This is a genomic window from Arcanobacterium phocae, assembly GCF_900105865.1.
GTDB lineage: Bacteria > Actinomycetota > Actinomycetes > Actinomycetales > Actinomycetaceae > Arcanobacterium > Arcanobacterium phocae.
Map to the genome: position 1 here is coordinate 346,029 of NZ_LT629804.1, position 57,671 is coordinate 403,699.

Annotated in this window: 49 protein-coding genes and 1 tRNA gene (2 of these 50 cut by a window edge); 29 read left to right on the forward strand and 21 right to left on the reverse strand. The window is 51.4% G+C overall.

Going from position 1 to position 57,671, the window contains the following annotated elements; translation table 11 throughout:
- From BLT51_RS01520 to BLT51_RS01550, 7 genes are all read left to right on the forward strand, one after another.
- A protein-coding gene (locus BLT51_RS01520) for a DedA family protein (protein WP_091279058.1) crosses the window boundary here: on the forward strand, positions 1-375 show its 3' portion. The gene continues 285 nt to the left of window position 1, outside the view; 375 of the gene's 660 nt are visible here — the last part of the coding sequence; its start codon lies off the left edge, out of view; it ends in the stop codon at positions 373-375.
- A gap of 83 nt (positions 376-458) precedes the next feature.
- Entirely contained in the window at positions 459-1,928 is a 1,470-nt protein-coding gene (locus BLT51_RS01525) for a hypothetical protein (protein ID WP_091279061.1), read from the forward strand.
- Positions 1,929-2,005: 77 nt separating this feature from the next.
- A complete protein-coding gene (locus BLT51_RS01530; protein WP_091279063.1) occupies positions 2,006-2,236 on the forward strand; it encodes a heavy-metal-associated domain-containing protein in 231 nt (76 codons plus the stop codon).
- Positions 2,233-4,416 carry a heavy metal translocating P-type ATPase gene (locus BLT51_RS01535; RefSeq protein WP_091279066.1) on the forward strand — a complete coding sequence of 728 codons (2,184 nt, stop codon included), beginning with the start codon at positions 2,233-2,235 and terminating at the stop codon, positions 4,414-4,416. Before BLT51_RS01530 ends, BLT51_RS01535 begins: the two co-directional genes overlap by 4 nt.
- 45 nt (positions 4,417-4,461) lie before the next feature.
- Positions 4,462-7,092, forward strand: coding sequence for a lysylphosphatidylglycerol synthase transmembrane domain-containing protein (locus tag BLT51_RS01540; protein WP_091279068.1), 2,631 nt, complete (start codon positions 4,462-4,464; stop codon positions 7,090-7,092).
- Positions 7,093-7,104: 12 nt separating this feature from the next.
- Positions 7,105-8,787, forward strand: coding sequence for a phosphoglucomutase (alpha-D-glucose-1,6-bisphosphate-dependent) (gene pgm, locus BLT51_RS01545; RefSeq protein WP_091279071.1), 1,683 nt, complete (start codon positions 7,105-7,107; stop codon positions 8,785-8,787).
- Positions 8,788-8,796: 9 nt separating this feature from the next.
- Entirely contained in the window at positions 8,797-9,546 is a 750-nt protein-coding gene (locus tag BLT51_RS01550) for a GntR family transcriptional regulator (protein WP_091279073.1), read from the forward strand.
- A gap of 35 nt (positions 9,547-9,581) precedes the next feature.
- Here the strand turns inward: BLT51_RS01550 and BLT51_RS01555 are convergent, their stop codons facing one another.
- Positions 9,582-10,898: a hypothetical protein gene (locus tag BLT51_RS01555; protein ID WP_091279074.1), complete on the reverse strand. Its 1,317-nt coding sequence runs from the start codon at positions 10,896-10,898 to the stop codon at positions 9,582-9,584.
- 222 nt (positions 10,899-11,120) lie between these two features.
- On the opposite strand from BLT51_RS01555, the gene BLT51_RS01560 reads away from it, so the two are divergent.
- Complete coding sequence (locus BLT51_RS01560; RefSeq protein WP_091279076.1) at positions 11,121-11,582, forward strand: hypothetical protein; 462 nt, start codon at positions 11,121-11,123, stop codon at positions 11,580-11,582.
- Here the strand turns inward: BLT51_RS01560 and BLT51_RS01565 are convergent.
- From BLT51_RS01565 to BLT51_RS01580, 4 genes are all read right to left on the reverse strand, one after another.
- Complete coding sequence (locus tag BLT51_RS01565; protein WP_091279078.1) at positions 11,551-11,925, reverse strand: hypothetical protein; 375 nt, start codon at positions 11,923-11,925, stop codon at positions 11,551-11,553. The two genes, BLT51_RS01560 and BLT51_RS01565, sit on opposite strands and share 32 nt — an antisense overlap.
- A gap of 112 nt (positions 11,926-12,037) precedes the next feature.
- The gene (locus tag BLT51_RS01570; RefSeq protein WP_157672850.1) at positions 12,038-13,213 is read right to left on the reverse strand and encodes a hypothetical protein; all 1,176 of its coding nucleotides are present in this window, start codon (positions 13,211-13,213) and stop codon (positions 12,038-12,040) included.
- On the reverse strand, positions 13,206-18,110 hold the full coding sequence (locus BLT51_RS01575; protein ID WP_091279082.1) for a DUF6531 domain-containing protein: 4,905 nt from the start codon (positions 18,108-18,110) through the stop codon (positions 13,206-13,208). Before BLT51_RS01575 ends, BLT51_RS01570 begins: the two co-directional genes overlap by 8 nt.
- 354 nt (positions 18,111-18,464) lie before the next feature.
- The gene (locus tag BLT51_RS01580; protein ID WP_091279085.1) at positions 18,465-18,770 is read right to left on the reverse strand and encodes a hypothetical protein; all 306 of its coding nucleotides are present in this window, start codon (positions 18,768-18,770) and stop codon (positions 18,465-18,467) included.
- A gap of 218 nt (positions 18,771-18,988) precedes the next feature.
- Here BLT51_RS01580 and BLT51_RS01585 point away from each other — a divergent pair, with 218 nt between their 5' ends.
- From BLT51_RS01585 to BLT51_RS01605, 5 genes are read left to right on the forward strand one after another with little or no spacing between them, the layout of a single operon-like run.
- On the forward strand, positions 18,989-19,288 hold the full coding sequence (locus BLT51_RS01585) for a hypothetical protein (protein WP_197672582.1): 300 nt from the start codon (positions 18,989-18,991) through the stop codon (positions 19,286-19,288).
- 51 nt (positions 19,289-19,339) lie between these two features.
- A complete protein-coding gene (locus BLT51_RS01590) occupies positions 19,340-21,538 on the forward strand; it encodes a hypothetical protein (protein ID WP_157672851.1) in 2,199 nt (732 codons plus the stop codon).
- A gap of 27 nt (positions 21,539-21,565) precedes the next feature.
- On the forward strand, positions 21,566-22,210 hold the full coding sequence (locus BLT51_RS01595; protein ID WP_091279091.1) for an ABC transporter ATP-binding protein: 645 nt from the start codon (positions 21,566-21,568) through the stop codon (positions 22,208-22,210).
- 45 nt (positions 22,211-22,255) lie between these two features.
- A complete protein-coding gene (locus tag BLT51_RS01600; protein ID WP_091279094.1) occupies positions 22,256-23,485 on the forward strand; it encodes an MFS transporter in 1,230 nt (409 codons plus the stop codon).
- Between the two features lie 28 nt (positions 23,486-23,513).
- Entirely contained in the window at positions 23,514-24,629 is a 1,116-nt protein-coding gene (locus BLT51_RS01605) for an App1 family protein (RefSeq protein WP_091279095.1), read from the forward strand.
- Here BLT51_RS01605 and BLT51_RS01610 read toward each other — a convergent pair.
- The 5 genes from BLT51_RS01610 to BLT51_RS01630 form a co-directional block, all read right to left on the reverse strand.
- A complete protein-coding gene (locus tag BLT51_RS01610; protein WP_091279098.1) occupies positions 24,588-25,007 on the reverse strand; it encodes a hypothetical protein in 420 nt (139 codons plus the stop codon). The genes BLT51_RS01605 and BLT51_RS01610 overlap by 42 nt on opposite strands.
- On the reverse strand, positions 25,004-25,369 hold the full coding sequence (locus BLT51_RS01615; RefSeq protein ID WP_091279100.1) for a helix-turn-helix domain-containing protein: 366 nt from the start codon (positions 25,367-25,369) through the stop codon (positions 25,004-25,006). The genes BLT51_RS01610 and BLT51_RS01615 overlap by 4 nt, the downstream gene beginning before the upstream one ends.
- A gap of 61 nt (positions 25,370-25,430) precedes the next feature.
- Positions 25,431-25,982 (reverse strand): hypothetical protein, encoded by a 552-nt coding sequence (locus tag BLT51_RS01620; RefSeq protein WP_091279102.1) that lies wholly within the window; start codon positions 25,980-25,982, stop codon positions 25,431-25,433.
- Complete coding sequence (locus BLT51_RS01625; protein ID WP_091279106.1) at positions 25,979-26,164, reverse strand: hypothetical protein; 186 nt, start codon at positions 26,162-26,164, stop codon at positions 25,979-25,981. The genes BLT51_RS01620 and BLT51_RS01625 overlap by 4 nt, the downstream gene beginning before the upstream one ends.
- A gap of 69 nt (positions 26,165-26,233) precedes the next feature.
- Positions 26,234-27,259: an endonuclease/exonuclease/phosphatase family protein gene (locus BLT51_RS01630; RefSeq protein WP_091279108.1), complete on the reverse strand. Its 1,026-nt coding sequence runs from the start codon at positions 27,257-27,259 to the stop codon at positions 26,234-26,236.
- A gap of 159 nt (positions 27,260-27,418) precedes the next feature.
- Here BLT51_RS01630 and hrpA point away from each other — a divergent pair, with 159 nt between their 5' ends.
- The 4 genes from hrpA (at position 27,419) to BLT51_RS01650 (ending at position 34,514) form a co-directional block, all read left to right on the forward strand.
- On the forward strand, positions 27,419-31,534 hold the full coding sequence (gene hrpA, locus BLT51_RS01635) for an ATP-dependent RNA helicase HrpA (RefSeq protein WP_091279111.1): 4,116 nt from the start codon (positions 27,419-27,421) through the stop codon (positions 31,532-31,534).
- Positions 31,535-31,774: 240 nt separating this feature from the next.
- Positions 31,775-32,692 (forward strand): ABC transporter substrate-binding protein, encoded by a 918-nt coding sequence (locus BLT51_RS01640; protein WP_091279113.1) that lies wholly within the window; start codon positions 31,775-31,777, stop codon positions 32,690-32,692.
- 22 nt (positions 32,693-32,714) lie between these two features.
- Positions 32,715-33,689 (forward strand): amino acid ABC transporter permease, encoded by a 975-nt coding sequence (locus BLT51_RS01645; protein ID WP_091279116.1) that lies wholly within the window; start codon positions 32,715-32,717, stop codon positions 33,687-33,689.
- A 57-nt stretch (positions 33,690-33,746) separates the two neighbouring features.
- Positions 33,747-34,514, forward strand: a complete 768-nt coding sequence (locus BLT51_RS01650; protein WP_091279117.1) for an amino acid ABC transporter ATP-binding protein — start codon at positions 33,747-33,749, stop codon at positions 34,512-34,514.
- A gap of 12 nt (positions 34,515-34,526) precedes the next feature.
- Here the strand turns inward: BLT51_RS01650 and BLT51_RS01655 are convergent, their stop codons facing one another.
- Positions 34,527-35,219 carry a hypothetical protein gene (locus tag BLT51_RS01655; protein WP_091279120.1) on the reverse strand — a complete coding sequence of 231 codons (693 nt, stop codon included), beginning with the start codon at positions 35,217-35,219 and terminating at the stop codon, positions 34,527-34,529.
- 104 nt (positions 35,220-35,323) lie between these two features.
- On the reverse strand, positions 35,324-36,226 hold the full coding sequence (locus tag BLT51_RS01660) for a GNAT family N-acetyltransferase (RefSeq protein ID WP_197672583.1): 903 nt from the start codon (positions 36,224-36,226) through the stop codon (positions 35,324-35,326).
- 200 nt (positions 36,227-36,426) lie between these two features.
- Between BLT51_RS01660 and BLT51_RS01665 the strand changes: the two genes are divergently transcribed.
- The gene (locus BLT51_RS01665; RefSeq protein WP_091279121.1) at positions 36,427-36,879 is read left to right on the forward strand and encodes a SprT-like domain-containing protein; all 453 of its coding nucleotides are present in this window, start codon (positions 36,427-36,429) and stop codon (positions 36,877-36,879) included.
- Positions 36,880-36,906: 27 nt separating this feature from the next.
- On the opposite strand, the gene BLT51_RS01670 is transcribed toward BLT51_RS01665, so the two are convergent.
- Both BLT51_RS01670 and nrdF read right to left on the reverse strand, forming a co-directional pair.
- Positions 36,907-37,476, reverse strand: a complete 570-nt coding sequence (locus BLT51_RS01670; RefSeq protein ID WP_091279124.1) for a low molecular weight protein-tyrosine-phosphatase — start codon at positions 37,474-37,476, stop codon at positions 36,907-36,909.
- Between the two features lie 124 nt (positions 37,477-37,600).
- On the reverse strand, positions 37,601-38,575 hold the full coding sequence (gene nrdF, locus BLT51_RS01675; RefSeq protein ID WP_091279126.1) for a class 1b ribonucleoside-diphosphate reductase subunit beta: 975 nt from the start codon (positions 38,573-38,575) through the stop codon (positions 37,601-37,603).
- Positions 38,576-38,663: 88 nt separating this feature from the next.
- On the opposite strand from nrdF, the gene BLT51_RS01680 reads away from it, so the two are divergent.
- Complete coding sequence (locus BLT51_RS01680) at positions 38,664-39,824, forward strand: DUF418 domain-containing protein (RefSeq protein ID WP_091279129.1); 1,161 nt, start codon at positions 38,664-38,666, stop codon at positions 39,822-39,824.
- 26 nt (positions 39,825-39,850) lie between these two features.
- Here BLT51_RS01680 and nrdE read toward each other — a convergent pair whose 3' ends face one another.
- From nrdE to nrdH, 3 genes are read right to left on the reverse strand one after another with little or no spacing between them, the layout of a single operon-like run.
- Complete coding sequence (gene nrdE, locus BLT51_RS01685) at positions 39,851-41,986, reverse strand: class 1b ribonucleoside-diphosphate reductase subunit alpha (RefSeq protein ID WP_091279132.1); 2,136 nt, start codon at positions 41,984-41,986, stop codon at positions 39,851-39,853.
- Positions 41,968-42,369, reverse strand: a complete 402-nt coding sequence (nrdI, locus tag BLT51_RS01690) for a class Ib ribonucleoside-diphosphate reductase assembly flavoprotein NrdI (RefSeq protein WP_091279135.1) — start codon at positions 42,367-42,369, stop codon at positions 41,968-41,970. The genes nrdE and nrdI overlap by 19 nt, the downstream gene beginning before the upstream one ends.
- A 21-nt stretch (positions 42,370-42,390) precedes the next feature.
- Entirely contained in the window at positions 42,391-42,642 is a 252-nt protein-coding gene (gene nrdH / locus BLT51_RS01695) for a glutaredoxin-like protein NrdH (protein ID WP_091279137.1), read from the reverse strand.
- A 345-nt stretch (positions 42,643-42,987) separates the two neighbouring features.
- On the opposite strand from nrdH, the gene BLT51_RS01700 reads away from it, so the two are divergent.
- Together BLT51_RS01700 and mtnN are read left to right on the forward strand one after the other, a co-directional pair.
- The gene (locus tag BLT51_RS01700; protein WP_091279140.1) at positions 42,988-43,449 is read left to right on the forward strand and encodes an S-ribosylhomocysteine lyase; all 462 of its coding nucleotides are present in this window, start codon (positions 42,988-42,990) and stop codon (positions 43,447-43,449) included.
- Positions 43,446-44,786, forward strand: coding sequence for a 5'-methylthioadenosine/S-adenosylhomocysteine nucleosidase (mtnN, locus tag BLT51_RS01705; RefSeq protein WP_157672852.1), 1,341 nt, complete (start codon positions 43,446-43,448; stop codon positions 44,784-44,786). Before BLT51_RS01700 ends, mtnN begins: the two co-directional genes overlap by 4 nt.
- A gap of 104 nt (positions 44,787-44,890) precedes the next feature.
- Here the strand turns inward: mtnN and BLT51_RS01710 are convergent, their stop codons facing one another.
- The gene (locus tag BLT51_RS01710; RefSeq protein ID WP_091279145.1) at positions 44,891-47,002 is read right to left on the reverse strand and encodes a S9 family peptidase; all 2,112 of its coding nucleotides are present in this window, start codon (positions 47,000-47,002) and stop codon (positions 44,891-44,893) included.
- Positions 47,003-47,052: 50 nt separating this feature from the next.
- Positions 47,053-47,625: a ribonuclease H family protein gene (locus BLT51_RS01715; protein ID WP_091279147.1), complete on the reverse strand. Its 573-nt coding sequence runs from the start codon at positions 47,623-47,625 to the stop codon at positions 47,053-47,055.
- Between the two features lie 70 nt (positions 47,626-47,695).
- Between BLT51_RS01715 and BLT51_RS01720 the strand changes: the two genes are divergently transcribed.
- Positions 47,696-48,604, forward strand: coding sequence for a macro domain-containing protein (locus tag BLT51_RS01720; RefSeq protein WP_091279148.1), 909 nt, complete (start codon positions 47,696-47,698; stop codon positions 48,602-48,604).
- An 18-nt stretch (positions 48,605-48,622) separates the two neighbouring features.
- Positions 48,623-49,453, forward strand: coding sequence for a trimeric intracellular cation channel family protein (locus BLT51_RS01725; RefSeq protein WP_091279151.1), 831 nt, complete (start codon positions 48,623-48,625; stop codon positions 49,451-49,453).
- 58 nt (positions 49,454-49,511) lie between these two features.
- On the opposite strand, the gene BLT51_RS01730 is transcribed toward BLT51_RS01725, so the two are convergent.
- Positions 49,512-49,595 (reverse strand) — tRNA-Leu (locus BLT51_RS01730).
- Positions 49,596-49,799: 204 nt separating this feature from the next.
- Here BLT51_RS01730 and BLT51_RS01735 point away from each other — a divergent pair.
- The 6 genes from BLT51_RS01735 to pknB all read left to right on the forward strand — a co-directional run bounded on the left by BLT51_RS01735 (position 49,800) and on the right by pknB (position 57,060).
- Positions 49,800-50,498: an FhaA domain-containing protein gene (locus BLT51_RS01735; protein WP_091279154.1), complete on the forward strand. Its 699-nt coding sequence runs from the start codon at positions 49,800-49,802 to the stop codon at positions 50,496-50,498.
- Positions 50,495-50,950, forward strand: coding sequence for an FHA domain-containing protein FhaB/FipA (locus BLT51_RS01740; protein ID WP_091279157.1), 456 nt, complete (start codon positions 50,495-50,497; stop codon positions 50,948-50,950). Before BLT51_RS01735 ends, BLT51_RS01740 begins: the two co-directional genes overlap by 4 nt.
- Positions 50,950-52,170: a PP2C family protein-serine/threonine phosphatase gene (locus BLT51_RS01745; protein ID WP_091279160.1), complete on the forward strand. Its 1,221-nt coding sequence runs from the start codon at positions 50,950-50,952 to the stop codon at positions 52,168-52,170. The genes BLT51_RS01740 and BLT51_RS01745 overlap by 1 nt, the downstream gene beginning before the upstream one ends.
- Entirely contained in the window at positions 52,167-53,663 is a 1,497-nt protein-coding gene (locus BLT51_RS01750; RefSeq protein WP_091279161.1) for an FtsW/RodA/SpoVE family cell cycle protein, read from the forward strand. Before BLT51_RS01745 ends, BLT51_RS01750 begins: the two co-directional genes overlap by 4 nt.
- Positions 53,660-55,105, forward strand: a complete 1,446-nt coding sequence (locus BLT51_RS01755; protein ID WP_091279164.1) for a peptidoglycan D,D-transpeptidase FtsI family protein — start codon at positions 53,660-53,662, stop codon at positions 55,103-55,105. The genes BLT51_RS01750 and BLT51_RS01755 overlap by 4 nt, the downstream gene beginning before the upstream one ends.
- A gap of 83 nt (positions 55,106-55,188) precedes the next feature.
- The gene (gene pknB, locus BLT51_RS01760) at positions 55,189-57,060 is read left to right on the forward strand and encodes a Stk1 family PASTA domain-containing Ser/Thr kinase (protein WP_091279167.1); all 1,872 of its coding nucleotides are present in this window, start codon (positions 55,189-55,191) and stop codon (positions 57,058-57,060) included.
- 216 nt (positions 57,061-57,276) lie between these two features.
- Here pknB and BLT51_RS01765 read toward each other — a convergent pair whose 3' ends face one another.
- Positions 57,277-57,671: the 3' portion of a class E sortase gene (locus BLT51_RS01765; RefSeq protein WP_091279170.1), read on the reverse strand. It continues 547 nt past the right edge of the window; only the last 395 of its 942 coding nucleotides appear in the window; its start codon lies beyond the right edge, outside the window — the gene reads right to left on this strand; it ends in the stop codon at positions 57,277-57,279.

Here is a 57,671-nt window from a genome sequence, read left to right on the forward strand (position 1 = left end):
CGCGAGCGCACGCGGGCATTTCTGAACTGGTTGCCATTAACGAAAGAGTCCGACGTCGATAAAACCGAGGCGTTTTTCGAAAAATATGAACGCCCTGCTGTTTTCTTCGGCAGAATGTTACCTATTTTCCGGTCGCTTATTTCGCTTCCTGCGGGCGTCATCAAAATGAATATTCCATTGTTCATTGTGCTCACAACGGTCGGCTCGCTTATCTGGAATACCGCGCTCATCGGTGCTGGTTTTATGCTTGGCGAAAACTGGGCATTAGTGGAGCAATACGTCGGGCTAGCATCAAAGATCGTTGCTGGGCTCGTCGTCATAGCAGTGATCGTCTGGATGAGTATGCGTCTGCGAGCTCGTAAACGGAATCAGTGATAACGGCCCGTCTCTCTGTCGATTTACCGATTTATTACCCTTCCCGGTATTCTTAGAAGAAGAATTCCAACAAAGGGGTAAACGTGACCACTACATATTTAGTAGCTGTTTCAGACAGCCAGGCCGAATCATTTCTCAAGTATGGCTACGATCTGGTTGCCGGTTTCGCTGTTGATGCAGCCGATGTTGCTGACGTGACTGAGGTGAGTGCACTCCTCGATTTGTTGCAGTTGCGTTACCCAGATTCTCCATTTAGAGATGACGCTCCCCTCGATATTCTTCATATTCCGGCTGATGCTTTCACCCATGCACGTCACGCTGTCGGCCCACTCCACCCACAAGCATTTCGCGGTGGTGTAATTGATTTTGCTCCCTACGATGGTTCCGGCATTGCACAAGGCGGCGGAGTTCGCACCGATCTCCTCCTGCTAGATCCGTGCCGACTCACGGCAGGCACACGACTCTGGCGCTTCACTCCTGGCGAATCTGAACCAGAATTGCGCGGGGTCTATCACGGCATTGCTTTTGGTTGGGAAGATACCGAAACTGGCACATTTGCTGCTGGCGTCCCGTCACCTTATGCAGGTGCACTCGTGAAGCGAGACTGGGGAGACATTCCTTGCGATGTGGAAATAGTTGACGGTAAGCCAGTAGCCCTCACCATGGTGGCTCCATTCCAGCCGGAAGCCGAAGACGGCTTCGAACAGCTCGAAAGCCAACTGTGGGCCAAGCGGATCGCCTATGACGATTCCCTTCATGTTTTCACTCAGCTGGCACTCGCCCAGCTTTCTGGCATTCCGGTTCGTGTGATGCGAGCGGTTGCAACCGGTGAGGACGAAATCAAGTTCCATATCGTTTCTATGTTGCCTGATGCGCCTTACTGTTCTGCCGTGAATTTCCAGCGGTGGGCCGGCGCTACCTATAACGCCTTGGCATTACCAGAAGACTTGGAAAACAAGAACCAGCAGGAAGCTACCCCGGTTTCTTGGGATGTTACCGATCGTCCGGCAGCGACCGCTATTCGTAATGACCCATTTGATGCCACCGATCAAAATACAATCGTACAGGAGACATTTAACCTGCTCGGCCAAACAACTCCGCCATCGTGGACCGAAGTGTCCTTGCAGGTTCAGATCGTTGGTGACCAAGTCATTTACGAAGCCAATGCAAAGCTTAGCGAAGACCAAGGGGCACGTCTGAAAGTCATCCCGACCGCCATTTTGCACTATCTGCGGCAACTGAAGAAGTTGCGGATTGCCGCTGGCGAAGGCCCATTCTTCACTATTGTCTTGCATGCGGTGAAAGAAGGACAAGGAACCGTTTCGCTCAACGCTAAAGCTCTGCCTCCGTATGCCGATCAGGTCCCAGAATCCGAGTGGATCAAGGAACTCGAGATCGTCAAGCGTAGCGGTAAGGAAGTGCCGGAATGGCTCAGCGCTAAGGTTCTGTCACCTACTGCTCCGACCAGCGCATTTGGCCCTGGCGCCGCACAGCACGAGATAAACGCTCCTGATCTGACGGCCAATATTTCGTCGGCTTCGGATAGCGAATAATTCCACCCTTTTCTTGCCCCGCTACTTGTGTCATGATTGGTAGCGGGGCAATTTAATTAAAAATGAAAGGACTTCCTATGTCTACTACAACTCTTCACGTTTCCGGTTTAACCTGCGGGCACTGCGCTGCGCACGTCACCGAGGAGCTGTCCGAAATCGCCGGGGTTGCCAACATTAATGTTGATCTCCATCCAAGCGAAGTTTCCGTTGTTACCTTCGATTCGCAAAATCCGGTATCCGACGACGACGTTCGGGCTGCTATTGCAGAAGCTGGCAACTACACGGTGGAAAGCATCGAAACAAAGTGAACATTGATCTCAAGATTACGGGCATGACATGTGCGTCGTGTTCGGCTCGGGTGGAGAAAAAGCTCAACAAGGTTGACGGGGTTACCGCCGTCGTCAATCTGGCTACTGAACGGGCACATGTTGAGTTTCCGCCGCAGCTCACGGACGCGGATCTCATTGCAGTGGTTGAAAAGGCCGGCTATGGGGCTAGCGTGATCGAGGACGAGACTCCTGATACGTCAGATTCACAGGCTCGCAGTGATGATTTACGACGCCGGTTTATCGTGTCCGCAATCTTGAGTGTTCCTATCATTGCCCTATCGATGGTCCCGGCGTGGCAGTTTGCTGGCTGGCAGTGGCTAGTGACCGCTTTAGGTATTCCGGTGGCTTTCTGGGCAGGGTGGCCGTTCCACCGCTCTGCGTTTGTTGGAGCACGCCACGGCACATCCACAATGAACACGCTCGTATCGTTAGGTGTTCTAGCCTCGATGGGCTGGTCGCTGTGGGCGCTGATATTTGGTGGCGCCGGGCATCTGGGATACACGATGTCCATGAGCGGGTTGCTCAATCTCGAATCGCATGGACACACCCATATCTATATCGAGTCGGCCGCTATGATCGTCACGTTCTTGTTGTTGGGACGGTGGCTGGAATCGCGTTCCCGACGGCGCGCTGGCGATGCGTTGCGGTTGCTTCTTTCCACCGGGGCGCCTTCGGCACATGTGGTGGAACGCAGTGACGGCACGGTTACGGACCAAACTATCCCGGCTGCCGATCTGGCGGTTGGCGATATTTTTGTGGTTCATGCCGGGCAAAAGATTCCTACCGACGGCGTTGTTGTTGCTGGTTCCAGTGCAGTTGATGCGTCACTTATTACCGGCGAATCAACGCCGATTGATGTGGCCGACGGCGATTCCGTTATTGGAGCAACACTGGTAACGAATGGTTCGTTGCGGGTTCGCGCCACTCGAATCGGCGCAGATACCACGTTGGCTCAGATGGGCCGGCTACTGGAACAAGCCCAGGTGGAAAAAGCTCCATTACAGCGGTTGGCTGATCGAATTGCCAGTGTTTTTGTGCCAGGAGTTATCCTCATTGCATTGGCTACGTTCATTGTGCGGCTAACGGTGATCGGTAACCCAATCGACATCGCGCTCGCATCTGCAATCACGGTGTTAGTTGTTGCGTGCCCGTGTGCGCTTGGGCTAGCTACCCCAACTGCATTATTGGTTGGTTCCGGACGGCTATCTCAACACGGAGTATTGATTTCTGGTCCAGAAGCACTCGAAAATGCCCACTCGCTTGACGCAATAGCGTTAGATAAAACCGGCACACTCACCACTGGAGATTTGGCGCTCGTTGAAGCAGTGCAGACAAGCGACGTCGATGTTCTTTCGATTCTTGCCGGTATCGAATCGCATTCTCATCACCCGTTAGCACGCGCAATCGTGCGGGCTGCTCAGGAACAAGATCATCCATTCGCCACAGTCAGCGACGTTCGCGAGGAAGCCGGCCGGGGCTTGAGCGCACGCTGGAATGACACCACGGTGTATGCTGGTAGCCTCACATGGCTCAGCCAAAACAATGTTCCATTGCCAGGACTACCCGCATCCGGAACGCTAGTTGCTTGTGGTAGCACAACCGAGTTTTACGGATATGCACTGCTATCTGACACGATCCGTCCTGAGGCACGCGAGACTTTGACATGGCTTCGTGACCAAGGGATCGAGCCGATCATGATAACTGGCGACACTGAGGCCAGCGCGCACGCCGTCGCCGATGAGCTCGGCATTTCCCAGGTTCATGCCAATGTGTTGCCGGCCGATAAACTCGCCATTGTTCACCGACTCCAGCAAACCGGACGAAAAGTCGCGATGGTAGGCGATGGAATAAATGATACGGCCGCGTTGGCTGCCGCAGATCTCTCCATCGCGATGGGATCCGGCACAGATGTTGCCCAGGCAAGCGCCGATGTCACGATCGTGCAATCACGTATTGGTGTTATTCCTACTATGTTGCGGATTGGTCAAAAAACGCTTCGTATTATTAAGGAAAACTTGGCGTGGGCCTTTGGTTATAACGTGATCGCGATCCCGCTAGCTATGTTTGGCGTGATTGCTCCTGGATTAGCGGCGATCGCTATGGCAAGCTCGTCAGTGATTGTTGTGGCGAACTCGTTACGGTTACGCAACGCTCAATAGTCCGCTGACAAACACGAGGGCGCCGATACACGTTAGGATTGAAGGGTGAAAACAGCAACGCCCTTATCATCTGAACCGGTTCGTGATCCTGCACGTAAGGTGCTTCTGGTTGATGCACCACAGCGCTGGATGCGTCAACCAGCTGATTTGGTGGGCGCTCTGGTCGCGTTCTTGGCGATCGCTGGGGTTGTTGTTTTATCTATGTACGGACGGCTAACCGTGCTGGGCGTAACAAGCGACGTGCGGGCTGCTACGTCGAGTTTGTTGGAACAGATTTTCTTTGTCCCAATCAATATTCTTGAAGGTCTTGTTTCGTTCTTCATTCCGCTGGCGTTACTTATCGATATGCTTGTGCACCGGCGCTGGCGCACTGCAGTTACTGCACTCGTGGCAAGTATCGCAACCGTGGGGCTTACTGAGCTTTCACACATCATCGTGGATCACTTTCTCAAGACCATTCCAGCCTCATTTACATCGCCACTTCTTATGTTTACCGATCCCACCCCTTACCTTGCTGTGATCGCAGCCTTACTGACGATCGCCGGGGGTTTCCGTGGGAATCGCTTAGTACGCTGGGGCTGGATTTTAACAATTTTCGTTGCCCTGTTACTGGTTCTACAAGGTAAACAAACCTTGCCAAGCGCGGTAGCAACGGCGCTTCTTGGGGTTGGTATAGCGCTGCTATCTCGATTTGTTATCGGCGCATTGCCCCGACGGATCACCGGAGCGGAGTTTGTTGATTTAGTACGCCGCGCGGGTATCGATCCGGTAAAAATCATTCGCCACGATATCGACGTAAGCGACGATGTTGCCGCCTGGTCGGTTTCTTCACATGGGGCAATCGGTTACGAAGATACCGGAACTATCCAGCGCATCACATCGATGTGGAGTTCGTCCGGCGCTGTCACTGATTATCCTGATCCTGAAACAGCACAAAAACTTGAGCGTTCCGCCACTATGGTGGCTGCCCCGGAAATGAATGGTCCGGCGATGGCTGCCCATGTCCGCGCTGCGTTCCCAGCATTCCGACCAGCTTCAGTGTCCCGAATGTATGTGGTCACTGATGCTGATGGTGCCACCTACCAGGTACATGTTCTCGATGAAGACCGGCTTATTGTTAGCGCATTAGCGGATTTATGGCGTCAGTTCCGACTGAAGATCACCTATCGCGAAGGAGCTCGCACATTAGGCGACGCCGCCCAACAGCATGTGTTGATGCAGCTCGCGGTAGAGAAGGCCGGTATTTCTCATAAGCTATTTGTGGGCGATTCCCATGGGGATTCATCAGTGTGCTTGATCTATCAGGTTCCGCAATCAGTGTTGTTGGACGACGTCGATGGTCGCATTATTTCTGACGACGTGATTGACTCCTTGTGGGATAACCTCCAAAAAGCACACGTTCGCGGCATGTCACATGGTGATCTCCACGCTGGTTGTGTGCGTGTTGACGACGACGGCTTATATATCGCCAACTGGCAAGATGGCTCATTGCTGGCATCGGAAACTGTTCGTCTTGTGGATTTGGCTCAAGGCTTAGCGATGCTCGCCGGAATTGTGGGAATTGATCGGGCGGTGGAGTCCTTGACACGCTCGGTGCGATATGAGCGAATCATGGCACTCGTGCCACTGCTTCAAAAGACGATTATGCCGCCACGCACCCGCGAGGATTTCCCGAAAGCTAAGGATTTCCAACAGATTCGGCAAGAACTAGAAGATCGGTTGCCGGACGCAAGTGCGATGGAACCGGTGGAGATCAAGCGTTTTTCGCCGAAAACTATTATCACGGTGTCCATCGGTGTTATCGCAGTCTATCTCCTGGCAGCATCGGTAAACTTTACTGAATTGTCGCAAGCGATTCGGGCCGCGAACCCGATGTGGATGATCTTGTCCTTCCTCACTGGATTGTTGACATATCTGGGGGCAGCTATAACGCTCAAGGCTTACACCCAAGAACATGTGCCGCTGGGTCAATCCATTTTAGTGCAGGTGGCGGCTTCCCTCGTCACTCTCGTTGCCCCGGCTGGCATTGGTCCGGCCGCGCTGAATCTGCGGTTCTTGCAAAAGAAGAATGTAGGAACGGCTCCCGCGGTTGCAACAGTCACGGTTGTGCAGTTGGCTCAGTTTATTACCACGGTGATATCGCTGATTGCGTTGACGCTGATTACTGGCGAACTCGGTGCCCTGTCGATGCCGTCTAGCTCGGTGATGATGAGTATTGGGCTGGCTGTTGCAGCAATTGCAGCAGTGTTCTTGATTCGCCCGTTGCGTGCTTGGATTCTTACGAAGATTCAACCGACCGTGGAGCAGATTTGGCCCCGCCTGGTCTGGTTGGGTACTCATCCGCGCCGGCTAGCGTTCGGATTCTTAGGCTCAGTCATCATGACCGTAGCCTTCGTGGCGTGTTTCGGTTTCGCGTTAGGCGCGTTCGGCTACCAGTTACCGTTGGTGACGTTAGCAGTCACCTATCTCATCTCCAATTCGGTTGGCTCGCTGGTACCGTCACCGGGCGGTATCGGACCGGTTGAAGCCGCACTCACAGGTGGTTTGGTTTTGGCCGGCATCCCGTATTCGGTTGCATTGTCTACCGCGGTTTTGTATCGGTTGTTTACGTTCTGGGGTCGCGTGCCACTGGGATGGATTGCGTTACGCATTGCCACCAAACGCAATTACATTTAGTAGACTAGAGTCATGAACGAACGCGCAGGAACTCTGGCTCAGCAATCTGACCTTATCGACGTCGATGCTCTCATCAGCGCCTACTATGACATTGAACCCGATCCAGCAAACCCAGCCCAGCAGGTTGTGTTTGGTACATCGGGTCACCGTGGTTCTGCTTTCGACGGGGCCTTCAACGAAGCCCACATCGTAGCAACCACCCAAGCAATCGTGGAATACCGTCATGCTCACGGCATTGATGGCCCGCTGTATATCGGCCGCGATACTCACGCACTCTCGGAACCAGCAGAGCGTACTGCATTGGAAGTTTTAGCGGCGAACGACGTCGAAGTTCGGATTGACGCTCGTCATTCCTGGACTCCTACCCCAGCGGTTTCCCTCGCAATTTTGACGGCGAACGGGGCTGACACGTTCGACGGCGTCCGCACCTCCGGTCCGGGGTTGGCTGACGGCATCGTCGTCACCCCGTCCCACAATCCTCCACGCGACGGCGGTTTCAAGTACAACCCACCGCACGGTGGCCCGGCAGGTTCGGATGCTACCTCGGCAATTGCGCAGCGTGCGAACGAAATTTTGCGTGAAGGTTGGCGCAATGTGCCACGTGTTCCGTTCGACGTCGCCGCTAAGGCAGATACGACGCGCGGCCATGATTATCTATCTGCCTATGTGGATGATCTGCAAACAATTATCGATCTTGAAACGATCCGGGATGCCGGCGTACGCATCGGCGCCGACCCGATGGGTGGCGCATCAGCCGAATATTGGGGTGCAATCGCCGAGCGTTACGGCCTCGACCTCACAGTTGTGAACCCTACCGTGGATCCAACGTGGCGTTTTATGACTCTCGATTGGGACGGCAAGATCCGCATGGATTGTTCGTCTCCGTATGCGATGGCTTCGTTGTTGAACCGGATGAAGGCGGACGACGCCGGTCGCTCACCGTTCGATATTGCTACCGGTAACGATGCTGATTCGGATCGTCACGGTATTGTCACCCCGGATGCTGGGTTGATGAACCCGAACCATTATTTGGCTGTTGCTATCAACTATTTGTTCACGCATCGCCCACAGTGGCCGTCAGGTGCTGGCGTTGGTAAGACGCTGGTATCGTCGTCGTTAATCGATCGGGTCGTGGGCAATATCGGACGAAAGCTCGTCGAAGTTCCGGTCGGATTCAAGTGGTTTGTGCCCGGGTTGATCTCTGGGAAGATTGGGTTTGGCGGTGAAGAATCTGCCGGTGCGTCGTTCTTGCGGAAGAACGGTACCGTGTGGACCACCGATAAAGATGGTCTGATTATGGATCTGTTGGCGGCCGAGATCACTGCGGTGACAGGGAAGAGCCCCTCGCAGTTGCATCGTGAGCTGGTGGCGGAGTTTGGTGCGTCGTCGTATGCCCGAATCGATGCGGCCGCAACGAAAGCCGAAAAAGCGAAGTTGGCTGCGTTGGCCCCAGCTGACGTGACTGCTACCGAGCTTGCTGGCGAAACGATCACGTCCCGGCTGGTTGAAGCACCGGGTAACGGTGCGAAGATTGGCGGAATGAAAGTGACCACGGAGAACGCGTGGTTTGCAGCTCGCCCATCGGGTACTGAGGACGTCTACAAGGTCTACGCCGAATCTTTCCACGGTGACGAACACTTGGCTCGGGTTCAAAACGAAGCCAAGGCCGTTGTTGCTGCTGCGCTAGAATCCTAACCAATCATTATGCTCCACCCATACGCACCTCGGATCGAACTCAATCGGACCTCAGATATTCCACTTCATGTGCAAATATCGCAGCCGATCGAGCGTGCCATTATTGCCGGCGAATTGTCTGCCGGTACGGTAATCGAGAACGAGATTTCGATGGCACATCGACTCAAGGTCTCCCGGCCAACCGCCCGGCGTGCCATGCAAACGTTGGTGGAGCAAGGACTGCTGATCCGGCGGCGAGGCAAGGGCACTATTGTGGCGCCCAAGCCTCGCCACCGGCTTCTCAAACTTTCTTCTCTTAATGAGGAGCTACGCAGGCAAGGCCAACATCCAACCACCCATATTTTGACTTATAACGTTATTCCAGCAACTGCGCGGATGGCTCAGCAACTCGATTGTTCACTCGGCACACCGGTGTTGGAACTCGAACGGTTGCGCTATCGCGACGGGGAACCTATTGCCTTGCTCTATAACTGGATGCGTGCCGATCTCGCACCAAGTTTTGCTGATCTTGAACAGCACGGATTGTATGAGTTGATTCGTCAATCTGGAACGATTATTGCATCGACAACACAGTCGGTTGGGGCTGAGCGTCCTACTCGACGTCAGGCTAAGCTCCTGACTATCCCAGTACGTCAGCCAGTTCTCACTATCAACCGTACAGCTTTCGATGAGAAGGGCGATATTGTTGAATGGGGTATTCACACGTATCGCGGCGATATCTACCGTTATGAATCGACGGTGTTTGCCCAAGGGGAGTAAACCGTCAACGACTATCCGCTGTTTCTGCCTGACTATTAGGCCTTTGAAATAAGGTCAACCAACTCGTCAATATTGGTAGCAAGGACTGACTGCGGGTAGATGAGGTCTGCCCCGTCCCATGAGATGCTAGCAACTGGTACGCCTTGTGCCGCGGCCTCCATGAGCTCATACGGATAGATAGTGGCAGCCATACTGATGAATACATCTATTTGTTCACAATACCTCTGCCAGCTCCCATCGAGTTCGCTAACCCTCTCATTAAGTTGCGGACATTGCTTAAGGCGTTCTTGCAAACTCCAGTATATTGCAAACGAATCATCATCTTTGCTATGCAACCGTGCTTGAGCCTGTTCCAAAGTAGGATAAAAACACAGCGAGGCATCTATCCCCCGAGCCAAGAGCTGCTCTACCACATCCAACGCCCCATCCAAAGCAGACTCATTCCCATAGGCATGAGCAGACACCCCAATACGAATCTTCTCACCCAAGCTAGGAACACTAAGAGAAGACAGATCAAGAGACTGCAACTGCTCAATAGGAGTGCCATGCATAAGTACAGGAGCGTTAATAATTCTCGGGTCATCTCCTAACTGATTCCGCAAAGCCACATACTGCTCAGGCATAGTACAAATAAAACGATCAACCCGTTCCAGATCAACAGCTTCCCTCAGTAGCAAAACATCTTTATTGTAATCAACCTCAACATTAACTACGGTCCTATCCGACAAAAACTCTATCGCTTGCTGAATATTTGAATAAGCCCCACCAAGATACACTTCCCGACTCAACAACAAACGCAGCTTATGCCATGACGTGAACTTGAAAAAATGGAATACGTTCTTTCGATACAGGCGAATATCCGCTAAATCTTGAGCCTGTAAAAACCAGCTTTCAACCCCCGCCTCAAGACCAGCTCTCCGAGCTTGACGAGAAAGCACCCTAATTTCTTCACGGCCTTTCGAAACTAAATCATCCAGCCTACTAAACAGTTCAGCCTGCCGCTCACCCTCGGGCGCGACCACTACCGGAATCACCCCACAAGCCTGAGCTTGATCAAAGCCCTCCCAGCTAGTGTCTTCGCAAATAATCACATCCAACAAAGACCACGCAAAAGCCAAGTCCGCATCATTTAACGCAACCTCGCCTTTAGGCATAATAATCCGATCACCAGGCAACACCTCAACCACATACCCAGTACCAGCCTTAACACCCCACCCCTGAACATCAGCCCACTGACGAGTAAAACCAGTCAACGAATCACCAACCACCCCCAACACCAAACCAGAACCAAACAACCCACACTCACGCTTCGTCCACGCCGGATCTAACCGCACGAAAAACAATTCACTCATAATAATTACCTAACAAAGACCAGCAGCTTTTACCAGAGAAGTTCATACCCTCACGGTTAATTTTTGCTAGCTTTCTCGTCATATCCGAACTGCTACCAGAATGTGTCACACTAGAGTTTTCAGAACAACACTTCCAGCATAGATCCAAAACTAGCAAAAGCCCTACACGATAAATAAACTAATTTTATCGACATGCACATATGTATGATGTAAGGAACTGAGATGGACACACCTGAGATTGAACCATTGAAACTACGCGAAATCACTCTTTTTGCACGCTATGAATACGTGAAACGTCTCCGCTTATTTCGCCGCGCGATCGCAATTATGGTTCTTGTCCCGGTAGCAACTATCGGGGAACGTGACATTGTTTTCGACTACCTCGAAATCGACTCTATAACACTAGAAGTACTCCTAGAATCTCCTCAGAATTTCATACTCGGCAGTGGACCCTTCTTTTGCGGGATCGATTTCCCTGATAGCTATATTGAAGAACTCGCCCAGAAAAACAATGTTGCCGCAGATAGCCTGATCATTTTCGACGGCGATGAAATCTACGCAACCATTTACGGCGACGAAATCCCCGCACTACAATCATGGATGAGCAAAGCAAACGACCTCCTAGAAGACCCCACAACCACATCAAAAAACACTACAACAGACGCGAACGCGGAACCCTCTTAGGCTTAGAATCCTCTTTCGGCGGCAACAACGACGTACCTACTGCGGCACCTAAAATTCCAGAAATAAGCCATAGAGCACCAAGTAGTCTATTATGTGCTATCCAGATAAAAAATATATCTGGCAAAAGAATCAGTAAAATAAGCCAAAGCGCAAAATGTTTTATATGAGGAATGAAAAATCCGTAAATCGCCAATAAAGCGAATGCTGCTAAATCAACTAAAATATATACCTTGGAAACCACTATCCCACGGACAAGAGCAGGAAGAAAAGAAAAGATAATCCAAATACTAAAGAAAAACAGTACGTCTTTATACGTATTCTTATTAAGAGTAGGACGCTCCATTACCATAATTCCTTTAGAGCCGAAAAAAGACTACCCACGCCCATAGCTACACCTTCCGACATAACAGTTGCAGAAGACCCCCGCGATGATAGAGCCCTTAAAAACGTGAATATCACCATTTGAAGCAGAACGTACCGATCGTACTCGGCGTATCACTAGGAAAAACCGCTACCGGTGGAGCCAAAACAGAAGCAGGATTACTAAAAAATTGGTCAATCAACTCCGAAGTCAAACCAGCAGTCTTCTTCCTCGCATCATCCCAATCAGTCGGATTCCAACGCCGCAACCCCACCATCCTCGTAGAAACCAAAGCCGGATAACACTGATACCAACCACCAAAAGGAGCCCCCACCGCCCCACGATGAAGCACCGCACTACGAAACGAAGCAGACAGATTCGCACCCAAAAGCGGATAAATATGCCGATACCAACCACTAATCACATGATGCCAAAACACCCGGCCATCTATCCCCACCATCACAATCTCATACCGATTCCTACCAATCACCCGCGCCCACAAACACGCAAACGGACCATACTTAGCCACAGTCCGCTGCACAAACTGATACCCACGATGATTACCAATCAAAAAACCGACCAATGCACCCCCACTCCACGACCAGATAATCCAGGGGGACACATAATCACGTAATGCCAACGCAATCGGCAAAGTCACACCAAACCCAACCCAAAACATCACCACATTCCACACAACGTTAGGTAACCTCACCAACGTCGCATAATACAAACACAACAAAGCAAACGTCACAGCCGGAACCACCTTAAACCAGCTCTCGGCCTGACACGTAGGAACAACCACCCCAATCACCGACAAAACCAACGTTAAAACCCACTCAACCAACATAAACTTCGACAAATCCGGCGCAGAAGGAACCCCCATATCACGCTTACCACGCCAATCATGAACCATCTCAAACCACAACGCAGACAAACACCTACGCCGTAAAACCTCATCATCAAGTTCCAACGCATAAATCAACATATCAACATACGAACGCGGATCAACCTCAGAAAAAACCGCATCAGACAAGAAAATCCTCACATACCGCAAATTCTTCCGAGCCCTAAACCTATCCCCCGCCCGCAAAGCATCCAACACCTCATCAAAAAGACCTTGAACCTTCACCTCATCAAAATTCAACCGACCAGCACCCAACCGAGCAAACCACCACTGCCCCAACACCGGATGAACCGCCCGATACTGCAACCGAGCACACTCAACCATCACCCGCTCAACACACACAATCTCCAACCCAAACTCACTCACCATGAAACACCCCAAACGGCAAATCGATATTCCTAACATCTCTACTAATCACTGGAGAATCGGGCGAAGCCTGATAAGAGAAAGTCACAATCTCTCTCCCCTTTTCCCATTTATCAACATTCACAGACTTTACTGAACCAGTATGAAGGTAATCCTCACCCAGAGCATAGATACTATCTGGAGCAAGCGTAGAGGTACGCGGGTCATAACCGAAATTAGGTTTCCTTATAAAATCATCAATCTTATCTTCCACAGCGTTATTAAAAGAGTACGGTGAAAGTCCATACAAGGGCCCATACCGGTTCATTCCTCTAGTCTCAATTCCCACCACACCTGAACGCGTGATCAACGCAGTGGGTGAAAACAAGGCACCCTTAACCTCTTCACCAAAAGAACCCGTCTGTATACCAAACGCATCTTTTATAGGCTTCTCAACAACCGTGCTAACCACATCTTCAGCGCTCTCTTTCAAGAACTTAGAACCATACACAATAGGCTTTTGCAACAATTTCCGGCCATTTTCACCCAGATTCTGGAACAGCTTTTGAGACCCTGCATTTAGACTGGTCTTCGCAATCAAAGGAGAAAGAAACTTCATTCCTGCCCCAACCCCTGTACCAACCAACGTAGTAATTCCAACACTAATCCAATCTACGGTTCCACCATTGAGTTGTTGGAAGGTAGCATCAACACCAGCACCAAACAGTGCTGCGCCAGCTGGCCCGCCAATACCTGTGAACATTATTACCCCACCTGCAACCATCAGCCCAAGACCAGCTAGAGTGTTCCAACTCCAAAAGTTCTCTTTCGCGCGAGTGAAAAAGCTCCTCTGGTCAATCGTTTGTGAGTAGGCCTGCATTTGTTGGTCAGTTACGGGTTTGAGACCATAAGGATCAGATAGGTTAAGCGGATTATTAGCAGCATAATTATAAGGACTAGTCTCCCACACAACACCAGCCGGAGCAGATAATGGATCTTGAGAAAGAAAGCTCACGGTAGCCGAGTCGTAGATCCTCGCCCCCATCCAATCAAGCCCATTAATACGCAAACTAGCCCCAGCAAGACTCACCCCATCTGGCAACAACCCCGTAAGATACTCCGGACTGGCTCCGGTAAAAGTGTAAGGATTTAACACGCTAGTAGAAGCATTCGGCCGCCAACCATGGGCTTCCTGATATTCACTTTTCAAAGAGGTACTATCCGGAGTGAGGTATTGGCCTCCAGGCAGACTAAGAACCGGATCTAAACCAATACCCGTTACCGCTGGCATCACGCTAGCATAATCCCACTCAATACTGGCGTCATTAATACCAGTAAGGTATCCAAGCGCATCCACTATTAAACGTTTAGTATCGGCTAGCATATCCGGACCAGTGAAATTAACACTTTCCAGAAAGCCGTTTAAACCCCACGTGTAGGTAGTGGACTGCCCCAGCGAGTTTTCTTGACTGGTTCTTTGCCCAATCTTGTTATAAGTGTAAACAGTCTCTACCGCACCAACCCCATCATTGCTACCAACAGTAGTAGTGGTGTAGGTTAACTGCGAGGCTTGGTTATATGTGAAAAACTCGCTAACTGCTTCACTACCAGAACGGTATGTACTAGTAGTTAAACGCCCACTTTTATCGTAAATCCACCGACGCGATTGCCCACTACTAGTTCGCATGCTCGTTAACTGGTTGGCCTCATCATAGGAATACTCAATCATTTCCGAGACAGTTTTCACGCTTGCCACTCGCCCAAAAGCATCACGGCTAATCAGAGTAACATCCTGGGCCTCACCAGGTTTTTCAGTGGCATGCTTAGTAACGAAACCATTATCCCACACCCACTCGTGCGAACTATCACCGGCTTTGATATGTGTAAGATTCCCGGCTTTATCGTATGAGAAGAATGCCTGACCCAGCAAAGGATGATCAATACTAGCTAGCTGCCTGCTAACGTCGTACTCATAACGGGTCTCAATTCCTAGCTCGCTCACATACTTAACACGCTGACCGTCCTTATTGTAAAACCACTCAGCCTTACGCCTACCGCCGTCGTTACTAAACGTGGTTTTACTAGCTAACTGTCCTAGCCGAGTATAAACAAGCGTATGGGTGAGCGGATCAGAACTTTCGGCGTTAGTGTAATCAAATAACGTGATAGTGCGACTGAGCATATCAGTTTCTACTTTGAATAACAGCCGCCCATTAGCATAGGCCTCACTCAAGCGCCCGTTAGTATCATAAGCATAAGTAAAACTAGTACCCTGAGCATCCACCATAGCGTGAACTCGGCCAGCTTTATCATACTCAGCTCTAGTAGTGTTACCTAACGGGTCTACTACCTGGATCAGATTACCTGCCTGATCATAAGCATAAGTATGTATCCCGCCAGCGGGATTAACCATTCGAACAAGCCTGCCTACAGCATCGTACTCATACCGGCTAGCTCCGCCCAACCCGTTAATAGCCTTAATAAGTTGCCCTGCCTTATCGTATGTAAACCAACGCGGGCCACCGAGACTATCGCGCGTGAAAATCAACCGCCCAGCTTTATCATATTTGCGTTCTACAACACCTTGGCCTGGCACAACAGCTTTTACGAGTCTACCCACTTTATCGTAAACATAGCTCGATTCATCCCCTACCGGGTTAATCACTTTGATCAAACGAGAATCCGCGTCATACTCACACCGATATATTCCCCCATTTGGAGCAATAACAGTAGCTAGCCTGCCGCACACATCATATGTGTAACTCGTGACCAACCCCTGCGCAGAGGCATGAGCAACCACCCGGCCGGCAAGATCACGGGTCAGGATAGTTAAACCACCATCAGTATCAAGGAACTCCACTGGCTGACCAGCCCGGTTATAAGTGACAATCTCCGCATCCCCAGATATATCAACAGTCTTCACCGGACGCCCGAACTCGTCAAACTCCACAACCCCATCAGTCTTACCCGAACTATCATAGCTAGCTATCCGACCAATAATGGGACTACCAGTAACTGTGGCCTTAACTCCTTCCGGATCAACCACACCCGCAAAATTTCCCAACTTATCCCACTGATAAGTCCAGCTACTACCAGAGGGGTCTGTGAAAGACTTCAGCCGCGAAAGCCCATCATACGTAAAAGCATACTCAGCCCCATCAGGAAGCTTGATGGCTTGCACATTGCCCAAATCATCAAACTCTTGAACCGTGGCCCGACCTAACCCGTCAACGGCTTTAACTAGCTTGCCGTGCGGCCCATACTCAAAAGATTGTACTGCACCGATTGGATCAGTATTCTTCACCAACCGACCGGCCTTATCGTAGTGATAGGTCCACTCTCCGCCTTCAGCATCAACCATTTTCTCAAGTAGCCCTGCAGAACTGTAGGAAAACTCAGTAACAAAACCCAGTGGACTAATTGTCTTAACCACATGACCTGCCGCATCGCGTTCCATGGACGCAACAGCTCCCTGACCGTTAACTACTGAGATCAAATCGCCATGAACATCATAATCGAACCCGAGTCGCACACCTTCTGGATCAACCACCGAAACTAACAAGCCATCACGCCAGACAAGCTCACTAACCCCGCCGAGTGGATCAACAATCCGGCACGGATTCAAACACGTATCATCAGCATACTCGTAGCTAACTGTTCCTCCAACACTATTAGAAACCTCTACGATGCGATCAAACTCGTCCCATTTATAAGACACGTACGCTTTAGACGGCAACACCTCACGCACCAGACGGGAACGCTCATCATACAAACGCACCCGTTGATTGCCGTCCCGGTCCCGAACCATCACAAGGTTATCCCACCGGTCATAAGACATCGATTGACGCTGATCGTCACTATCAATCACGCCCACCGTATGACCATAGGCATTCGCTATCCACGTATTCGCCCGACCCCCATCGCCGTCGCTAACGACAGTGATATTGCCAGGCAAGTAAACATACTTGACCCGTCGACCAAACTCCGTAACCTGGCTAGTCACCCGCCCCTTGTTATCGTAAACGTTCACGCACTCAACCACGCCAGCAGCATCCACCACCTGCGTGATCAGCAAACCATCCCAGACATACTCACGCGAACCAGAAAGACCATCGACCCGAACTAGCCGAGACTGAGCATCATAAACATAACAAACCTCACGCCCATCATCACTGCCCACCCGCTCAACCAGGCCATCAGACGTATACGAGATCTTCATGGATCGGCCACGCTCGCTCAAGATTCCAACAACAAATCCGGCATCATCACGATCCACGAATAAACCACTACCCGCACCTCGAGACTCACCCAGCCACATACCAGTCTCGGTAAAGTACCATTGCCCGCCAGCATTATCAGATACCAGCCACACAATCGCATCCACACCAACGATGTTCGCAATCTGATCCTTTAACCACCCATTACGAACAGTATCTACACCAGTACGACATACCCAGAAACTGTCACGCACAGCCCGAACCAGACCATCACCAACCAACCCAAAAGGCACTAAACGTCCATCAGCCATCACCCAGCCGACATGCTCATCGTCGTCCAACTCCAAGACCTGATCCAATACACTAGACCACCCTGGACCAAATACTCCACCACGCCCATTCAACGAGCCCACCGAGTTATACAACCGTGACAAACCCAAACCTGCAGCTGAACCAACAAAGCTCAAATCCAACTCAGGCTCCACAAAATTACCAGTCGCACTATTCACCGGATCCTCAATATAGCCGGTCTTCGGATCAATACCAGCCATAGTCGGGGAGGAAATATCAAGATCTTCACGGACACAATCAACATTATATGACTGAAGGACCTGACTGATTGCCTGATCCGACAAGCTAGCAATTCCACTACCAGAACCAGCCGACGCGAACGCCTCCCCAACCACACGCAACCAGTTCACATCATTCTCATTTAAGCTGATCCACCTATCTAGTTGATGAAACACGTCATTAACTTGAATCAAACCATAGCGGCATTGGTCAGTGAACGCCTCATAACAATTAGCCAAAACAGAACCACGAATAAGGTTCGTACTAGCCTCACGTAAATTACTCGAAGCACTGAGTAAATTTTCTGGAATCGCACTAGAGACTCCACCAGCTGGCCCTTTTCCAAGCTCCTGCTGACGATTATTGGCTACACTCGCAGTGATAGACAGTACCGGCGGATCAGCCGGCGGTAAATGTGGCGGTTCTTCCTGGCCAACCAGCCAATCCCACCCTTTTTCCCACCAATTATCGTGCCGAGCAAAATACTAACGAACTAACCGTCTACGCTGATTCTCTTTAGCTGCTTGTTCTTTTACATATTCAACTTGACTAGCTATCTTCGTTAAAGCTTCCCGTAAAGCCTGACCATCATAAGAACAAACCCGCATATTATGCGCAAATACAGTAGAAAAATAACCAGCAAAGCTAGTTGACGCTAGGCTCTCGGCACCTACACGAGTAGACTCGAAATTAAAAAGAAACGCAACAGCCTTGTGCAACAAATCAATAAAATCATCAGCCGCAGCATTACTAAACCGAACAGAGCTTTCGTACTCGCCAAAATTTACCATTGATTTCCTCGTTCACATTCCAATACCAGCAAATGCACTAAAAATCTTTTCAGAAAAAAGAATAACACGTCTTAATTACCGTAAAGGAAATTCACCATTACATTACTCTTTTTGCATATAAATCGCACTTAACTATGATTCATGCTAATTGACATGGAAGTGACAGTTTTTTATCATAAAAGAGCAGGAATTGTCACTGCCCCCAGACAACAAAGGAGTTGCTTCATCATGAAAAAACAAAGAAAGCACTAGCCACATTTTTAGTATCACTTATCATGCTTGCTGGTGGAGCAGGCTTAGCTAACGCCGCCACCGTCTACTATAGAGGCGTTGCTGTTAACTGGGACCACGGGCGGACATGGGGAGTTTATAGTTATTCTCAAGTACAGACTCACCACTTCACTCATTCTGCCACCGCAAATGGAACATGGTCTGGCTGGAAAAGCCCTGGTGTTACTGCATACGCTTCAGAGTATGTTGGATCAGGTCTCGCTCAAGCATACTGGGATTGCAAGTAATAAACTCTAGCTCGGCATAAAATACACTATTAAGGGGCAGCGGCACTTCCAATGAGTAAAATATTGCGTTTCTTAAGTTTTATGCTCGCATTAATAATGAGCATATTGTTCGGGTTAGGAGCCATTCTCACCGCTGGCTATGATTACACCCGTGCACTTCAACAATACGCTGAATCTGGGCAAGTTATTCATCTACACGGTGTAACTGAAGAAAAGTCGCAATTAGTAATAGAAACACTATTACATGAGGTTGACAATCATCACGGCCTCATCGTTCGTGGCGACTATATTTTAGACGATAACGGCAACAACAACGGATACCGATTCGGTTTTTATGGTAATGCTAGCCCCGACATGAGCGACCTGCCAGTATCTTATTTAGGGACAACCGTTTTTGACATCCGCAACATCAACCAGCTACTGGCAGCCGATCCGGGCTCCACTTTAGGGCTTGACCAGGTAGCTGCCGATCAGATAGCACCATTACCATCAATACTCGGCGCAACAAGAGTGATAGGCGTTCAATTAAACGATCTGTTGCAAATCTCTGGAACAATCAATGGAACATATCGTATTTTTGGTCTAACACCGCAGGACATAACTAATCTTGCTACTAACATTAGTGCACTTGCCGACGTCGATCCTGATACGATACTTACCTCTTTGCATGGGGCGTATGCCCAAGATCCACTGCTCATCACCATCGTGTACGCGGCCGCCGCAATTTCTTGGATATCTTTGGTTTTTATCCTTATTTTGAGTGCTTATCAAAGCACGTCCACACTCGGTACTCATATTCTTTTAGGTTGGTCACGTAGCGAATACGTTATCAAAATTTTCCGGCCACTGATTGTTGTTTCAGCAAGTGGCATCATCGTATCGTTTGCTATTTATCTAGCTGGGTTCACTCATTTTTCCATCACCCTTAACACCATAACCAACGGTATTCTAGCCGGAATATCTGCATTTGCAGTGATATGTCTAGCCGCTGGCGTAGCATCAACAGTTATTTTCAGTATCAGCCCGGTCAATGCGGTACGCAACCGAATTTCGTCAAAAGTTTTAGGTGTATGTTTGCTGATTTTCTACTTTGCTTCCTCTGTGGGCATTGTTGTCGCCATGTACGGACTTGATGGACCGTTGCGTACCGTCCACCACATGTCTCAAATTCAACAACGGTGGTCAAACTATTCCGATCTTGAAATTCTTTATAAGGAAAAAATTGGCCAAAATAGTAGCTCTATTTCCGGGCAGTCGAGCTCACATTCAGTTGAATACTATAACTGGTATCGTTCATTTGAAGGAAGCACCGGTGCCTACCTTGTCCATACCGAGTACATTGATAACGAGTTACTCGATATTTGGCGTAACGGGCAGATATATGACCATGTACCTAACCAACCCTACTGGTCCATGTTAGCCTCACCAAATTATCTGATTGATCAAGGCCTGCCAATCAAAAACCACTGGGTTAACCAAGCGCACAACGGAACACGAGTCTATCTCTTACCTGATACCCTGGCTGACGATGATGCGCAAGCGCTCGAAAATTATTTACGCGATTACGCAAACACTTCTTTTGACAGCGATATCCGCAATACGTTTACCGACAATCCACAGTTCGCTTTCTATTATTACCACCCGGAAACCGATATTTTTGTGTGGAATACGGATCTCGAACGCGCAAACACAGTACCGGATCCAGTCATCCTTCTTGCTACAACAAACAATATGATTCCTATCGAGTCAGAAAGCTTGTGGGCGAACGGATTAGAAAATAGTTACCTGAAGCTCACGAGCCAAGCAGCAGATACATACTTAACTCCACAATATTTGAGCGACTATCAGCTTGACGATAACCAACCAGAGTTTTTACCAGTGGCTAATTTTATTGCCGGTTTACAAAAGACGTTAGGTGACACGATTAAGCTGTTTGGCTCCGCGATAGCTATTATCGCTATCTTAGAACTAGTTATTATCACCTCGATAGTGAAAATCTATGCTGTGTCTCGCCGGGAGATGATCGCCGTCAAACGACTATTGGGACACCCCCTAGTTGGAATATTCTTACCACCAATCATTTTAGTTAGCGCAACAACAGTTATCTGTATGCTTGCTGCAACCCTTCTCGGTAGCACTAGCGGCATCGTGGTAAGTGCTGGTTGTGGAATAATCCAAATCTTCTTACTGAGCTATCAAGCTCGTCGCGCTACCCAAGCCACCTTGAGCACCATGATCAAAACTGCCTAACGTCCCAAATAAAGAAAAGAGCAGATAATGTCTGACATTTTACGCGTTGATAACCTGCGGAAAACCTTTGGCCAACGAATTATTTTAGATCAGTTAAGTTTTGCTGTACCTGCCGGCTCTAGTCTAGCCATCACCGGCCCTTCTGGCTGTGGCAAAAGTACGTTGTTAAACATTATTGGCATGCTAGAAGCACCCACATCAGGAACAATTCAACTCAATGGCCGCACATTGCCGAAGATTAATTCGGCCGCCGCTACTAAGTTGCGGCGCGAAGCCATCAACTATCTTTTCCAGTCCTACGCTCTCATCAGCGACAAAACCGCCTTTGACAACGCATTACTGGGATTGCATTACGTGAAAACAAATAAGGCAGAAAAACAAGCACAGGTTGAACAGCTTTTTGACCGCCTCGGGCTATCCACCGTGAAAAATGATCTGGTTTCTACTCTCTCCGGCGGCGAACAACAACGTCTTGCGCTAGCGCGTTGCATTCTCAAACCAGGAAATCTCATCCTCGCCGATGAACCAACTGGCGCGTTAGATCAAGATCTTGCACAACACGTTCTCACTGAAATGCTTACGCTTCAACACGAACACCACAAAACCCTTATTATTGTTACACATGACCCACATGTTGCACAGCGTTGCGATGAGATAATGCAGCTGGGGTAAGAAAGTTTTATACATGTGCCCAGCCTTGAAGTAAAGGATATCTGATTGTCTTTCCAACTGTTGCGCCGGGTCCGCCGAGTCATGGTGGTTGGCCTGATCCTCACAGTTTTAGGTAATCGCCTCATTGAAGGCGGCTGGAACGCGCTCACTGCTGCCGGCCAGGTCAGTGTGGGCACGTTCGTGCTCATTTCTTCCGCTGAACAGTTATGTGTTTTTGCTTTTCCACTCTATGCGCATATCCTCAAGAAATATTCTCCAGATAGAACGCTTATTACCGTTGACTTCATTGAAGCCCTACTGTCGATTGTCGCCGTCGTCGCACTGATGTTTGCCGGCATACCGCAGATGTGGTTGCTGGTTGGATATATTGCGATCGACCTTTTCCTCGCCCCAGTATCCGATATCGCTGAAGAGTTTTACGGCGCGGCGTTCGCTCAACAGTCCGAAGAACACGCGCTATCGTTCAACGCCGCCTTGTATGCTTGGCTCGGCTTTATCGGCTTGGTTGTTGCCAGCCCGGCTGGCGCGTGGATGTCTGTTCTTTCCGTGCAGGTTCTCTTTATTGCTAACGCGGTGTTGTCGCTTGCCGGAGCCAGTTTCCGGATGTGGGCCCGGCACACCTACGCGATGCCCGCGTTGATTGATGCCGACGACGACGAATTCTCCGTCACTGGTACGCGCCTCCCGATGCGTCAGTTCTTCTTTGATCTTTTCCGTTCTGGCCCAGCTTCTCCGTTGCTGTCGTTTGTTTTGCAGGTTATTGGAGCGTTGACCGGCTCACTGGTATTCTTGTGGGCAGCGAACTTGAGCGAGCGCCCGGCACAGATAGCCATGGGGTGGGTGCTGATTACCTTCGGTAGTGCAGCAACCGTTGGCCCACTCGTTGGGCGACGCATCTCCAAAGCCATCCCCACCAAACGCGCCTTGCAAGCAACCGCCGGACTTTCGGCTCTCAATATTGTGATCGCCGTCGTCCTCATTGCCAGCAATAACGCCACATTCTATACCGCGCTCGGATTTATTTTCTGCAACGTCCTTTTCAACAAAGCCCGGGTGATTATCTTGGAAACTCACCGCCAAGTATTCTTCCGCGGAAGCCAATTCGCTCGCATCATGAGTTGGTCCTATAGTTTTGGCGCGATCGGAACGATTTGTGGATTACAGTTAGGCTACCTGCTCAACACGCCACAATCGCCGCTCAGTGCCTTGCTTATCGCGACTACTTTATGGGTTGTTGTTGCCGGTGTAGTCAGTTCCCGTACGTCATACACCTGAGCACACCGACTTTCGGTAGACTATCCCTATGGGGTTGGCACATTTTGCACGAACGATCGAAGACGCGGTTAACCGCCGTGGCATCGTTAAGCGTCGCCATGCCGGTTGGCTTCCGCAAATCATTGGCTATACCGGATACGGCTCAACCAGTGCGGTTCGAGTGCTTGCTCGTGCAGTTATGGCTGACCCACAAGCTGAGAAAAAACCTTTTGCGCTACCATTCTTACCAAATTTGACACATAAATATGCTGGGAACGTTGTACAAGACATTGCTACCTTAGCCAATGAAAAAGCCGCCGAAGCCGAACGTGGCTGGCGTCAATTCTTCACTACTCAGGTGGGCTTCTTACCTGTTACGGTCATCATTGGTGAGCAAACGATCCGCACTCGGACAGATCGTAGTGGATACTTAGATATCGTCGTCGAAAATCATGGACTTACCCCCGGCTGGCACGAAGCACTCATCATCCCAGCCGCCGGCGAACCCGTCAACGCTCCAATAATGGTCGTCGAGCCGCAAGCCAAACTCGGGCTGATTTCTGATATTGATGACACTATCGTTGTCACCTGGCTACCGCGAGCCATGTTGGCTGCCTGGAACTCTTTCGTCAAACACACGAACACCCGCCAAGCTGTGCCGGGCATGAGCACGTTCTATCAGACGCTCCTTGCTGACGCCCCAGAAGCGCCAGTATTCTATCTATCTACCGGAGCGTGGAACACGTATTCCACATTCTTGAACTTCATTCAGCTCAACGATCTGCCAATCGGCCCCATGCTCCTAACCGACTGGGGTCCCACCCCCACTGGCCTGTTCCGTTCCGGCCAAGAACACAAGAAAAGCCAGCTGCGTAACCTGTTGATTATGTTCCCCAATATTGAGTGGTTCTTAGTTGGCGACGACGGACAAAACGACCCACACATCTATGACGAACTCGCCCGCGAACACCCATCACGGGTACGCGGAATCGCATTGCGCGAACTCAACCCCGTCGAGCATGTGCTATCCCACGGATCGCCCGAAGCCTACCGCAAAGACCGCGACGATAAAGATGCCGAAGGCGACGGCGTTCCAGTTATCCGTGGCAAAGATGGATTCGAGCTAGACGCCCTCGCCCGCCGGCATGGTTTCACGATCTTTTAACATAAGTGGAATCGCTGGAATATCTATCATTCCACATAACTGAGAAACATATACCCGCACATACGGCAAAACATCAGAAACTACTTGCCCTGAAAGAAAACTCTCCCAGTCATAGTCTTTCGGCAACGCACTAAGATCATCCTCAGAATGATAAATTCCACGCACGTGTATATTTACGTTGGCAATTTGAGTTTTAATCAAAAACTCAACATCAACTAGTAGCTCGTTATTAATAGCTTGCGGAACGTAGAAACTAATATTAGTTTCTACGTTCAGCTTGTCCGCTTGGTCAATCTGGACATTTTCTGAACGAATGAGATTTTCTACTCCAGATTTCACTACTTTGACATGCTCTAAGGCTATTTTGTCAAGCGTCACGCCAAAACCTTATCAGTGTATTGAACAGTATATTTATTTTTTCCGTATTGCAGATGCGGCATTTCTTGGTACGTGGTTACATCTTGGATAACGTGGCGTATTTCAGCATCTAAAACTAGTTGATATTCGATACTTACCCCAACAATACGTGCATATCGGCGAATAGTTTGCTGCGTAGGATTAGTCTGCCCTGATTCAAAACGTGAAATAGTCGACTGGCTAACGGACATTTTCTGCGCAATATCCGCCTGTTCAATGCCTAATTTTTTACGGATTTCTACTAGGTCAGAAATAAGTTGCCAATCGCGCTTATTTTGTTCCCGTCGTTTCCGGATGGATTCACGTCTTTTTTGATTCAACATACCCCCCCCCTTTCACTATATGCAACTGATGCATATAGTGAATATATCCTATGTCTACTCACTAGACAACAGGAAAGTTCTCAACCCATGAGTCACATCTATCCATTGCCGTTGCCATAAAGTCATTCTGCATACTATTAAGCCTGCTATTACCATCTTGTTTAACATGCATCAACAAAGTCACAATCCCCGTAAAAGGTGGCTGCTCAGGTTCAACCACATAGATACGAATCCGATATTTGTACGCCCCAAGTTCATACGGCTCACGCAGTCGAATTTCAATCAGCCCCGGTTGCGATTGAGTTTCCGTGACATCAGCACGGCGTCCATAACTCAGTTTCCCGAATGCCACTCTTTCAAATTGGTCCTCCGCACCTATTAGCTCATCAATTTCTTCATCAGAGATATGGATATCCACTCCGGCAAAATCCTCAAGGAACGAACCCAACTCTAGAATGTCAAGCATCACCCAGCAGTCATCCGGAAGCTCATCACTTAGCGGCAACCAATCAATATTTTCACTTTCCCCACCAGCGTGACGGATCCGGTAACTTGCTAATTCAACTGGCGAGTTACAGCACCTTACAGCCCCCGTTGCTGGTACAAAATTCACATCTCGTCCTCAACAATAATCTCATCAACCGTGTCACGGCTTGGCGCAGTGAAGTCAGCAAGCGGAGAAGAATTCCACAGCTTTGATGCCACATCAACAATCTGCTCATAGCGTTCATGGCCTGCCTTGGCACCCAAGACGTAGGCACCCCCAGCAATAATCAGTGTTCGCATTAACCGCATAATAATCCTCTTTCCCGTGACGTACTACGGACGCCAGCATTTATCCACAATACTTTTGTTCTCTTCAGTCTACTTCGTTGGAGTGAGCCTAACCAAGAGTCCGCGGTGATCTGATTCGCCGACTTTCACGATTGCCGCATCGGTTCCCCGATAGCTGTGGCCATCGTGAAGTACCCGATCGATCGGCGCCGATAACCCTGCCGGCATGGTGGCCGGCCAGGTACCAACCGCACCTGAACCGGCGTCACGCGCACCATCTCCACAAGAAAAACCATGAGCCATTTGATGATCGATCGTGGAATTAAAATCGCCCGCCATAATGAAGTTTGATTTCCCGCATTGTTCATACACTGCACGAGTTTGCGAACGCCACTGTTCCATCAACGCAGGAACCGGAGCAATCGGATGGACACCGATAAATTCTGGACCCTCACCGGACACTGGCCGGGCCACTACTGCAGCCGAACCAGCCGGGGCGTCATCACTTTGTTCATACTCACCAAGCGCGACTGAAACAAGAAGAACAGTTGAGCGAAATTCCGGATCGTATTGGGAGGTATGTGTATCGAACTGTTGAAAATTCAGTCCTTGGGAAGCCAACAACTCCGCAACTTCGCGGCCCCGCTTGTGTGCGGTCTCCGGCAACACAACCACATCAACACCATTGGTTTCAACGAGCTGGGAGATCTGCTCCGCCGTCGTCTTTCCGCCAAGAGTGTTGTACGTCAATACGGTAATATCACTGTTACCCGCCGATGCCATCGCCACACCGCGATCCGGCGCTAACTGATGTGGTTTAGCCACCCCGCGTTCTAGCAACAGCCCAAACTGCAACATACTCGCAATCAGCAACACCCCGGCCAAACTGCCCGCGATGCGACCCATGTTCAAAAGCTTGTAGCGTACCAGCGCAAAAACAGCCAAGATCACCGCACCGAAAAGGAGCACTGCACCAATCCAGAAACGCATCGATAGGATCTGGGCGAATGGCAGGGCCAACGCATAGTCACTCAGATAAGGGGCTAGGTCCGGGCGGAACAACACCAACGCAATTCCAGCAATAACTAGCGAAACTAGTGCCCACACAAATTTCATAATCCCTCCAAAAACACAAGCAGGAACAAGTCTAGACCAACCATTGCCGCCATCATTCCATCACCCACCGGGGAACTGCCATGAGGCACGTCTCCTTGCCCACACCGCCACTTCCTGCGTCACTGACAAGTTGCCGGGAACGTGCGAAAATAGAAGACGATGTCTACCGAAAAACGCCACTCAGTCAACCGCCGTCGTCCCCGCCACCAGGCTCGCACCCAGCGCGGGCCACGCCCGTTCACCCCAGAACAAATCGTTGCCCGCAAAGCCAGCGTCCCAGACATCACCTACCCAGAACAACTCCCCGTCTCTGCCCGGCGCACCGACATTATGGCCGCCATCGCCACCAATCAAGTCGTGATTATCGCGGGCGAAACCGGCTCCGGTAAAACCACTCAGCTACCCAAAATGTGCCTGGAGCTCGGGCGTGGAATCACCGGGATGATCGGCCATACCCAGCCCCGCCGGCTTGCGGCACGCGCCGTCGCCACCCGTATCAGCGACGAACTTGGGGTCGAAATGGGTGGTGCGATCGGCTTCCATGTGCGATTCACCGAACACGTCTCCCCCAACACGCTGGTCAAACTCATGACCGACGGTATTTTGCTGGCTGAGATCCAGTCCGATCCGATGCTGCGCCGCTACGACACCATCATTATCGACGAAGCCCACGAACGCTCCCTCAACATCGACTTCCTGCTCGGCTACCTCGCCCAGCTCCTACCCCAACGCCCCGACCTCAAACTCATCATCACCTCCGCCACCATCGATTCGCAACGCTTCGCCGAACATTTCGGGCGGTATATGCACGGCGGCGGCCCCGGCGTCGTCGCACCAATGATTGAAGTTTCTGGGCGCACGTTCCCGGTCGACATTCGGTACCGTCCGCTCGGGATAGATACTGACGACGACGAAGCCCCGTCCGCTGATGACCCGATTACCGGAATCGTGGACGCCGCGCATGAGCTGATGAACGAAGGCCCCGGAGATATCCTCGTCTTTTTGTCCGGCGAAGGCGAAATCCGCGAAACCCTCAAGGCTTTCCGGGACGATCTCGGCCCGAAATTCCTGGCCGCTGGCGAACACAGTAACGTGCCGGGCGCCGTCGAAATCCTGCCACTATTTGCTCGGTTATCCTCTGCCGAACAGCAACGCATCTTCCAAGCACATTCACATCGGCGGATAGTTCTGGCCACTAATATTGCTGAAACGTCTTTGACTGTGCCGGGAATCCGTTATGTGATCGACCCGGGAACTGCACGTATTTCGCGGTATTCGCCACGAACCAAGGTGCAGCGCCTACCGATTGAGCCGATTTCGCAGGCTTCTGCGAATCAGCGTTCGGGACGTTCTGGGCGTGTAGCGGACGGTATCGCTATCCGGCTCTACTCTGAAGAGGACTTCGCCTCCCGGCCAGAATTTACCGAACCGGAAATTCAACGCACCTCGCTCGCTGCGGTTATTCTACAGATGGCGTCGCTTGGCCTAGGCACAGTTGCTGATTTCCCGTTCATCGATCCGCCGGACTTGAAGGCCGTGCGGGCTGGTATCCAACTGTTGGAAGAAATCGGCGCGCTTGAACCCGATACCCGCACCCCGATTCTCACCAAAATCGGACGCAAACTTGCCCGGTTGCCGATCGATCCACGCTTGGGACGTATGCTGCTTGCCGCCGTCGACAACGGCGCCGCCACCGAAGTGCTGGTGCTAGTTGCCGCAATGTCAGTCCAAGATGTCCGCGAGCGCCCAGCCGAATATAAGGCCCAAGCAGATCAGCTCCACGCCCGCTTCACTGAGCCCAGTTCGGACTTTTTGGCTTACCTGAACCTGTGGCGGTATTTACGTACCCAACAACGAGACCTGTCTGGTTCGGCATTTCGGCGGTTGTGCCGGGCCGAGCACCTGAACTGGTTGCGGTTCCGCGAGTGGCAAGACGTCGTCGCCCAACTGCGTGAACTTGCTAAACCACTCGGCATTACGTTGAAAAATATTGCGTTGCCGTCCGCGGCGCAGATCCGCCAAGCACGCGAAACCCACAACGACGTCAGCCACAACCGCGATGTTACGCATGCGGTCAAAGCGGTGGGAGCTTCAGCCGATGCACCCGCTGCCGACGCGATTCACCGGTCACTCCTTGTTGGGCTACTGTCCAACATCGGAACGTTTGACCAGCGCAAGCGCGATTATCTAGGCGCGCGTGGTACCCACTTCGTGGCTTGGCCGGGATCTGGGCTTGCCAAGCGCACCCCAGATTGGGTGATGGCCGCCGAGCTGGTGGAAACATCCCGCCTTTTTGCCCGGACCATCGCAAAAATCGATCCGGCCTGGATCGAGCGCGTTGGAGCACATCTCATCAAACGAACCTATTCAGATCCATTCTGGTCCACCCGGGATGGCGCCGCCAAAGTCCACGAAAAAGTCCTGTTATATGGTCTAACTATCACAGCTGACCGGCAAGTGTTGCTGTCTTCTGTTGGTACGCCGTCGGCACGCGAACTTGCTCGCGAGATGTTCATTCGCCACGCACTGGTAGAAGGCCAGTGGCGAACCCATCACCGCTTCGTTAAAGACAACCAAGATGCGTTGGCGCAGGCGCACGAAGTCGAAGAACGGTTGCGTAGCCACGGGCTGGTAGCAGACGAGGACGCCCAATACGTGTTCTTCGATGAACGCATACCAGACAACATCGTCTCTGCCCGGCACTTTGATACTTGGTGGAAAAAAGAGCGCCACAACCGCCCCGATCTGCTAACGTTCACCCAAGAATTTTTACTTGGCGAAACAACCGCATCGGACGATGACTTCCCAACCGAATGGATCCACGGCGATATCACCTTACCGATCGACTACACCTTTGTGCCCGGCTCACACGCAGACGGACTCACTATTGACGTGCCGATAACTCTGCTTCCGCAACTCACCGATGACGGCTTCGACTGGCTCGTTCCCGGCATGCTCGACGAACTCGTCATTGCAACCATTCGCGCGCTTCCCAAACGGATTCGCCGCAACCTCGTGCCGGCGCCCGATGCTGCCCGGCAGATTCGCGCCAAACTCCCTGATTGGGATAGTGTGGCACACGGCCAACCTGACGCGATCAGCTTCCAAGACGCATTCACGGCAGCTGCACGGGACCTGCGCGGGATCGATATTGACGCCGACTCCTGGGCGGATGTTGTTCTTCCGGCACACTTGACGATCAACTTCCGGGTCCGCTCCGAACGCGGCGCCGTGCTAGACGAAGGCACATCTATCCACTATCTGCAGCGTTCTCTTGCTCCGCAGACGCGCACCGCCGTCGAACACGTTGTCAAAAAAGCCGTCACCCAAGCCCTCGAAGCAGACTCAACCGAGCCCGGAATGACCGAGGCACTTACCCGCCGCAACCTCACTACCTGGCCCGAGCTCGACGGTGACGACATCCCCGCCAACATCGAAACGACCGGCACTCATGGGTTAACGATTCGGGGCTATCCGGCACTGATCGAAACACCTGGGAAAGCTGGGTTCACGGTAGAACTGCGGGTATTGGCAGAACCGGCAGAACAAGTGCGCGACCATCGCAACGGAGTTATCCGACTCCTTGCCATCGAGCTCGCCCTGCCCGAAGCCCGCGTCACTAGCCGGTGGACCGGACGCGAATCCTTAGCAATGGCCGCTTCCCCGTACCCGTCCACGAGCGCGCTCATCACTGATCTACATGTTGCCGCTATTCGCAACCTCGCCGATCAGTGGGCTCAGGAAAATAAGAAACCGTTGGGTACGCTGCGGAACCGTGGCGACTATGAGGCGCTACGCACCTGGCTGCGTGACCGATTCGAGGACGAAATCTATCGGATCGCGCAGATCGTGGTACGAATTTTGGAAGCCTATGGGGAGGTCGACAGTGTCTTGCGCACAACGTCCTCGCTGGCACTGATCAATACAGTGACTGATGTTCGCGACTACGTGACACGGCTCGTTTCCGATGGGTTCATTCGAACCACCCCAGGCGAATACCTTGCGCATGTGCCGCGCTACCTCAATGCTGCGCGGATTCGGCTAGAGAAAGCGCCAACGAATCCGGCTGACGATTCGTTGGCATGGCAGGTTGGCGAGATAAGCGACGAAGTTGAAAAAGAACGGCAAGCGATGGGGAGCTATGATCCGCAACGAGCCGCAGCCTTGGTCAAAGCCCGGTGGATGGTTGAGGAACTGCGCGTTTCGCTGTTTGCTCAGCAGCTCGGCACCAGCGGCAAGGTTTCCGTGCAACGGATCCGGAAGCTGTTGCAGTAGGCCGGGGCTGGCTACCGCACTGTGCGTAAAACTCGGCAATAGCGCAAACCTCGGCCATATACGTCTAGGTTTGCGCTATTGCCGAGTTTGCCTAACGCCTACATAACCGAATCTCCAACTGTGCCCTATCTTACCCACCAAAAATTGCATAACTATACATTCAACCGTATATACTTTCATTAACGGCACGGTTTAGCTAAGCGTAGTGCCAACCGAACAATCCATCCGCGAGGAGAAACCATGAAAACCCTGAAATTCACCGCTGCCGCAGCGGCACTTCTGTTCACCCTGGGCGCTTGTGGCTCCGACGCCGGAACGTCATCCACCACCGATGCCACCGACGCCGTAGCTACTTCCGGCGACGTCCGCGCAACCGATGTATCCCACATTGAAAAAGTTGATGACATCGCAGCACTACTGCCAGAATCCGTCACCAAGGATGGAAAACTCACGATCGGCACTAACGCGTTCTACGCTCCGGCCGAATTCTATGCTGAAGACGGCACCACTATGCAAGGCTTCGACGTTGACCTAGCCAACGCACTCGGTAAGGTCCTCGGCCTTGAAGTCACCATGGAAAACGCTGAGTTTGCCGCGGTTATCCCAGGCATCGGGAAAACCTATGAAGCTGGTATTGCTGCGATTTCGGTAAACCCAGAACGCCAAGAAGCCGTTGATTTAACTCAGTACTATGAAGCGGGTTTGCAGTGGGCAGTCCCATCTGGCAACCCAAAGAAGTTTGATCCGGCAGACGTGTGCGGCAAGGTGGTCGGCGTTCAAACCGGCACCGCACAAGATGAATACTTAACCGAACTAAACACCACCAACTGCAAAGACAAGCCTGTTCAGATCCAACGGCAGTCCGAACAGCCACGGATCAGCCTCGAACTAGCCCAAGGCCAGCTCGACGCCATGTTTGCGGACACTCCAGTTATTGACTTCGCTATTTTGCAGACTAACAAGCAGATTGAAAAGATCGGCAAACCAATCGACGTCGTCGGTCTCGCAATCGCAACCCCGAAGGGCGACCCAACCACCGAAGCTATCGACAAGGCCCTCCAACACCTCATCGACACCGGCGAACTCGCCAAGATCTTCGAAACCTGGGGAATCAAGGATGGCGTTGCCACCTCTGTTGCCCTCAACCCAGCCAAATAACAACCACTAGCCAGGACGAATCATGCCGTCACAGAACACTCCGGAATTGATCCACGCAGTCCCCGTCCGCCATTGGGGGCGCTGGATTTCAGCAGCGATCGTCGCCGTCATCGCCTACGCGATCCTCAACCAGCTCATCACAAATCCACAATTCCAGTGGAGCGTCGTGTGGGATAACCTCTTCAAGATGCAGATCTTGAAAGGTGTGGCGTGGACGCTAGCGTTGACCGTGGCTGCGATGGCGTTAGGTATTCTTCTAGCAGTGACGATGGCGATTATGCGGCGGTCGGACAATCCGGTGTTGCGGTCAGTAGCAACTGGATACATCTGGTTCTTCCGTGGCACCCCGATCTACACCCAGCTGATTTTCTGGGGACTGATCGGGACGCTGTTCCCAACGATCACGGTCGGCATTCCGCACGTGGTAGATTTCTTCACCTTCGCACCGAATTCTATTTTTGCAGAACGCCAGTACACGATGTTCTTATTCGCCGTGCTTGGGCTCGGCATCAACGAAGGCGCTTACTTGGCGGAGATCGTCCGGTCGGGTTTGAACTCGGTGGATCCTGGCCAAGAGGAAGCCGCGAAGGCGCTGGGCATGAGCAGTGGCATGATTATGCGGCGGATTATTTTGCCGCAAGCAATGCGTGTGATTGTGCCACCAACAGGCAATGAGACAATTTCGATGTTGAAGACGACGTCGTTGGTGACGGCGGTGCCATTGTCCCTAGAGCTCACCCACGTAACTAACGCGAGTGGTTTCTCTTCCTTCCAGCCGATTCCGTTCTTACTGGTGGCAGCGATCTGGTATCTGTCAATCACGTCGGTGTTGATGGTTGGCCAGTATTATGTGGAGAAGTTCTACGGGCGTGGGTCGGCTGATGATTCGGCCGCTTCGAATGGCCGTGGTGCGAAGAAAACTCGTGCTGGCCGCCAGGCTGCGATCAATGCGTCGCAAACGACTATGGACGATCCGTTCGTGGAGTACACTCCGTGATTGGGGCTGTTTCACTGTCCTTCTCTATAAGCCAACTGTTATTTCAGGATTATTACAATGAGTCAACTCCCCAAAGTCAGCGTTAGTGACGTTCATAAGTTCTTCGGCGATCTGCATGTTCTCAAAGGCGTTTCGTTTACTGTCCAGCCGGGCACGGTCACCTCGATTCTGGGCCCGTCTGGGTCTGGTAAGTCGACGATGCTACGGTGCGTCAATCTACTGGAGACTATTCAAGCCGGATCGATTCATGTTGATGGAACGCTGATGGGTTTCCGGGAAAAAGACGGCAAGCTGTATGAGCTGACGGCGAAAGAGGCAGCCGCGCAGCGTGCCAAGATCGGCATGGTGTTCCAACGCTTTAATCTGTTCCCGCATAAGACCGCGTTGGAGAACGTGATGGAAGCGCCGGTTCATGTCCTTGGCAAATCTGCCGAGCAGGCTCGGGAGCAGGCGAAGAAGCTACTTGACCGGGTTGGGTTGGCAGACCGCATGGATCATTATCCGGCGGAGCTCTCCGGTGGTCAGCAGCAACGTGTGGCGATTGCGCGCGCGTTGGCGATGGAGCCAGAGTTGATGTTGTTCGATGAGCCGACGTCGGCACTGGATCCGGAGTTGGTAGGCGAAGTTCTTTCCGTTATGCAGAATTTGGCAGCTGAAGGCATGACGATGGTTGTGGTCACGCACGAAATGGGGTTCGCCCGCGAAGTGTCTGACCAGGTGATCGTCATGGACGACGGCAAGATTATCGAAGCCGGTTCCCCGGACGATGTTTTCGAGCGTCCTCAAAGTGCGCGCGCAAAGGAGTTCTTCACCCGCGTGGTGTAATACGTGGTGTGATTACCCCAACCCGCGCAACGAGCCGACGAACACCATCGCCAGAAATGTGGCTGTGCCGGCACTGGCCCACCATTGGATGGCGGCTGTACGTGGGATACGTTCTAGCGGGCCGCGCCTAATAGGCAATATTTCAGCCTTGTTAGCGAGTATTCGCGGATGCTTGGCGAGCTTGTCCATCAGCTCTTGCTGCTCAGCCGTAGCTTCACCTTCTGCGAGTTGCCCGATTCCAGGTTCTGGCTGGAATAGTGGCAGTAGAGTCCCTACCGGTGGTTCGACGACATCGCGTCCCGACTGCGCCTGAATCGTCACCATCGATCGGAATGATGGCCCACCATCAACAGGCATCGCCACCACTGGAACAAGGATTCCACGCCGGCCGCCGCTACGAACTTCCCGCCCGAGGGTTGATTCGGTTGTTCCCAGGACACGTGCAACTACCGCAGTTGGCTCAATAAGTGGCGGCTGCCAGATTCGCCAACAAATGTAGACTATGACGCCGAGTATCGCAGCTGGAATAAGCACATAGAGCATCCGTGCTAACGGAACTTCGTCAATGAACAACAGCATTCCAACGACTGCACCAAACAAAAATCCCATCATAATAGCCGCACTGATACGGCGAGCAGTATCGATGGGCCGGTTTGCCGGCACGGCGGCACGACTCATTCGTAAAATCAGATCAGTTCCAGACATAGTGTTTATTATATCGTTCCCCTCCGACATCCTTTGCTGCACACTTCAACGCCCTCTTGATCATTGCGCTAGAAGCTGCCCAACGGTTAACGGCGGATACATCGTCAACCACAATGGTTCGAGAACGAACCCCAATGCTTTTTATTCATTCGTAGCGAAGCTTGATTAATACTGGCCCCACCAGTCCCCCACCGGCGCACACCACCGGCATACATTCCAAGAACCGAAGCAGATTTCATCGCTTTTGCCACGCCTCGCCGTCGATAATCTGGGTGCACACTTGTTCGGTCTACTTCCCAGCGTTCCCCAGCATCAAACACAATACTGAAACCAACCAGCTGGTCACCCTTAAACGCACCCCATGCCCGGGCATTGCGATCAGCAATGTTAACGCCAAAATTGTCTGGCAACGGCTCATGATGAGACGCCGGAGTGGATGGAAAATCTGGAGCAACTAATCGGTCAAGCGTATAGAGATTAGCAAGATCATCACCAGTCAGTTCGCGTATCTGGAATCCAGCCCGGACAGTATCGTCAACATATCGATGATAAGACGATAAGTCAGCGTCGTCGTCGAGAAAAAGGCGCGCACCCCACGACGTCGAACCAACCGTCCAACCTGCCTGGTTTAGCTGATGAACCTCTGGCGAATCTTCGCGCAAAATCCGCGGATCACCCGCGAAATCTGCCGCCGGTTTCAAAAAGCCTACCGGAAGTTCACCCCCATAAATGTGTGGGAATTTTTCGGATTGTGGATTGTCGGGATCCCCTGGCTCGTAACGAATCTCGTGACCAGCCTGATGCAGTTCACTATCATCAATGTCGACGACGAACGCGTCCGCACGGTCCGAATACAGAAATTTTGCGACGGCAATGACTTGCTTGAGCGAACCGCTGGCATGCACATAGCCCACGGATCCGATGTCGTTGCCTCGAGTTGAATGCCTATAGGTTCCATTTTCTACGGCGAGCTTCCAGTCTTCAGGCAAAATAATATGAAAAACCATACCGACACTCTAGCATTCGGCTCGACGCTACCTCCCCATACCGTTCTGCGAATCAATAGGACTTTTGCCGTGAGCCGGTCGAGGTTCATCCGTACAAAATCTCGCCCAACGAAACGGTAGTCCCCTATAGTGTGCTACCGTGCTGGATCTCGAGATTTTGAACGTGCACAGTCTGCCATCAACACCGATACCATAGAATGGTGGATATCGAAAAAGCGCGCGCACTTGCACAAGATTTACTGGCGGCTCATGGCCTGACCGACTGGTCTTTTGCCTTTGATCGTGCCAAGCGCCGGGCAGGAGCCGCCCACTTCGCAGACAAAAAGATTACGTTGTCCCGCGCAATCGCCGAAGCGGCCGATGAGCAGGTTGTCCGCGATACTATATTGCACGAAATCGCGCATGCCTTGGTCGGACCAAAGCATCACCACGATCGGCACTGGCGTGAGGTGTGTATCCGCATCGGCGGGTCAGGACATGCACAGCTCAGGAATGCACCCCATATTCCTGGAGCATGGATTGGAACCTGCCCAGCCGGCCACACAATAGAACGCTTCCGCCGGCCAACCCGGCTCATGAGCTGCGCCCGATGTAATCCAAGTTTTTCACCCGAGTATCAATTTGTATGGCACCGCCGGGAAAAGGAGGGTTAGCCAGCATCTGGGGTTAACCAGCCAGGCTCACCCTTGCACCCACGTCACGACCCCACGAGCACCCGCTTCGATCATTGCCAGCGTGTCATAGAAGCCGGAGGCATCCCCGAACCACGGATCGAGCACATCCAAATCGCCGCTAGAGGTATAAAAATCCGAACCTCGTCCAGCTTTAACTTTTTCTTGGCCTTCAAGCGGACCGCCTGGACCAAAAGCCCCCGCGTCAGCCGGCGGAACAGTTCCATCAAATTCGCGCCACAGGTGGATTCGGGAAATATGATCTTCCCCGAGTCCAGCAGCAAGCATCATCCGGCGCAATGCCCGGGCGTGCCCAGTCGTCATCGCCAAAACTAGATCTGCCTGTGAAAGTTCGGCTGCTGTGGCTTGGTGAGCATAATGGTCGCGCGGCACCTCATAGTCGTGTTCTCGCAACACGGCCTGCGCCCGCCGATCAATCGGATTCCCAGTTTCCTCAGTAGACACCCCAGCCGACGTCACTTCCGCGACAACCTCAGCCTGTTCCACATAGTGACGCAACACAATCTCACCCATCGGTGAACGGCAAATATTACCGGTACACACAACCAAAATCTTCATATCATTCCTTCTTATACGGTCAGCAGCCATCTTTTACCTACACAAAATCTCGGGATACCGAACAACAGTGCCTTATAGCGCACTACCGTATCGGATCCCGAGATTTTGCACGGACGGACAGCGATCAGAAGTCCCAGTCTTCGTCCTCAGTAGCTTCGGCAGTACCGATCACATAGGACGAGCCCGATCCACTAAAGAAGTCATGGTTTTCATCCGCATTCGGCGAAAGAGCAGCCAAGATTGCCGGATTAACCGCGGTCTGGTCTGCCGGGAAAAGCGCCTCATAGCCCAAGTTCATCAGCGCCTTATTGGCGTTGTAACGCAGGAACATTTTAACGTCGTCGGTTAACCCCATTTCGTCATACAATGATTCGGTGTAGCCTTCTTCGTTTTCATACAGGTCTTCAAGTATTGAATACGTGTAGTCTTTCAGCTCTGCCTGACGTTCCGGGGATGACTTCTTCACTGCCTGCTGGTACTTATAGCCAATGTAGTATCCATGTACAGCCTCATCGCGAATAATGAGCCGGATGAGATCCGCCGTGTTCGTCAGCTTGGCGTGCGCACTCCAGTACATCGGCGCATAGAACCCGGAATAGAACAGGAAGGATTCGAGCATGGTTGAAGCAACTTTGCGTTTTTCCGGATCGTCCCCACGATAGTATGACAGAACGATATGTGCCTTCTTCTGCAGGTATTCGTTTTCTTCCGACCACCGGAACGTTTCTTCGATTTCCTGCGAGGAATTGAGGGTGGAGAAGATCGATGAATAGGATTTAGCGTGGACTGATTCCATGAACGCGATATTGGTGTAGACCGCTTCTTCGTGCGGGGTTATCGCGTCTGGAATGAGAGAGATAGCTCCTACTGTTCCTTGGACGGTGTCAAGCAGGGTGAGCCCGGTGAAAACGCGGGTGGTCATGAGCTGTTCATGTGGCTTAAGCGTGTTCCAGGATTGGATATCGTTTGAGAGCGGGATTTTCTCTGGTAGCCAGAAGTTTCCCGTGAGACGATCCCAGACTTCTTGGTCTTTTTCGTCTTCGATTTTGTTCCAGTTGATGGCCTGGACGGAATCGATTAGCTTAATTTTTTCGCTCATGTTGTTCTCCCCCTGTATGTGTTTGTTCCATCATCTCATGGGCAGATGTCACTTCCAATGGCATCGCTCAGCGTTTATTATGTGACGTATGACGACGACGAACACTATATCCACGCTTTCCGTGACAGCTAGCCAATCTTCCCGAATTGGTGGACTGGATTTAGCTCGTGGCTTAGCGATTTTAGGCATGTTTTGGGCGCATACCACAGCGTATGAACCCTACGGTTTTTTCGATGGTTGGCTGGCTCAAATTCCTGATGGCCGGTCCGCAGTGTTGTTTGCACTGTTGGCTGGGGTGTCGGTAGCGTTAATGACGGGCCGGCAAAATCCTTATGTTGGTGAACGAATGCAGGCGGCGCGGTTGCGGATTGTGGGCCGGGCGTTGCTGCTGTTTTTCCTCGGAAGCTTGTTGAGTTCCTTGAATACCCCGGTGGTGGTGATTCTTGGCTTTTACGGTTTTTGGTTGATGCTGGCGTTGCCACTCACATCACTGCCCGTTCGCACGCTGGTGTGGATTGCCGGGATTGCAGCAGTCGCGGGACCGCTCCTGTTGATTGTGGTTAAGTCAGCAATGGCAGCGAGTGGATTGTTTGTTGGCGCGGACCCTAACTCGGCATTTTTTGCCGTCATGATTTCCGGAACCTATCCGGGCTTGCAGTACGGTGTGTTTGTGATTGCTGGGTTGGCGATTGGCCGCAGCGACCTCCTCAATCGAGTACGGCAGTTACGGCTCTTGGCAGGTGGATTAGTGTTGGCAATCGGCGGGTACGGGTTGTCCTATCTAGCTACTGGTGGCGAAAATACTATCCCACAGCATATGCCGTGGGACCCGATCAACTCACTCTTGGCGCGCGAAGGCGGTGAGCGTTCCTTGTCAGGGTCTATCGGCTGGGTGTTCCCGTCGGTTGGTGAATTTTTCTCTGCTGAACCGCATAGTGGAATGTTGCTGGAAACGATTGGTTCGGGTGGTTTTGCGATCGCAGTTTTAGGTGCGTGCTTGTTGATTGGTTCGACCGCGCGCCACGTGTTGTATCCGTTGGCGGCGATGGGGTCGATGCCACTGACGAGTTACTGCGCCCACGTTGTGGTGATCTATGTTGTCCCGGACGCTGAAGAAGCATTGACGTTGTTGCCGTTTATTACTATTGCGGCGACGACGATGTTGGTTGCGTCGCTATGGAAACTCAAGTTTTCCCGTGGTCCGTTGGAATGGCTGGCATGGCGCAGCGGGCTGCTGTTTACGATGTAAACGTGCAGCCCGCTGGGTAGCTAGATTTAGAGCATACAGGAGACGCAGCCTTCGACTGCAGTCCCTTCTAATGCGGCTTGCCGGATGCGCATGTAGTACAGCGACTTGATGCCTTTTCGCCACGCATATATATAGGACTTGTTCACGTCACGAGTGGTGACCGTGTCTGGATAGAACAAGGTTAGTGATAATCCTTGATCGACGTGCTGGGTTGCTTCTGCATACGTATCGATAATGGCTTTCGGCCCTATTTCGTAGGCGTCTTGGAAGTATTCCAAGTTGTCGTTCGTGAGGTAAGCGGCCGGATAGTACACGCGCCCAAGCTTTCCTTCTTTACGGATTTCGATTTTCGACACGATCGGATGGATCGACGACGTCGAATGGTTAATATACGAAATCGACCCGGTTGGCGGAACGGCTTGCAGGTTCTGGTTGTACATGCCGTAGCGGATCACGTCATCTCGTAGTTGTTGCCAGTCTGTCTGGGTTGGAATATGCGTGTTAGCGAATAGTTCGCGTACGCGCTGAGTTTTCGGCGCCCACTCCTGCTCAATATATTTCGTGAAATAGGAGCCGTCAGCGTAGGCGGAACGGTCGAACCCTTCGAATTGCTGTCCACGCTCGCGGGCAATGGTCATCGACGCACGGATCGCATGATATGCCACGGTGTAAAAATACATGTTGGTGAAGTCCAGAGCTTCTTCGGAACCATAGAAGATTCGTTCACGCCCTAAATAACCATGCAGGTTCATCTGACCGAGCCCGATCGCGTGCGACATGTCGTTACCACGAGCAATTGATGGTACCGAGGTGATATCGGTTTGATCAGAAACTGCGGTTAATGCTCGGATTGCTGTTTCGACGCTGCGTCCGAAGTCCGGCGAGTCCATTGTCTTGGCAATATTGAGCGATCCTAGGTTGCACGAAATATCCTTGCCGATATGCTCGTAGGACAGGTCTGGATTGTACGTCGACGGCTCGGAGACCTGCAGAATTTCCGAACATAGATTTGACATCGTGATGCGGCCATCGATCGGGTTGGCCCGATTAACCGTGTCTTCGTAAACAATGTACGGATATCCGGATTCAAACTGGATTTCCGCTAGGGTTTGGAAGAACTGACGGGCGTTGATCTTGGACTTACAGATACGCTCATCGGCAACCAGTTCGTCATACTTTTCCGACACCGAGATTTCTGTGAATGGCACCCCGTAGACCCGTTCGACGTCGTACGGCGAAAACAGATACATATCCGCGTTGTTCTTCGCCAATTCAAACGTAATATCTGGAATAACAACGCCTAACGAGAGCGTCTTAATACGAATCTTTTCGTCCGCATTCTCGCGCTTGGTATCCAAGAACCGCAAGATATCCGGGTGATGAGCATGTAGATAGACGGCTCCAGCCCCTTGCCGTGCACCCAATTGGTTAGCGTAAGAGAAAGCATCCTCAAGCAGTTTCATAACCGGATTAACACCAGAAGACTGGTTTTCGATTCGCTTAATCGGAGCACCCAGCTCGCGGATATTCGACAGATTCAACGCTACCCCGCCACCGCGCTTCGATAGTTGAAGTGCAGAATTAATACCGCGCGAAATTGATTCCATATTGTCTTCAACACGCAACAAGAAACATGACACGAGTTCGCCACGCGCTTTCTTTCCAGCGTTCAAGAATGTTGGGGTAGCTGGTTGGAATCGGCCAGTAAGAATCTCGTCGACAATCTGCTCAGCAAGGGTGGTATCACCGGCAGCAAGCGTCAGCGCAACCATGACTGCCCGATCCTCAAAACGCTCTAAATAGTGTTTACCGTCGAACGTTTTCAACGTGTACGACGTGTAATATTTGAACGCACCTAGGAATGTAGCGAATCGAAATTCGTGGGCATACGCGCGTTTGTAAAGACTCTTAACAAACGCCATATCATAAGCGGTAAAGACTTCTGGCTCATAGTAGCCTTCGTCAATAAGATAAGCGATCTTTTCTTCGATTGAATCGAATACGATCGTATTCTTGTTGACGTGCTGGAGGAAGTACTGACGGGCCGCCTCACGATCTGCATCGAATTGAATCTTGCCTTCCGCATCATAAAGGTTAAGTTGCGCATTGAGCGCATGAAAATCCATGCTTTGAGCCTTGTCCGTCATGACTTGTTCCACCATTGATTTAATCCCTCACGCAATTTTTCTACATCAACTGGGGTGCCCAGCATTTCAAACCGATACATGTGCGGCACATGAGTCTTGGCAGAGATAATGTCCCCTGCTAAACCATATGCTTCCCCAAAATTAGTGTTTCCACCGGAAACCACACCACGGATATGTGAGCGGTTCTGCTCATTATTCAAAAACTTAATTACTTGTTTCGGAACTGCGCCTCGATCGTTTCCACCACCATACGTTGGCACGATAAGCACGTAATCGTCTTCGACGACTAATGGCTCGTCACTGGTTCTGAGCGGAATCCGATCGGCACGAAATCCTAACTTTTCAACAAAACGTTTCGTATTTTCCGTCGTCGATGAAAAGTAGACAATATAAACCACAGGGATCAGCCCCCGACGACGTTAGGCGCGCATCGCTGCCGGTGCTGAAACGCCAGCCAACCGCTTAATCAGATCTGGACGGTAGCCCGACCAGTGATCGCCGTCGGCAAATACAACCGGAGCCTGCTGGTAACCCAATGCTTTAACGGTCTCCAGCGCGTCAGAATCCTGAGTCAGGTCAATCTCAGAAAAGGATAGTCCATGTTTGAGCAGAGCTCGCTTGGTTGCAGTGCACTGGACGCAAGCTGGCTTGGAATAGAGAACGATAGCCATGTTTTCTCCTCATGAACATATTTTTCAGTACGTTAGATAACACTACACCTAGTGATTATAAAATGCTTGACCACTACATGGTGTGGCTAGAGCACTCACGTCACTCTCGGTAGAACAAAAATACTAGTCGCCTCAGCGTCCCTTTTACATCCCAAACAGCCATGACCAACACCACCAATCAGCCCAATACTAAGCAAGCCAACGGCGTCACCACAATGCGTAAAGAACCACACCCGTGCACCTTCCGCATTGACTACATCGACGGCTATCATGTCAGAATCGGAAAATCACCACCAATGTGGGACAATACTTTAAGGATCATTTAGATTACGCGGAGGAATACTCATGCCCACAATGAACGTCGAATCGTTCAACCTAGATCACCGTCAGGTTAAAGCGCCTTATGTGCGCATCGCCGATGTCAAACATCTGCCTCACGGTGACACACTCACAAAATACGATGTGCGCTTCACCCAACCTAATCAAGCACATTTAGATATGAAAGCTGTTCATTCCATCGAACATTCATTTGCTGAGTATGCCCGCAATCATGCGGACGACGTCGTTGATTTCTCTCCGATGGGATGCCAAACCGGTTTCTATTTAATTCGTGCTAGCGAACCAGATGTTTCCGGCACCATCGATCTGATTGAGACCACTTTCAACGATATTTTGGTAGCCACCTCCGTCCCAGCCGCCAATGAGATCCAATGCGGATGGGGAGCAAACCACTCCCTTCCGGCGGCCCAGTCAGCTGTTCGGGATATGCTTGCGCATCGAGATACCTGGGAAGAGGTTATTTCGTGAAGCAAATAGATGCACTCGTCATTTCTGCCATGGACGAAGAAATGGCACCATTTCTGAGCCTCATCCAGTCTTGTAACCCTAAGCTACTACCATCCCCGGTTGGAACCGCATATCAGGCTTCAAAAGGCCAGATGCGCATGATTTTGATGGTCACTAAGGTTGGTATGACCGCGTGCGCAAGTGCACTCGGTTGGCTGTTGGCGAACTATAAGCCAAAGGTCATTGTGTCGATTGGTTCCGCCGGTGGCCTGGCACGTAATTCACGAGTAGGACAAGTTATTGTTGGCCGCGAGTACCTCAACGGTGGCGCTGATGGACAAGCATTCGGCTATACCCGTGGCCAAGTACCCGGCCAGCCATCTTCTTTCTTGGGCGATGCACGTATGATCTCTGCACTCGAACAATATGCCGCCACAGGCAATGACGACAGTCCTATTATTCGCATTGGACAAATGTTGTCATCTGACGCATTTGTGACTGAAGCGAATGTTGCAACAGCTCGTGATGATTTCCCGGAAGCACTCTCCGCCGACATGGAATCCCACGCGGCCGCTCAAGTTGCCCATGCTTGGGGAATCCCGTTTGTGTCCATCCGTGGCATCTCGGATCTGTGCGGGGACCCTGACGATCAGGCTGTTTCTTTCCATGCAGAGCTTTCCGATGTTGCCACTGCTGCAGCTAAGGTTGCCTGCTATGCCCTTCAACATAGTGATTACATTTCAATTGAGCGGTGTGTAACCCAACGTTTTTCTCAACCAACGCTGACAAGCGCCCTCTACGTGATGTTGGCTAGACGATACGATCTACCAGCTGGCGATCGGTCAGTTCTTGACCCAGCTGGCATGAAATCTGTGCGATACAGCATCGGAGCCTATGGCTCTGCCATCATGGAACTCCTCATTGATCAAATTGCTGCAGGAAAAGCTTTCGCGCTCGAGAATCCTGATTCGGTTCTCACTGCTAAAGACTATGATCGGTTACGTGCGGAGTTCATTGCATCTATTCCAGATGACGTACAGACTGATACGTTTGCTTGGCCGCCAACATCTCAAACAATTATTAAGCGTTTTGACGGCTATTGGAATGAGGCCTTGAAAGCGATCGGATTAGTAACACGACAGGGTCGAGTTCGGGGTGGCATAAAATATTCTTCTGAAGATTATCAGTCGGCTATGAATAAATATATTGCTTATGCTCGCAGTAATGGCTTCACCCCTTCTTTTGCCGGATACTCTGATTTTGCGAAGACTGGTATGAATAAATCTAAAGTGCCTTCTGGTGCGGCTATTCGACAACATTTCGGTTCGTGGAGTAAGGCTCTCAATTCGGTGGCGTAACATGCCCGCTTGAGTTTGAGATCCAACGAGTTTTTGAGGGGAGCAGCCGGCCGGTTGCTCCCCTCAACTACAATCCTGACTGTAGCAAACTACTACGCCACAATTTATTTCACACCAATCTGGTCAAAGATGAAGGCTAATTGAGCTGCCCGTTCACTCCACTTCTTGTAACGCCCCGAGCCGCCACCATGACCAGCTACCATTTCAGTACGCTGAATGATCGGTCGTTCAATCGGATCGTTCGTGACAGTATCACGCAAGGCCTGGATCCACTTGGTCGGTTCAATATAGCTGACTCGAATATCGTTTACTGAGGTAGAAGCCAAAATCGCCGGATACTCAACTGCCGTAATATTTTCATACGGCGAATACGACTTCATATAGTGGTATACCTCGGCGCTCTCAATCGGGTTTCCCCATTCTTCCCATTCCCCTACAGTCAGCGGCAATTCGGGCTTGAGAATAGTGTTGAGCGCATCAACAAATGGCACAATTGCGTGAACCACACGGAATACGTCCGGAGCCAAGTTAGTAATCGCTCCCATCAACAGACCACCTGCTGAGCCGCCTTCTGCAGCCAACCGTCCCTGCGCAACAAGTCCATTATCAACTAGCCAGCGAGCACATGAAACAAAGTCAGTGAAAGTATTACGTTTGGTGAGCATCTTGCCGTTGTCATACCAGGCGCGCCCCATTTCACCGCCACCGCGAACATGGGCAACCGCATAGACGACACCACGATCTAGCGCCGATAACAAAGTCGGACTAAACCATGGATCCATGGAGATCTCATACGAGCCATAACCGTACAAGATTCCTGCATGAGAACCATCTTTAGCGACATCTGCGCGATGTACGATAGTCAGCGGAATTAGCACACCATCCGATGCCGGCACCCATTCTTGGTATTGCACATAGTCATCACGCTGATAGTTGGGAACCTCGGTACGTTTCACCGTTACCACTGCACCAGAGTCTAAACTCCACCGCTGGAAGGTTTCTGGGGTGAGCGCCGATTCGATACTGAATCCTACTTCCCGCGCCTGCCACACGTCATTGCCGTAAAACCCAATCGACGCGAGATCCTCGGTAGGAATAACAACGCCAACCTGCCAAGAATCAGCAGTAGTGCCCTCCCCGGAACGAGCAAACGCCCGCAACTGCATCGAGCCAGCATCACGCATATTAACAACCGCGAAATCTTGGAATGCCACGACTTCACTCAATCTCTGCCCCGGTTGCGCCTGATAGATCAGCTCCCACGAATCTGGTGTACTAGCTCCAACTGGGGCCACCGCCACATCGAAATCAGCGTTGTCTTTGTTGTGAATAATCAGCAAGCAATCTCCAGCCGGCTCAACCGTATAATGCAACCCGGTGTGCCGCGGATAGACAAGAAAATTCTTTTCCGGATCTCGGGTGGAGAACAACCGGACATCGGCAGTGAGCTTGGATTCGGACTGAACAATGAGCCACTCGCCGTCACGCGATTGATCTATGCCTGCCCAGAACAGTTCATCGTCCTCCTGATACAGCAGAACATCATCTTCTGTATTTCCGCCCACGGTGTGCATCCACACCTGGTAGGACCGCCATGCTTCATCGTTCTTGGTGTAGAACACCCGAGTGGAATCATGTGACCACACTAAGCCGTATCCCACACCGACCAGCGATTCGTCCACGGTAGAATCATCTTCGATGCGCGAAATCCGCACACTAAATTCTTCATTTCCGGCAGTATCTACGCCCAACGCCAACATCTGACCATCAGGCGAAACCGATGCTAGCCCAATGCTAAAGAAGTCCTTGCCTTCAGCTAGCACATTGCCGTCATATAAAAGCTGAACCGGAACACTATCAATATCGGGAATATCTGCGGCCCCACTGCCCTCGCCTACGGCCAGACACCGATACGTTGCTGCATAGGATTTTCCCGCAAAAGTTCGCCGCCAATACCAATAGCCGCCATCTCGCACTGGCACCGAGACGTCATCTTCCTTGGTGTGACTAGCAAATTCACTCACCAACGTTTCCCGCAAACCACTCAAATGTGCGGTACGCGCATCAGCCCATGCGTTTTCCGCCTCGATATGTGCCCGCACCTCCGGCGTTTCGCCGCGAATCCACTCATAATTATCCACCACGTCATCACCGTGGAATGAGCGTGTGATCGGTTTCTTCGCCAACCGTGGCGCCTGCGTCATCTTGTTGTCCATGTTCTTAACCCTAACGTCACCCTCCGACACATTTTCGTGTCATGTAAAAATTACCGATATTTATTCGTCTGTTCGACGGCGAGCCGATCTGCCATATCATTGCCCGGATCCCCATTGTGTCCACGCACCCATTCAACGTCTGTGTGCCCGGTACGCCCCTCATATAGGTTTACTATTTCTTCGATAAGCTCACGGTTTAAAACCGGCTTGCCGTCAGCTTTTCGCCAGCCACGTTTACGCCAGCCCACGGCCCACTTAGTCATCGAATCAATCACGTATTTTGAATCAACACGCAACAGCAGCTTCACATCCGGCCCGGCATAACGTAACGCATGGAGCATCGCGGTCAGCTCCATAATATTATTCGTCGTTTTGTGGGATCCGCCCGACACCGCATATCCGTTAGTTTGGTCCACAAATGCCCAGCCGCCCGGTCCGGGGTTTCCCGAACACGCTCCGTCAGTCGCGATCACCAGATTATAGGACGACGACGGACGCCCTACCTGTTTTCCAAAGCTATGTTCCTCAGCCCCATCCGGGAGTCGAAAAACTTCCGGCGATTCAGGCGAAGCTGCGTCGTCGTCGAAATCAGAAAAGAGCGAAGGCTGGTGTGAAAAAGTCATAGGGACAGTTTATCTCACATGACCTTCCCGGCGAAGATAGGTATCCTTATAGTAGCGAGAAAGGCAAAAAATGATTCTACTATCGGACTACCGTAAAGAAATTCATCTGGACGAACCGTTCCCAGAGCCAAAGAATGACACCCGAGCAGACTATGACCTCCTTATGACGGCCCTAGCCGGCATCAATGAAAAGCACTACACCGGAACGTCCTCATTAGCTCACCTTTCTACCGACGAAGGACTCTTCCGCTGGCTACAAGCCGAATTGGCAGTACGTGACCCTAAGCCACTCGATCCAATTTCGTCGCGCGCAATCAACACCTTGCTGTTCCGCCAAGTTGGCAAGCACGGCCGGGTGGAAGCAGAAAACCTACGCCGAGTATCCGATATGCTCCCTGACTGCGATTACGGCCCAGCGCCACACACTGTGCTCTACCGTGGTGATATGCGTCAACTCGTCGTAGACGCCGTCGTCAATCCCGCCGTACCAGACCTCAACGGATGCCCAGTCCCACTACACGACTGCCTCGATTCAACCTTGCACGAACAGGCCGGGCCATGGATGCGCAACGATACCAACACAGTTCGCGAACTTAACGGCGGAAAAGGCCTAGAACCAGCCGATGCAATCATCACTCGCGGCTACCGCCTTCCCGCAAAGTACGTCATTCACACCACCGGCCCCCGGGTCGAAGACGGAAACGTCACCCAAAAAGACCGTGACGTTCTCTTCAAGGCCTACTGGAATTGCATGGAATTGGCCCGCGCCAAGGGAGACATTCGCTCCATCGCTTTCCCAGGTATCTCCACCGGCAACGGCGGATTCCCACTCGGCGAAGCAACCCAAATCGCGTTGGACGCCGTTGAACGCTGGACCTACCAACATGACCAAGTCCTCGATCTGGTCGTGTTCTCGCTACGGACTGACGCGGATGCCGAAAAAGTTCTCAAAAAGATGGAAACTTGGATTGAGGACTGAGATTAAAAAGGCGGTGTTATGGATCCGGAAAGCCTGTTCCGCCTAGTCGACGTACTCGGTGTTATCGCAAATGCGCTGATTGGGTCTGCCCTCGCACGAGTTTTGGGTTATGACCTAATTGGCTATCTAGTTCTTGGTACTGGAACAGCCCTCGGTGGTGGTATTACTCGTGATGTGATGCTCGGGGTTGGGTTCCCAGTGGCGTTAACGGATCCGTGGTATCTAGGTGGTGCTTTTGCGGCATCAATTTTGGCTTACCTTTTTCCGTTTGAAGGACGATGGTCGCAGCGGATGCTTTCTTTGGCAGACGTTTTAGCATTGGGTTGCTGGTCAGCAACCGGAGCTTCTAAGGGGTTGAGCGCCGGTTTAGATTGGATACCATCGATCTTCCTCGGCGTTGTCACCGCTACGATGGGCGGTCTCTTGCGTGACGTCATGGTGAACAGAACACCCGCAATTTTCGGTGGCAGCCCGTTATATGCAACGTTTTCAGTAATAGCCGCGACCCAGATGGTATTTTTCCAATATAGCGGTATGTATCATGCGGGGATGGGATCGGCGATTGTGCTATGTGCAGTATTCGGTTTGCTGGCACGCCGGTTTAATTGGCAACTGCCTCGCAATGCTTACGATTTACGGCAGTATTCGGCGCGATTGCGCCAGTTACGGTTGCGGCCACGTCATATGCGCGATGATGTTACATCGTCACATCACAGCACAGAAAGCGATATTGCAACCGAAGCCAATACTAAAGGCGTAGCCCAAGCCGGACGCGAATATCGGCATAAGATTCGGCATACCAAGCCTGACGAGGCTGGCAATGTCCCACGCCATTTACGTGAAGAGTGAACGCGCTAAAGAACGCAACATAGAAAATCCCCGGTACTAAACATACCGGGGAATATTGTGCTCGAGGGGGGAGTTGAACCCCCACGCCCTTGCGGGCACACGGACCTGAACCGTGCGCGTCTGCCTATTCCGCCACTCGAGCCAGACGTCCGCTAGTTTACAATCTTTTACACGCCAAGCGCAAACCCTCCCCGACGCCACGGCAGTGATTCCAGCCACCGAAACCTGCAAGATGGCTCGCATTTACCTGCCATAGTGGATACCTACTAGGGAAAGGACGTAAAGTTGAATTAGTGTGTTGTCTTTGTACAACTAAGTTGCTGTAACGGAATCGAGGAGCTGGCGTATGGGTGCGTTAGATAAGTTCGAAAAGAGCGTGGAGAACGCCGTTGAGAACGTTTTTTCGCGCGCGTTTAAGTCAGATGTGAAGCCAATTGAGCTATCATCCGCAGTTAAGCGGGCAATGGATGATCGGGCCGCGGAAGTCTCCCGTGATCGAATTGTCTCTCCCAATGAATTTGTCCTGACCTTGTCTTCTCGTGACTTTGAAAAAATTAAAGAATGGGGCGAAGATTCACTGCGCGAAGAGCTAGTGCGAGTCGCTGCGCGTTATGCAAGCGAACAAGCATACGTTTTCCTCGGACCCATCACGATTGAGTTCACAACTTCGGCGACCCAGCCACGCGGCAAGATTGACGTCACCTGCGCAACTCGGCGCGGCCCCGTTGCGCCCGCCACGATTGCAGACGCTTCACCACAAAACCCGATTATTGACGTCGACGGCGAACGGTACATCCTCACCGGCGCAATCACCGTTATTGGCCGTGGCTCTGTTGCCGACATCCAACTTGACGACGACGGCGTATCACGTAAGCATCTGGAACTGCGGGTTACCCCAAACGGTGTTATTGCTACCGATCTCAATAGTACTAACGGCAGTTTTGTGGAAGGCCACCGGATTACCGCGGCAACGTTAGTCGACGGCAATACGATCACGATCGGCCGAACCCGCATCATGTTTTGGACGTCTCCGGAGCCGCTATGAGTGCATTAGTTGTCACCCTGTTACGTTTTAGCTTCTTAGCTGCAATCTGGTTGCTCATTATTTTCATGCTCGTGACCATTCGCAACGATATTTTCGGAACGAAAATTCGGGAGCGACGCCACAAAGCACCGGCAGCTCGTACGCAACGGGTGGAGGCGTCGTCGGCGCCACGTCATCTGGTGGTTGTGCGTGGACCGCTCACAGGAACCGCAATACCGTTGGGAACATCCGCTATCACGGTGGGTCGCTCGCCAGACTGCGCACTCGTGCTTGATGACGGCTATGCGTCGTCTCGTCATGCTCGTTTCTATGCCGAGGGCGAGGATTGGATTATCGAAGATCTAAATTCTACAAACGGTACCTGGGTTGGAACACAGAAAATTGTCTCACCCGTTCGGCTAGATATTGGCACACCGGTGGTGATCGGTAAAACAACGATGGAGCTGCGATAATGATTCGTTTTGATTATGCAGCAGTGAGCGATGTTGGTTTGGTTCGTAAATCCAACCAAGACGCTGGTTACGCTTCGTCGCATCTATTAGTCTTAGCAGACGGAATGGGCGGTGCCGCTGGTGGCGATGTGGCTTCGTCGGTGGTTGTCGGCAACATGGCACATATCGATGATTCTCACCAAGCCGAAGATCTCATCGCACTTTTGAAGGCCCAGCTCAACAAATCACAGCACGAATTACTCGAGCTCGTCACCGAGATACCGCAACTTTCTGGACTGGGCACAACATGTACCGCTATATTGCGTACAGCTAACAAGCTCGGCATGGTTCATGTGGGAGACTCACGCGCCTATCTGCTACGCAACAACAAACTAACGCAGATCACCCGCGATCACACTCTTGTCCAGTACTTAGTAGACCACGGCGAGATAACTCCTGAAGAAGCACTCAACCATCCGAAACGCCATGTCATCATGCGCAACGTTGGGGCCAGTGAAGATCCCGTTGATATTGATGCCTCAATACGTGAGGCACTACCTGGCGATCGTTGGCTACTCTCTTCTGACGGTTTGTTCGGAGTAGTATCAGATGAAACTATTGAACTTACGTTGCAGTCCTACGCGAACTTGGACGAATGTGGCGAACGTCTGATCGACCTAGCGCTTGCAGCCGGAGCACCAGACAACGTGACCATTGTTTTAGCAGACGTGGTGAACGATCCAGGCACCGGCTCCTCTTATGATCGAGGCCCAATTATTGTTGGTTCGGCAGCAGTTGACCGCAAGAAACCTACCCGAGCCGGTTCATCAGCAGCGGGACAGCTAGCAGCCTTGACCGCGAGCGCACGCCCTGCCGAAAACAATGACGATGACGATGATGCCAAACCACCACGGCGCTGGATTGCTCGGTTCGTCGCATTTCTTGCTTCGCTCGTCATCATTGCCGGAGGTTTAACTGGTGGCTACATGTGGACCCAGAGCCGTTATTACGTCTCAGTTGACCACGGAAAAGTAGCAATATTCAAGGGAATCCCACAGAATATTGGGCCGATAGAGTTATCAAGCGTCTATGAGCAAACAGGCATTAAGGTCACTAGCTTAACCCCGGTGGCACAGCAACGTTTAGATCTACCGATCACCCGCGGTTCGCTCGCCGAAGCTCATAAGGTTGTCAAAGATCTTGCTGCTCAAAAACTCACTTCTTCAGGTGATTCTCGATGAGCGTCGTGAGCACTCAACCAGCAAAATCTGGCCGCTACCAAGAACTTGGTCTGCTTATCCTGGCCTATATCATTGTGGTCGGATCTTGGATCTTGGTCCATTACGGGGTCCATGACTCACACCCTGAAACTTCGTTACCGAATAACTTTGTGTGGATCACTAGTGCTGGAGCAGCGTTCTTGTTCGCCAGCCACGTCATCATACGCAAGTTTGCGCCCTACGCAGACCCGGTCTTATTTCCTGCCGCAACGGTTTTAACTGGTCTGGGACTGGCAATGATCTACCGGATCGATTTCCAGCTTGTTGCCCGGAATACACCCCCTGACACCCGAGGACAGCTTATTTTAGCTGTTGTGGGAGTAGTTTTAATGGTTGCCACAGTGGTTTTGCTACGCGATCATCGCTGGCTACGCCGTTTCACCTACAGTTCTCTCATAGCCGGATTAGTGTTGCTTCTTTTGCCGCTAGTACCCGGTTTAGGCGTGGGAGCTTATGGTGCACAGCTATGGATCACGATTGCCGGATTTTCCTATCAACCAGCGGAAATGTCAAAGATTTTTCTCGCGATATTCTTTGCGAGCTACCTAGTGACCCAACGCGATAATCTATCGTTAGCTGGCCCGAAGTTTTTAGGCATTCATTTTCCGCGGCTACGGCATTCGTTGCCAATCCTCATCGCGTGGCTAACTTGCATGGGAATTCTCGCATTGGAACGCGATTTTGGAACTGCTCTACTCTTCTTTGGTCTGTTTGTGGCGATGCTCTATGTGGCAACTGAGCGTACTTCATGGATCATTATTGGCGGTTTACTCTCCTCGCTCGGCGTATATGTGATTGTCCAGCTAATGCCACATATCCAGGCTCGGTTCACAATCTGGCTACATGCGCTTGATAACGACGTCTACAACGCCGAATACGGTTCCTACCAGCTTGTCCAAGGCTGGTTTGGGATGGCTTCTGGCGGATTGTTCGGCACCGGGTTGGGTGAAGGTAGTCCAGCCAATTCATTTGCTGCTAACTCTGATTTCATTATTGCGTCGCTTGGAGAAGAACTCGGGCTAGTCGGCTTACTCGGCATTTTATCTCTCTATGTTGTGATCGTCACCCGCGCTTTGAAGACCGGAATTGCACTGCGCGATGGATTCGGCAAGCTTTTCGCAGCCGGCTTGGGCTTTGCGATCGCATTGCAGTGCTTCGTGGTTGTCGGCGGAATAACGCGCGTTATCCCGTTGACTGGGTTAGCGATGCCGTTCCTTGCTAAGGGCGGCTCAGCGCTTCTGACGAATTTCATTATTATCGGCGTTCTCATTCGTATGTCCGATTCAGCTCGCCGGCCGTTCACTCCAGTTTCGACTCCGCTTTCCACGATCACCACCGGTGAGCTTCCGGCTAGTTTGATCTCGCTAGGTGACGACGACGAAACGCCGTCGTCGGAAGAAGACTACTTAGCAACAACTGCCGTCCCTCGCATCGAAAGTGAGGATCTGCCGTGAATCTAGCCATTAAAAAACTGACGGCCATCATTATTGTCATGTTCTTAACGCTGATGGCTGCCGTGACATATATTCAGTTTTTCAAAGCGCCTGAACTTAACGCTGACACCCGAAACGTGCGTACTCTCTGGCGCGAATACGGTACTGATCGTGGCCCTATTATCGTCGCCGGGGAACCGATCGTCACCTCAGAACCATATCCCGACGAATACAAGTTCTTACGCACCTACCATCAAGGTGAACTGTATGCTGGCATTACCGGATACTTTTCGACGACGTTCAACTCGATGACTGGCCTGGAGCGTGGCGAAAATCCAGTGCTAGGCGGTTCTGATTCAGCACTCTTTACGCAACGAATCGAGCAGCTAATCACCGGCCGGCAACCAAAGGGTGGAGCAGTCGAACTAACCATTGATCCGCAAGCACAACAGGCCGCTTGGGACGCGTTAGGTGACCGGCGAGGCGCCGTCGTCGCCATCGAGCCGGCAACTGGAAAAATATTGGCACTAGTGTCTAAGCCATCCTATGATCCAAATGCGCTCGCTAGCCGGGACGCAGCCGCAGCTAATGATGCGTGGAACAGTCTCAACAATGATCCGTCACGGCCGCTGATCAATCGTGCGCTGGGTGGGGATCTCTACCCGCCTGGATCAGTTTTCAAAATTGTTACCGCAGCGGCCATGATTGAGCATTCTGATCTGAAAGCCGACTCACTTATTGAGGCTCCGCTCTCTTTCACGCCTTCTGCCACGACGCATGAGATTTTCAACCCGTATAAGCAGCCGTGCGGTGACGGTTCTGGGCAGGTACCACTCGCGGTTGCATTAGCACAGTCCTGTAATACGCCGTTTGCCATCGGCGGCACGAAAGTTGGTGCAGAGGACATGGTTTCGATGGCTACCGCTTTTGGCTTTAACCAAGAATTATCTATCCCACTTCCGGTTACGGCGTCGAAATTCCCCTATCCGGAAGATCCGGCAGCGCTGGCCATGGATTCGTTCGGGCAACGCGATGTGAATGTCTCACCGTTGACAATGGCGATGGTTGCTTCGGCGGTTGCTAATCGGGGTACATTGATGAAACCATATCTGGTTGATAAGACTCTCACTGCTGATCTTGGCGTTCTCTCCGAGACTAAACCGACTGAGTTTAGTACACCGATTAAGGAAGAAACCGCGGATACTTTACGGGCTGCGATGATCAGTGTTGTCAATGAAGGCACCGGGATCCATGCAGCGTTGAGTAATGTTCAGATTGCTGGAAAGACCGGAACTGCAGAGATCGGTTCTGGCGATGCGGCACATGCGTGGTTCATCGGTTTCGACGCTGTGGAATCACCCAAAGTTGCTCTCGCTGTGCTCGTCGAAGAAGGCGATAGCGGATGGAAAGTTGCAGCGCCCATTGCCAAGAAAGTATTCGAGGCGATTATTAATCGTGACTGAATCGCAACAATATCTACGCACATTTTGACCATGAGATAAGGCAGACTAGATTTCAGCTGTGTGATCCAGGAAGGAAGATCAGAATGACAAACATCCCACGTATGCTGGGTGGTCGATACGAAGTCGGTGACCTTATCGGTCGAGGCGGTATGGCACAGGTCCATATGGGATACGATACGAGGCTCTCACGTACTGTCGCTATCAAAGTTTTGCGATCTGACCATGTGACTGACCAAACATTCGTTGCTCGGTTCCGCCGTGAAGCGCAAAGCGCAGCCGCTCTGAATCATCCGTCAATCGTCGCAGTCTATGACACCGGCGAAGAGCACATGACTTCTGAAACCGGAGAGACAATCTCTATCCCGTATATCGTCATGGAATACGTTAAAGGACGTACCGTCTCAGAACTCCTGAAGAACGGTGACGCCCTGCCGATCAATGAAGCCGTCCAAATCGCCGTCGGGATTCTGTCCGCACTAGAATACTCCCACCGCGAAGGCATCGTTCACCGGGATATTAAACCCGGCAACATCATGCTAACCAACGATGGCAAGGTCAAGGTCATGGACTTTGGCATTGCTCGGGCGCTCTCCGATTCATCGGCAACTATGACGCAAACGAACTCTGTGGTTGGTACTGCTCAATATTTATCTCCAGAGCAAGCTCGTGGTGAAGTTGTTGATTCGCGTTCAGATCTGTATTCCACCGGTTGCCTACTCTATGAGCTCCTCACCGGACGGCCACCATTCCGAGGCGACTCAGCAGTAGCAGTCGCATACCAGCATGTATCTGAAATCCCGCAGTCACCGATGGTTCTTGCCCCAGATATTCCAGAGAATATTGACCGCGTTGTCATGAAGTCGCTCGCTAAGAAGCGCGAAGATCGCTATCAACGAGCAGTCGATATGCGAGCCGATCTGCTCTTAGCACTGCGCGGCGGATACGTTAACGCACCAGAGTCGAACACGTGGCGCACCCAGGTTATTCCACAGACACAAACACCGGTAGCGCAGAATGTCCCACCGGCAACCCAACCAACACTCACTGAAACAGGTGTTTCGCCAGCAGTAGCCACAGATAAAAAGACTAATACACTTCTAATTGTCCTAGGTATTATTCTTCTTATTTTGGCTGGAACTGGTTTGGGATGGGCATTGCTCTCCGGCAGTGACTCTACCGATACCGAAAAAGCAAATATAGTGACTGTTCCTGACTTAGAAGGCACAAGCCAAGTCACCGCGCGTCAACGCTTAGAAGAAGTGGGATTGGTTTTTGTTTTAGGCGAACCACAAGAAGATAAGAATATTCCAGAAGGAAAATTCGTATCTTCCGATCCCGCATTTGGTACCGAAGTTAAGAAGGGCTCCTCGGTAACTGTTTCGTTCTCTTCCGGCGCCGGAACGGTGACAATTCCTGATTTAGCTAATGGCAACTTCAATCAAGACGCAGCAAAACGCGAATTGGAAAAACTCGGTCTCAAAGTTGGACGAGTCGACGTTAAAGACGTCCCAGGGCGAGCAAAAGATATTGTCACTGAGACCTTGCCTGCGCCTGGTCAACAAGTTGAACACGGCACTTCGGTCAATATTGTGATTGCCTCAGGCGAGATCCTTATCGATCAATCGGTAAGCTCAAGGATTATCGATCGGCCTCGCGCAGAAGCTGAACAGTACCTCAATGAGACCCTCAAGATCTCTTCGATTACAGTCGAAACCAGAAAAGATGAGAACGCTGTTGAAGGCACCGTTATTGGCATGAGCCTAGAGCCTGGAAAGGTTCCTTACGATACCAAGGTGACGCTATGGATTGCGGAAAAGCCTGATCCAGCTCCAGCTCCGAAGAAACCAGATTCTAAAACTGGAAATGGCAACAGCCCAGATAATAATTCTGGCAATAGTGGAAATACTTCGCCAGCCACACCGTCACAACCCGGATCAGAAGACGGCCAACCTTAATATCTAAAAAGTGGCCCCGAAGACGCAAGGTTCTTCGGGGCCACTTAAATATTGCTAGTTACTCAACAGTGGTGTCAAACCAATTCGAGTTGTAGTACACCCACGGGTAAACATACTGAACTAAAACAAACACTACCCCCGCGAATAACGCTAACATGACAAGGGCTTTCACCCATTTTGGTCCCGGGATAATCCGCCACAAAGCACCGTACATTGTCACTCGCCCTTTTCATTCATCTCGATCAGTTCCTTCGGCATTCCTTCAGAACGATCAATCCAATATTCGAATTCACCATGCACAATCCACCGTTGTGCTGCGCCGTATTCTGGATGGCACGTTGTCAGAGTAATCAGACGACGCGTAGGTGGATCGGTCACTTGAGTACCATTTTCTTCGGCTTCTTTAGCCTTATACGGATCCGGCGCTATCACTCGAGTCTGATCTGGGTTCACTAGTTCATGGTCAAGCACGCGATACATGTAATATCCATCCGCAGTTTCGATAATAATTGGATCGCCCGGATTGATCTTCTCAACAAACCACAGTGCATCACCATTACCGCGACGATGTGCAGCTATCGAGAAGTTACCGATCTCGCCTGGCCACGCAG

Bases quoted from the DNA above. Each gene is read 5' to 3' on its own strand.
- BLT51_RS01530 (WP_091279063.1), top strand. From the start codon at position 2,006: ATGTCTACTACAACTCTTCACGTTTCCGGTTTAACCTGCGGGCACTGC.
- pgm (WP_091279071.1), top strand. From the start codon at position 7,105: ATGAACGAACGCGCAGGAACTCTGGCTCAGCAATCTGACCTTATCGAC.
- BLT51_RS01550 (WP_091279073.1), top strand. From the start codon at position 8,797: ATGCTCCACCCATACGCACCTCGGATCGAACTCAATCGGACCTCAGAT.
- BLT51_RS01555 (WP_091279074.1), bottom strand. From the start codon at position 10,898: ATGAGTGAATTGTTTTTCGTGCGGTTAGATCCGGCGTGGACGAAGCGT.
- BLT51_RS01560 (WP_091279076.1), top strand. From the start codon at position 11,121: ATGGACACACCTGAGATTGAACCATTGAAACTACGCGAAATCACTCTT.
- BLT51_RS01565 (WP_091279078.1), bottom strand. From the start codon at position 11,925: ATGGAGCGTCCTACTCTTAATAAGAATACGTATAAAGACGTACTGTTT.
- BLT51_RS01580 (WP_091279085.1), bottom strand. From the start codon at position 18,770: ATGGTAAATTTTGGCGAGTACGAAAGCTCTGTTCGGTTTAGTAATGCT.
- BLT51_RS01590 (WP_157672851.1), top strand. From the start codon at position 19,340: ATGAGTAAAATATTGCGTTTCTTAAGTTTTATGCTCGCATTAATAATG.
- BLT51_RS01595 (WP_091279091.1), top strand. From the start codon at position 21,566: ATGTCTGACATTTTACGCGTTGATAACCTGCGGAAAACCTTTGGCCAA.
- BLT51_RS01605 (WP_091279095.1), top strand. From the start codon at position 23,514: ATGGGGTTGGCACATTTTGCACGAACGATCGAAGACGCGGTTAACCGC.
- BLT51_RS01615 (WP_091279100.1), bottom strand. From the start codon at position 25,369: ATGTTGAATCAAAAAAGACGTGAATCCATCCGGAAACGACGGGAACAA.
- BLT51_RS01625 (WP_091279106.1), bottom strand. From the start codon at position 26,164: ATGCGGTTAATGCGAACACTGATTATTGCTGGGGGTGCCTACGTCTTG.
- BLT51_RS01630 (WP_091279108.1), bottom strand. From the start codon at position 27,259: ATGAAATTTGTGTGGGCACTAGTTTCGCTAGTTATTGCTGGAATTGCG.
- hrpA (WP_091279111.1), top strand. From the start codon at position 27,419: ATGTCTACCGAAAAACGCCACTCAGTCAACCGCCGTCGTCCCCGCCAC.
- BLT51_RS01640 (WP_091279113.1), top strand. From the start codon at position 31,775: ATGAAAACCCTGAAATTCACCGCTGCCGCAGCGGCACTTCTGTTCACC.
- BLT51_RS01645 (WP_091279116.1), top strand. From the start codon at position 32,715: ATGCCGTCACAGAACACTCCGGAATTGATCCACGCAGTCCCCGTCCGC.
- BLT51_RS01650 (WP_091279117.1), top strand. From the start codon at position 33,747: ATGAGTCAACTCCCCAAAGTCAGCGTTAGTGACGTTCATAAGTTCTTC.
- BLT51_RS01655 (WP_091279120.1), bottom strand. From the start codon at position 35,219: ATGTCTGGAACTGATCTGATTTTACGAATGAGTCGTGCCGCCGTGCCG.
- BLT51_RS01660 (WP_197672583.1), bottom strand. From the start codon at position 36,226: ATGGTTTTTCATATTATTTTGCCTGAAGACTGGAAGCTCGCCGTAGAA.
- BLT51_RS01670 (WP_091279124.1), bottom strand. From the start codon at position 37,476: ATGAAGATTTTGGTTGTGTGTACCGGTAATATTTGCCGTTCACCGATG.
- nrdF (WP_091279126.1), bottom strand. From the start codon at position 38,575: ATGAGCGAAAAAATTAAGCTAATCGATTCCGTCCAGGCCATCAACTGG.
- BLT51_RS01680 (WP_091279129.1), top strand. From the start codon at position 38,664: ATGACGACGACGAACACTATATCCACGCTTTCCGTGACAGCTAGCCAA.
- nrdE (WP_091279132.1), bottom strand. From the start codon at position 41,986: ATGGTGGAACAAGTCATGACGGACAAGGCTCAAAGCATGGATTTTCAT.
- nrdH (WP_091279137.1), bottom strand. From the start codon at position 42,642: ATGGCTATCGTTCTCTATTCCAAGCCAGCTTGCGTCCAGTGCACTGCA.
- BLT51_RS01700 (WP_091279140.1), top strand. From the start codon at position 42,988: ATGCCCACAATGAACGTCGAATCGTTCAACCTAGATCACCGTCAGGTT.
- BLT51_RS01710 (WP_091279145.1), bottom strand. From the start codon at position 47,002: ATGGACAACAAGATGACGCAGGCGCCACGGTTGGCGAAGAAACCGATC.
- BLT51_RS01715 (WP_091279147.1), bottom strand. From the start codon at position 47,625: ATGACTTTTTCACACCAGCCTTCGCTCTTTTCTGATTTCGACGACGAC.
- BLT51_RS01720 (WP_091279148.1), top strand. From the start codon at position 47,696: ATGATTCTACTATCGGACTACCGTAAAGAAATTCATCTGGACGAACCG.
- BLT51_RS01725 (WP_091279151.1), top strand. From the start codon at position 48,623: ATGGATCCGGAAAGCCTGTTCCGCCTAGTCGACGTACTCGGTGTTATC.
- BLT51_RS01735 (WP_091279154.1), top strand. From the start codon at position 49,800: ATGGGTGCGTTAGATAAGTTCGAAAAGAGCGTGGAGAACGCCGTTGAG.
- BLT51_RS01740 (WP_091279157.1), top strand. From the start codon at position 50,495: ATGAGTGCATTAGTTGTCACCCTGTTACGTTTTAGCTTCTTAGCTGCA.
- BLT51_RS01745 (WP_091279160.1), top strand. From the start codon at position 50,950: ATGATTCGTTTTGATTATGCAGCAGTGAGCGATGTTGGTTTGGTTCGT.
- BLT51_RS01750 (WP_091279161.1), top strand. From the start codon at position 52,167: ATGAGCGTCGTGAGCACTCAACCAGCAAAATCTGGCCGCTACCAAGAA.
- pknB (WP_091279167.1), top strand. From the start codon at position 55,189: ATGACAAACATCCCACGTATGCTGGGTGGTCGATACGAAGTCGGTGAC.